The 57,671-nt window shown below is 45.4% G+C and carries 51 protein-coding genes, 1 riboswitch and 2 other annotated features (1 of these 54 cut by a window edge); of the genes, 18 read left to right on the forward strand and 33 right to left on the reverse strand.

What is annotated here, in order from left to right:
- Positions 1 to 264 carry the 3' portion of an FMN-binding glutamate synthase family protein gene (locus tag KYJ26_RS12880; protein ID WP_219167664.1) on the forward strand. 1,317 nt of this gene lie to the left of the window's left edge, so 264 of the gene's 1,581 nt are visible here — the last part of the coding sequence; the start codon falls outside the window, past its left edge; the stop codon is at positions 262 to 264.
- 171 nt (positions 265 to 435) lie between these two features.
- Here the strand turns inward: KYJ26_RS12880 and KYJ26_RS12885 are convergent, their stop codons facing one another.
- Both KYJ26_RS12885 and KYJ26_RS12890 read right to left on the reverse strand, forming a co-directional pair.
- Positions 436 to 3,396 (reverse strand): carbohydrate binding domain-containing protein, encoded by a 2,961-nt coding sequence (locus KYJ26_RS12885; RefSeq protein WP_219167665.1) that lies wholly within the window; start codon positions 3,394 to 3,396, stop codon positions 436 to 438.
- A gap of 135 nt (positions 3,397 to 3,531) precedes the next feature.
- Positions 3,532 to 4,557 (reverse strand): LacI family DNA-binding transcriptional regulator, encoded by a 1,026-nt coding sequence (locus tag KYJ26_RS12890; RefSeq protein WP_219167666.1) that lies wholly within the window; start codon positions 4,555 to 4,557, stop codon positions 3,532 to 3,534.
- Positions 4,558 to 4,909: 352 nt separating this feature from the next.
- Between KYJ26_RS12890 and KYJ26_RS12895 the strand changes: the two genes are divergently transcribed.
- Positions 4,910 to 6,595 carry a hypothetical protein gene (locus KYJ26_RS12895; protein ID WP_219167667.1) on the forward strand — a complete coding sequence of 562 codons (1,686 nt, stop codon included), beginning with the start codon at positions 4,910 to 4,912 and terminating at the stop codon, positions 6,593 to 6,595.
- Between the two features lie 41 nt (positions 6,596 to 6,636).
- Here KYJ26_RS12895 and KYJ26_RS12900 read toward each other — a convergent pair whose 3' ends face one another.
- From KYJ26_RS12900 to KYJ26_RS12965, 14 genes are all read right to left on the reverse strand, one after another.
- Positions 6,637 to 7,194, reverse strand: coding sequence for a GNAT family N-acetyltransferase (locus tag KYJ26_RS12900; protein WP_219167668.1), 558 nt, complete (start codon positions 7,192 to 7,194; stop codon positions 6,637 to 6,639).
- Positions 7,195 to 7,307: 113 nt separating this feature from the next.
- Entirely contained in the window at positions 7,308 to 7,481 is a 174-nt protein-coding gene (locus KYJ26_RS12905) for a hypothetical protein (RefSeq protein WP_219167670.1), read from the reverse strand.
- Between the two features lie 97 nt (positions 7,482 to 7,578).
- Positions 7,579 to 8,121 (reverse strand): hypothetical protein, encoded by a 543-nt coding sequence (locus tag KYJ26_RS12910; protein WP_219167672.1) that lies wholly within the window; start codon positions 8,119 to 8,121, stop codon positions 7,579 to 7,581.
- 50 nt (positions 8,122 to 8,171) lie between these two features.
- Positions 8,172 to 9,602, reverse strand: a complete 1,431-nt coding sequence (proS, locus tag KYJ26_RS12915) for a proline--tRNA ligase (RefSeq protein ID WP_219167674.1) — start codon at positions 9,600 to 9,602, stop codon at positions 8,172 to 8,174.
- Positions 9,603 to 9,687: 85 nt separating this feature from the next.
- Positions 9,688 to 9,892 (reverse strand) — a binding site (T-box leader).
- Positions 9,893 to 9,939: 47 nt separating this feature from the next.
- Complete coding sequence (locus KYJ26_RS12920) at positions 9,940 to 10,431, reverse strand: hypothetical protein (protein WP_219167676.1); 492 nt, start codon at positions 10,429 to 10,431, stop codon at positions 9,940 to 9,942.
- 19 nt (positions 10,432 to 10,450) lie between these two features.
- Positions 10,451 to 11,476: a hypothetical protein gene (locus KYJ26_RS12925; protein WP_219167678.1), complete on the reverse strand. Its 1,026-nt coding sequence runs from the start codon at positions 11,474 to 11,476 to the stop codon at positions 10,451 to 10,453.
- A 29-nt stretch (positions 11,477 to 11,505) separates the two neighbouring features.
- Positions 11,506 to 12,729, reverse strand: coding sequence for an MFS transporter (locus KYJ26_RS12930; protein WP_219167679.1), 1,224 nt, complete (start codon positions 12,727 to 12,729; stop codon positions 11,506 to 11,508).
- Positions 12,730 to 12,791: 62 nt separating this feature from the next.
- Positions 12,792 to 13,043, reverse strand: a binding site (T-box leader).
- A gap of 200 nt (positions 13,044 to 13,243) precedes the next feature.
- On the reverse strand, positions 13,244 to 13,444 hold the full coding sequence (locus KYJ26_RS12935) for a hypothetical protein (RefSeq protein ID WP_034761269.1): 201 nt from the start codon (positions 13,442 to 13,444) through the stop codon (positions 13,244 to 13,246).
- A gap of 322 nt (positions 13,445 to 13,766) precedes the next feature.
- Positions 13,767 to 15,215, reverse strand: a complete 1,449-nt coding sequence (locus KYJ26_RS12940; protein WP_219167681.1) for a carbon starvation CstA family protein — start codon at positions 15,213 to 15,215, stop codon at positions 13,767 to 13,769.
- Positions 15,216 to 15,436: 221 nt separating this feature from the next.
- The gene (locus tag KYJ26_RS12945) at positions 15,437 to 16,156 is read right to left on the reverse strand and encodes a LytR/AlgR family response regulator transcription factor (protein WP_219167683.1); all 720 of its coding nucleotides are present in this window, start codon (positions 16,154 to 16,156) and stop codon (positions 15,437 to 15,439) included.
- Positions 16,153 to 17,892: a LytS/YhcK type 5TM receptor domain-containing protein gene (locus KYJ26_RS12950; protein ID WP_219167685.1), complete on the reverse strand. Its 1,740-nt coding sequence runs from the start codon at positions 17,890 to 17,892 to the stop codon at positions 16,153 to 16,155. Before KYJ26_RS12950 ends, KYJ26_RS12945 begins: the two co-directional genes overlap by 4 nt.
- 113 nt (positions 17,893 to 18,005) lie before the next feature.
- Entirely contained in the window at positions 18,006 to 18,848 is an 843-nt protein-coding gene (locus KYJ26_RS12955; RefSeq protein ID WP_219167687.1) for a YihY/virulence factor BrkB family protein, read from the reverse strand.
- A 17-nt stretch (positions 18,849 to 18,865) separates the two neighbouring features.
- The gene (locus KYJ26_RS12960) at positions 18,866 to 19,285 is read right to left on the reverse strand and encodes a hypothetical protein (protein WP_219167689.1); all 420 of its coding nucleotides are present in this window, start codon (positions 19,283 to 19,285) and stop codon (positions 18,866 to 18,868) included.
- Positions 19,275 to 19,766, reverse strand: a complete 492-nt coding sequence (locus KYJ26_RS12965; RefSeq protein WP_219167690.1) for a low molecular weight protein-tyrosine-phosphatase — start codon at positions 19,764 to 19,766, stop codon at positions 19,275 to 19,277. Before KYJ26_RS12965 ends, KYJ26_RS12960 begins: the two co-directional genes overlap by 11 nt.
- Before the next feature lie 179 nt (positions 19,767 to 19,945).
- On the opposite strand from KYJ26_RS12965, the gene KYJ26_RS12970 reads away from it, so the two are divergent.
- Positions 19,946 to 20,173: a DUF1128 domain-containing protein gene (locus KYJ26_RS12970; RefSeq protein WP_219167691.1), complete on the forward strand. Its 228-nt coding sequence runs from the start codon at positions 19,946 to 19,948 to the stop codon at positions 20,171 to 20,173.
- Between the two features lie 77 nt (positions 20,174 to 20,250).
- On the opposite strand, the gene KYJ26_RS12975 is transcribed toward KYJ26_RS12970, so the two are convergent.
- From KYJ26_RS12975 to motA, 10 genes are all read right to left on the reverse strand, one after another.
- The gene (locus KYJ26_RS12975; protein ID WP_219167692.1) at positions 20,251 to 20,766 is read right to left on the reverse strand and encodes a type 1 glutamine amidotransferase domain-containing protein; all 516 of its coding nucleotides are present in this window, start codon (positions 20,764 to 20,766) and stop codon (positions 20,251 to 20,253) included.
- Positions 20,767 to 20,832: 66 nt separating this feature from the next.
- On the reverse strand, positions 20,833 to 22,149 hold the full coding sequence (locus KYJ26_RS12980; RefSeq protein WP_257474992.1) for a lysine N(6)-hydroxylase/L-ornithine N(5)-oxygenase family protein: 1,317 nt from the start codon (positions 22,147 to 22,149) through the stop codon (positions 20,833 to 20,835).
- A 202-nt stretch (positions 22,150 to 22,351) separates the two neighbouring features.
- On the reverse strand, positions 22,352 to 23,341 hold the full coding sequence (locus KYJ26_RS12985) for a class I SAM-dependent methyltransferase (RefSeq protein WP_219167695.1): 990 nt from the start codon (positions 23,339 to 23,341) through the stop codon (positions 22,352 to 22,354).
- Positions 23,338 to 24,654 carry an FAD-dependent oxidoreductase gene (locus tag KYJ26_RS12990; protein ID WP_219167697.1) on the reverse strand — a complete coding sequence of 439 codons (1,317 nt, stop codon included), beginning with the start codon at positions 24,652 to 24,654 and terminating at the stop codon, positions 23,338 to 23,340. Before KYJ26_RS12990 ends, KYJ26_RS12985 begins: the two co-directional genes overlap by 4 nt.
- A gap of 261 nt (positions 24,655 to 24,915) precedes the next feature.
- Complete coding sequence (locus KYJ26_RS12995) at positions 24,916 to 27,378, reverse strand: PAS domain-containing protein (protein WP_219167699.1); 2,463 nt, start codon at positions 27,376 to 27,378, stop codon at positions 24,916 to 24,918.
- A 96-nt stretch (positions 27,379 to 27,474) separates the two neighbouring features.
- Entirely contained in the window at positions 27,475 to 28,410 is a 936-nt protein-coding gene (locus KYJ26_RS13000) for a pseudouridine-5'-phosphate glycosidase (protein WP_308807562.1), read from the reverse strand.
- Between the two features lie 13 nt (positions 28,411 to 28,423).
- On the reverse strand, positions 28,424 to 29,518 hold the full coding sequence (locus KYJ26_RS13005) for a carbohydrate kinase (RefSeq protein ID WP_219167703.1): 1,095 nt from the start codon (positions 29,516 to 29,518) through the stop codon (positions 28,424 to 28,426).
- Between the two features lie 158 nt (positions 29,519 to 29,676).
- Positions 29,677 to 31,068 (reverse strand): alanine/glycine:cation symporter family protein, encoded by a 1,392-nt coding sequence (locus tag KYJ26_RS13010; RefSeq protein ID WP_219167705.1) that lies wholly within the window; start codon positions 31,066 to 31,068, stop codon positions 29,677 to 29,679.
- 310 nt (positions 31,069 to 31,378) lie between these two features.
- Positions 31,379 to 32,170 (reverse strand): flagellar motor protein MotB, encoded by a 792-nt coding sequence (motB, locus tag KYJ26_RS13015; RefSeq protein ID WP_219167707.1) that lies wholly within the window; start codon positions 32,168 to 32,170, stop codon positions 31,379 to 31,381.
- Entirely contained in the window at positions 32,157 to 32,948 is a 792-nt protein-coding gene (motA, locus tag KYJ26_RS13020; protein ID WP_219167709.1) for a flagellar motor stator protein MotA, read from the reverse strand. The genes motB and motA overlap by 14 nt, the downstream gene beginning before the upstream one ends.
- A gap of 1,036 nt (positions 32,949 to 33,984) precedes the next feature.
- Here motA and KYJ26_RS24375 point away from each other — a divergent pair.
- Both KYJ26_RS24375 and KYJ26_RS13030 read left to right on the forward strand, forming a co-directional pair.
- The gene (locus KYJ26_RS24375; RefSeq protein ID WP_374939763.1) at positions 33,985 to 34,605 is read left to right on the forward strand and encodes a methyl-accepting chemotaxis protein; all 621 of its coding nucleotides are present in this window, start codon (positions 33,985 to 33,987) and stop codon (positions 34,603 to 34,605) included.
- A 44-nt stretch (positions 34,606 to 34,649) separates the two neighbouring features.
- Positions 34,650 to 34,835 (forward strand): histidine kinase, encoded by a 186-nt coding sequence (locus tag KYJ26_RS13030; RefSeq protein WP_226671853.1) that lies wholly within the window; start codon positions 34,650 to 34,652, stop codon positions 34,833 to 34,835.
- A 37-nt stretch (positions 34,836 to 34,872) separates the two neighbouring features.
- Here the strand turns inward: KYJ26_RS13030 and KYJ26_RS13035 are convergent, their stop codons facing one another.
- Positions 34,873 to 35,250, reverse strand: a complete 378-nt coding sequence (locus tag KYJ26_RS13035) for a DnaJ family domain-containing protein (RefSeq protein WP_219167713.1) — start codon at positions 35,248 to 35,250, stop codon at positions 34,873 to 34,875.
- 185 nt (positions 35,251 to 35,435) lie between these two features.
- On the opposite strand from KYJ26_RS13035, the gene KYJ26_RS13040 reads away from it, so the two are divergent.
- Positions 35,436 to 35,603 carry a hypothetical protein gene (locus tag KYJ26_RS13040; protein ID WP_179886427.1) on the forward strand — a complete coding sequence of 56 codons (168 nt, stop codon included), beginning with the start codon at positions 35,436 to 35,438 and terminating at the stop codon, positions 35,601 to 35,603.
- A gap of 67 nt (positions 35,604 to 35,670) precedes the next feature.
- Here KYJ26_RS13040 and hmpA read toward each other — a convergent pair whose 3' ends face one another.
- Positions 35,671 to 36,864, reverse strand: coding sequence for an NO-inducible flavohemoprotein (hmpA, locus tag KYJ26_RS13045; protein WP_219167717.1), 1,194 nt, complete (start codon positions 36,862 to 36,864; stop codon positions 35,671 to 35,673).
- Between the two features lie 161 nt (positions 36,865 to 37,025).
- Between hmpA and KYJ26_RS13050 the strand changes: the two genes are divergently transcribed.
- Positions 37,026 to 37,484 (forward strand): RrF2 family transcriptional regulator, encoded by a 459-nt coding sequence (locus KYJ26_RS13050; protein ID WP_219167719.1) that lies wholly within the window; start codon positions 37,026 to 37,028, stop codon positions 37,482 to 37,484.
- A 130-nt stretch (positions 37,485 to 37,614) separates the two neighbouring features.
- On the opposite strand, the gene KYJ26_RS13055 is transcribed toward KYJ26_RS13050, so the two are convergent.
- A complete protein-coding gene (locus KYJ26_RS13055; RefSeq protein WP_219167721.1) occupies positions 37,615 to 38,007 on the reverse strand; it encodes a hypothetical protein in 393 nt (130 codons plus the stop codon).
- 236 nt (positions 38,008 to 38,243) lie between these two features.
- Here KYJ26_RS13055 and KYJ26_RS13060 point away from each other — a divergent pair, with 236 nt between their 5' ends.
- Positions 38,244 to 39,476 carry an aminopeptidase gene (locus tag KYJ26_RS13060; protein WP_219167723.1) on the forward strand — a complete coding sequence of 411 codons (1,233 nt, stop codon included), beginning with the start codon at positions 38,244 to 38,246 and terminating at the stop codon, positions 39,474 to 39,476.
- Positions 39,477 to 39,794: 318 nt separating this feature from the next.
- Here KYJ26_RS13060 and KYJ26_RS13065 read toward each other — a convergent pair whose 3' ends face one another.
- The gene (locus KYJ26_RS13065; protein ID WP_219167725.1) at positions 39,795 to 40,376 is read right to left on the reverse strand and encodes a DUF6944 family repetitive protein; all 582 of its coding nucleotides are present in this window, start codon (positions 40,374 to 40,376) and stop codon (positions 39,795 to 39,797) included.
- A gap of 187 nt (positions 40,377 to 40,563) precedes the next feature.
- On the opposite strand from KYJ26_RS13065, the gene KYJ26_RS13070 reads away from it, so the two are divergent.
- Positions 40,564 to 41,853, forward strand: a complete 1,290-nt coding sequence (locus KYJ26_RS13070) for an MDR family MFS transporter (protein WP_219167727.1) — start codon at positions 40,564 to 40,566, stop codon at positions 41,851 to 41,853.
- A gap of 43 nt (positions 41,854 to 41,896) precedes the next feature.
- Here KYJ26_RS13070 and KYJ26_RS13075 read toward each other — a convergent pair whose 3' ends face one another.
- Positions 41,897 to 43,504: a hypothetical protein gene (locus KYJ26_RS13075; RefSeq protein WP_219167728.1), complete on the reverse strand. Its 1,608-nt coding sequence runs from the start codon at positions 43,502 to 43,504 to the stop codon at positions 41,897 to 41,899.
- 33 nt (positions 43,505 to 43,537) lie between these two features.
- Positions 43,538 to 44,728, reverse strand: coding sequence for a hypothetical protein (locus KYJ26_RS13080; protein WP_219167730.1), 1,191 nt, complete (start codon positions 44,726 to 44,728; stop codon positions 43,538 to 43,540).
- A gap of 388 nt (positions 44,729 to 45,116) precedes the next feature.
- Between KYJ26_RS13080 and KYJ26_RS13085 the strand changes: the two genes are divergently transcribed.
- Positions 45,117 to 45,245 (forward strand): YflJ family protein, encoded by a 129-nt coding sequence (locus tag KYJ26_RS13085; RefSeq protein WP_082386245.1) that lies wholly within the window; start codon positions 45,117 to 45,119, stop codon positions 45,243 to 45,245.
- A gap of 64 nt (positions 45,246 to 45,309) precedes the next feature.
- Here KYJ26_RS13085 and KYJ26_RS13090 read toward each other — a convergent pair whose 3' ends face one another.
- On the reverse strand, positions 45,310 to 47,136 hold the full coding sequence (locus KYJ26_RS13090; RefSeq protein ID WP_219167732.1) for a solute:sodium symporter family transporter: 1,827 nt from the start codon (positions 47,134 to 47,136) through the stop codon (positions 45,310 to 45,312).
- A 192-nt stretch (positions 47,137 to 47,328) separates the two neighbouring features.
- Positions 47,329 to 47,430, forward strand: a riboswitch (purine riboswitch).
- Positions 47,431 to 47,573: 143 nt separating this feature from the next.
- Between KYJ26_RS13090 and KYJ26_RS13095 the strand changes: the two genes are divergently transcribed.
- From KYJ26_RS13095 to KYJ26_RS13130, 8 genes are all read left to right on the forward strand, one after another.
- The gene (locus KYJ26_RS13095; protein ID WP_219167734.1) at positions 47,574 to 48,767 is read left to right on the forward strand and encodes a NupC/NupG family nucleoside CNT transporter; all 1,194 of its coding nucleotides are present in this window, start codon (positions 47,574 to 47,576) and stop codon (positions 48,765 to 48,767) included.
- 91 nt (positions 48,768 to 48,858) lie between these two features.
- Complete coding sequence (locus KYJ26_RS13100) at positions 48,859 to 49,362, forward strand: acyl-CoA thioesterase (protein ID WP_219167735.1); 504 nt, start codon at positions 48,859 to 48,861, stop codon at positions 49,360 to 49,362.
- Between the two features lie 542 nt (positions 49,363 to 49,904).
- Complete coding sequence (locus tag KYJ26_RS13105) at positions 49,905 to 50,882, forward strand: BMP family ABC transporter substrate-binding protein (protein WP_219167736.1); 978 nt, start codon at positions 49,905 to 49,907, stop codon at positions 50,880 to 50,882.
- Positions 50,883 to 50,903: 21 nt separating this feature from the next.
- A complete protein-coding gene (locus tag KYJ26_RS13110; protein ID WP_219167738.1) occupies positions 50,904 to 52,562 on the forward strand; it encodes a methyl-accepting chemotaxis protein in 1,659 nt (552 codons plus the stop codon).
- Positions 52,563 to 53,003: 441 nt separating this feature from the next.
- Positions 53,004 to 54,008: a rod-share determining protein MreBH gene (gene mreBH, locus KYJ26_RS13115; protein WP_034761217.1), complete on the forward strand. Its 1,005-nt coding sequence runs from the start codon at positions 53,004 to 53,006 to the stop codon at positions 54,006 to 54,008.
- Positions 54,009 to 54,198: 190 nt separating this feature from the next.
- Positions 54,199 to 54,762: an RNA polymerase sigma factor gene (locus tag KYJ26_RS13120; protein WP_219167740.1), complete on the forward strand. Its 564-nt coding sequence runs from the start codon at positions 54,199 to 54,201 to the stop codon at positions 54,760 to 54,762.
- Entirely contained in the window at positions 54,759 to 55,475 is a 717-nt protein-coding gene (locus KYJ26_RS13125; RefSeq protein WP_219167742.1) for an anti-sigma factor, read from the forward strand. The genes KYJ26_RS13120 and KYJ26_RS13125 overlap by 4 nt, the downstream gene beginning before the upstream one ends.
- Before the next feature lie 788 nt (positions 55,476 to 56,263).
- Positions 56,264 to 57,619 (forward strand): copper amine oxidase, encoded by a 1,356-nt coding sequence (locus tag KYJ26_RS13130; RefSeq protein WP_219167744.1) that lies wholly within the window; start codon positions 56,264 to 56,266, stop codon positions 57,617 to 57,619.
- Positions 57,620 to 57,671: the final 52 nt, after the last annotated feature.

Consider the following 57,671-nt stretch of genomic DNA (forward strand, 5'->3'; position numbering starts at 1 on the left):
GGCTGCATCCAGGCGCAGGTCTGCCACACGAACAACTGCCCCGTCGGAGTTGCCACCACCGATAAGAAGCTGCAACGCGCTTTGATCGTCGAAGAAAAATCGTTCCGGGTCTGCAACTACATCATCTCTCTGCGCGAAGGCCTGTACAACCTGGCCGCTGCCGCAGGAATCGATACACCGACGAAGTTTGGACGGGAACACATCGTATTTCGAGATGAGGACGGACGATTGCATCCGATGCAGCCGGAAAAGACTATGTCATAATGGAGAGAAGCAGCCGACTTTGGGTCGGCTGCTTCTTTTTTTATTGGATGGAAGGTGTGGGGATTGGATATAGGCCGTTCCGCCAAAGCACGCCTTCTTTTGACCGCGGCCTCAGTCAAATCACCACCACCAACAAAAAAGCACAGCGCCCTAAGACGCTGTGCCCACCATCTACTTCAACTCCACATTATCAATCACCACATCATGAGCGCCAATCGATGATCCGATTTTACCTAGCAGGAACTTCAGGCTCGTGTCATCGCCAACAGGCATCGTGAACGTATATTCATATCGTGTTTTATCTCCACTAAGCTGAGCGACTTCTGATAAATATCGTGTATACGCGGCATTTTCCAGTGTCACTTCCATCGTACGGTCGACCGTCGAACTCGCATCAAAGGAAAGCGTGTATTCCACTCCCGGCTGAAGCTTTAAGCCACCCTGGAAAAGTTGAACACTCCAAGTTTCGTTTCCTTCATTCCCGATTGAAATCTTTGCCTGTCCATTTTCTTCTGTTACACTCCCAGAAGCATCAAAATGGATGTAATTTTCCCAAAACTCTAAATTGGCATCGAATGAACCGTTTTGAACCATATTCGCACCCGGCGCTCCCGCAATTTTCTTTAACTTTAGATTATCAAGCTTTACCTCATCGGTGCTTCCACCGAGTTGGATGAAAAGCTGTGATTCCAAATCCGTCACATCCGGCATCGTGAAACTCATAACATGCTTTTCCCAATCACCAATCAGAGGGATGGTTTCAGAAGCATAAACGACTTCTCCGTCCTTACTTCTCATTTCTACCTGAATATCACGGGCACTCTCTGCAGCACCATCAAATGTCAATTCATATTCATTGAAAGCCTTAAGCTGAATGCCTTTTTGCACCAGTTGAACATCGTCTGTTTCATTTGAAGGCTTTGTCGCGAATACCCGCGCCTCCGGATCCACTCCGATGGAATCAACACTCTCAGAACATACCAGATTCCAATATAACAGACGGTCAGGGAATCCCTGGTCGAATGTTCCGTTATAGATCAGGTTCCCGCTTGGAAGTGCGGGTTTGGATGCATCCGGATCCACTTCTACAGGAGGGATCTCTTCCACCTGGACATTCCCGATCCACACAGGAAGCTTGGACAATCCAAGATTGAACTCCACCCGTGCTGCAAGATCATTTTCCTCGGTCATTTGGAACACCATTTCATAAGATTCCAGTCCATCATTTAAAGAAAAGGCTTCACTGTTTGAATAGGCACTGTACCCCCTGTCTGCCCCTCCACCGACTTTTACATTGATCGGTCTTGAGCCAGTCGACTTCGCATCAAAGGACACACGGTAGTATCGTCCCTTCCCCAGGGAAACATCCTGAACGAGCTGTACAGAATAAGGCTGGCTTCCCGGCTCTTCTACATCTACTTTTGCAAAATTCCTTCCATCAAGCTGATCCAGGGACAGATTCGCTTTCCCTCCAAAATCAGGTACGGTCAAGAAGTACCAGTAATCCGTATTCGGTACCCCTGCAATTCCGTCAACTTCCTCCCATTCCTGATCGAATCCATTGTTGTAAATCAGGTTTCCATCTTCCAATGGCTGCTTCGCGTTTTCCGGTAATGGTGCCTGTTCGAATATAGGAAGTTCCGGCGTTTGATACGGTCTTCCCGTCAACTCATACACCCGTACATACTCAACATCCATGGATTGAGGGAACATCGTCTCTTCCGTCGGATCACCGTCGAAATTCCCGCCGATGGCCAAATTCAACAGCATATGGAACGGCTGATCAAAAGGAGCAGGATACGTGAAGTTGGCCGCATTGCCTGCCCCTTTGCTGTACCAGTTATTCTGGGTCTGACGGAGTTTCCCGTCTACATACCAGCGGATCTCCCCCGGCTCCCATTCGACTGAATACACATGCTCGTCGGCAATGGTGGATCCATCTTCAAAGGCATAGTGACTGCCTGTGTATTTATTATTCGGCCACGATTCTCCGTAATGGAGCGTTCCGATCGCTTCACCCGGATTGCTTCCCTGTGCTTCTAAAATATCAATCTCGCCTGATGCAGCCCATCCGCCATAACGGTCATCTTCCGGAAGCATCCAGAACGCCGGCCAATATCCCTTTCCGACTGGCAGTGATGCTTTCATTTCGAATTTCCCGAATGTCTTGGAAAACAATCCCTTCGTTTTCAAACGGGAGGACGTATAAGCATATCCTTTATAGTCTTCTTTTTTTGCTGTGATGACTAGCTTTCCATCCTCTGTTTTCGCATTTTCCGGACGGTCTGTGTAATACTGCCGTTCATTGTTCCCCCATCCTGGAATGAAGGTGCCGTTTGCATCGGTATATCCGTTACCGATATCGAACGTCCACTTGTCACGGTCGATCCCATCCTCATTGAATTCATCATTCCAGATGAGGGACCATGGGGTAGTAAAAGAAGAAACGTCACTTGTTTCTTCCCCATTGAAGACGATAGCGCTGTCTAACGTCGCTTTTTCGATGGTCCCTTCCCCGTCGATGGTCGAACCTTTACCTGCTTTAGACACAGAAAGTTCCTTTACGAGTCCGTCAGAAGAAAGAACAAGAGATGAAAGCGTGTTCAATTCTAACCGTTCGGCAATCCCTTCAAGTTCTACCTGCGCTTCTCCCTTTTTTCCAGAAGTCGTAATCGTTTCAAACTCTCCTACTAGATCTGCTTTTTTTGTCTTCACATTCGAAGCAGATACCGTCACATCTTGAAATCCTTCAAACGTAATTTCGTTTTCTTGCAGTAAGACATTTCCTTCCACTACCGTTTCTTCAACGATTGATTCTCCAGTAACAGTGATCTTTGAAAGATGGCCCGGTCCTTTGACGGAAAGACTATGCAACTCGGAATCTGTCAGTTGAAGGGTATCGGGTGCTTCCCCCTTGATCAGGGTCTTTCCTTGTACCTTCACGTTTTCAAGGGATATGTCTTTCCCAGCATCCGGCGTGATCACCAGGTCCCCTTCAATGGTTGTATCCTTTAACGTTGAATCTTTGAGGTGATAAGGTTTATCTTTTTGTGGTGCAGCTGTGCCGATTCCTGGTGGCAGAGTGAAGATGAGACATGCAGCGGTAAACGAAGTGACAGCTTTTTTCAACATGTGAACGCCTCCTGATTTTATTTATGTCTCACGTGGGACATTTGTATATAACTATAAAACCCTCATCACCGTTTGACAACATTTTTCTACCATAGTAATCTCCCATTCAATAAAAAAAGCCTGTCCCTATGAGGATCAGGCTTTACGTTCACGGCAGGAGTCTCTTGTTACAAGAGTAGCTTGAAATGGACTCATTTTTTCATAAGGGGTCCCTTCGATCCGGTGAATCAGCTGCTCCACCAATGCCACTGCCATTTCCACCCTGGGAACGCTCATGGTCGTGAGTGCAGGGGACGTATACTCCGTCAACAGAATATTATCGAAACCGATCAGGGAAACATCTTCCGGAACATCCAGGCCCGCCTCTCTCAATGCCTTGAGGGCACCAAAGGCAATATGATCATTGGAACAAAGGATGGCCGAAGGAAGGACATCCTTCTCCATCCAATGACGCACGGCATCACTTCCCGATTGTTCCATGAACCTGCCCTTATATATGTACTCGGGTTTCAGGGGAATCCCTGCTGCTTCCACTGCCTTTTGAAAACCGTGAAGGCGTTCCAATGCTGCAGGATTATCTTCATCGCCCGTTATGATGGCGATTGCTTCATGACCAAGCTCAATGAAATGATTCGTCGCTTCCATCGCCCCCTGTTCATTTTGTAATTGAGGCATGGGAACACGAGACGTTCGATGCGTTACATTGTTCTGATCAAAAACCCCGACCAAAAAGCCTGCTGACAGGATTTCATCTACCATTCCCTGTACATTGCTCCAGCTGATGATGATACCCGCATCAATACTCTTCTCCCGGTAAAGCTTCAGCACCGGGGTCGGATCATCCAACTCCGTCATGGTCACGAGAACCTTATACCCACGGAGAGAACAGGCATTGATCACAGCCCCAATCACTACGCTGTAAAAAAGATCATCCGAATAGATCCTGGCCTTCCCTGGATCCTGAATGATGAATAATCCGATTGTATGGGTCTTCTTTTTCACCAGCCGTCGTGCTGACACATTTGGCTGATACTGATTCTCTTCCATAATCTTCAAGATCCGTTCCCTGGTTTCGGCCCGCACCTGATCCGAATCATTCAACACCCGCTGCACCGTCTTCCGGGACACCCCCGCAAGCCTCGCTATATCAAAAATATCCATAATATCCTCCCGAATGGTTGCTTCTTCCTATTATATCCCATGAAGATTGGGTTGGGTATATGGTTGGGGTCTTTGAAGATGATTCATAATCGTTTTCTGCTCGCAATCATAAGTGACATTCAACATCACTACTGGACGAATCTGCTTTGGAATATTTCAAGAAATAGATATCTGCCTTAATCCCGTTTTATCTGCCATTCTACAATCCTCGACACCGACCAACTACTCCTCTTCATTCTTCGACCGAGCGCTCAGTCACACTACCCATACTTCTAAAAACAAATGAAACTTCCCCACCCCCTCATCCGTATATACACTATAAACAGAATCACAACCTTGAAAGGGGAACATTATGGGAAACATCTTATTATTTTCACTGATTGTCGGATTGGTCATGGCGCTACTCCTCGTACCAATGACCATCATGAAAAAACAACATAAAAAAGAGGGATATCCATCCTTTCCGGCCCTGTTCGGAGCGACCCTCATCATCACATCTCTTGTGGTATTCGTCTTCTACTACCTGACGAATCTTGACCAGAACTTTACGAGTATGTGGATCCTCCTGATCATTGCGTCAGGATTCGGGGCCGCACTCTCAACAGGGAAAGAACGAATGGTGAAAGGTCTTCTTTTCCTGGCAACCCTCTGCGTAGGCGCTTATTTCATGACAGCTTTCGTCTTTAATGCTGATAAGAAATTCGAATCGGCCCAAATGGAGGTCAAAACAGAAATTCAAGCCTTTGATGAAAAGGAAACGCCGGCAAGCGTCCCTCCGAAGTTCGCACGGAACAAAATGAAGAAAGCGTTCGGTCAGGTTCCGAATACGAGTTATTATGAGCTCGGCAATCTGCAGATCCAAAAGGTGGACGGTGAATATGTCTACATCGCCCCTGTTGAATTCTCAGGTTTCTTCAAATGGTTCAAAGGTGACGAGACACCAGGGTACTTCAAGCTTAGTGCCACGGATTCAAACGCAAACCCTAAGTTCATCAAAGAAGAAATGGTGTATACACCTTCAGCTTATTTCAATAAAAAAATCGAGCGTCACATCCGCTTGAACTATCCGAAGGAAATTTTCAACGGAGACGTGCAACTTGAAATCGATGATGAAGGAAAACCATTCTATATCCAGACTTATGGAAACTTCATTTCTGCACGTAATGGATTCGAAGTGGAAGGGATTGTCATGGTCGATCCCCAAACAGGTGATACGAAATCCTATAGCATCAAAGATGTTCCTGCGTTCATCGACGGCGCGGTTTCACCTGAAACGGTGAGCCTTCAGAACAGCTATTTCGGTAACTACGTAAAAGGATTCTGGAACAGCCGCTTTGGTAAGTCAGATGTGAAACTGCCTTCAGATGAAGGGACCGAAGCGAATGTGAGTCCGATTTTTGACGAAAATGGTGACATGTACTACTTCACCGATTTCACTTCTCCAAAAGAAGGTGTTGATTCTATGCTCGGATATTCCCTGACAAACTCAAGAACCGGTAAAGCGACGTTCTACACTGGTAATCTGGAAGAATCGTATATGGATTCACAAGGGGCCCTGCAGATCATCCAGAAGAAATTCATCGAGAAAAAATGGGACGGCGAAATGCCGGTACTCTATAATTTCTACGGTGAAGCGAGCTGGCTGACACCTGTTCTCGATGCGAATGGTTTCTTACAGAATTATTTCATCGTGTCAGCCGCCAACCCGGAAATCTCAGCTTATGCGAATACACCGAACCAGGCGTTGAAAGCTTATAAAACCGCCCTCCAACGCGGCGGCGGAAGTGTCGACGGCAGCTCGAAAGCGGAGGAGAAACAAGCGGAAGGTAAGGTCGTCCGTGTATACAAAGAAAAATCCGGTGACTATACCGTGGTATCTTTCCTTCTCGACAATGGGAAAAACTATATCGTTTCTTCAGAAAATAGCTTACTCGCGATCTATCTGAAAGAAAATGATAAAGTGAACGTTACGTATATGGATACAGGAGAAGCATTCCTCCCTGTAAAAGACATGACGATTGAAGGACTAGAACAATAAAGAAAAGGCCGGAATCATCATTGATTTCGGCCTTTCTATATTCACTCCCCGGCGTTCACATAGTACACCAGGTTATCCGTCCACTTCCCGAACTCGTAAATGAAACCTTTTCTCGTACACTCATACTGCATCCCGACACTCTCAGCGAGCCTGATCGACGGAGTGTTATCCAGATTGATATGGGCTTCGATCCGGTGATAATTCAATTTCACGAAAGAAAGTTGAAGGGCCGCTTTCACCGCTTCCTTCCCGTATCCCCGGTTCCAGTATCGATTATGTAAAGTGTAGCCCACTCTTCCCCAATTAAAGTTGTATCTCATGAGGGTAGAGAAATCGATGGTCCCGATATTGGCTCCATTTTCCTTCAGGAAGATCCCGAGAATGTAGACCTGGTCCCCATCCATCATTTCGTCATGCTTCTCGATCATCTCCCGGAACCAGAACTCCGTGCACTCGCTCATATCCTGATAACCGACATCATATTTATGTTGTGACGGGAGCCTGTTCAAATGTTCCCTTAACCAGTTCTCATAATCACTGTTCACGAAAGGCCTGATCACCAGTCGCGTTGTTTCAATGGTTAAGTCCTTGTGCTTCATCTCCTGCACCATCCTTTTATGTATTATGTTAATAGTACCAACTGCCCAATTAGAATGGTAGCTCTTTTTCAACAAACGGAAGGCGCCCCTCTTTACGAGAAACGCCTCCATCGTCACTTATCTTTATTCCACTCTTCCTCTAATTCCTTCTCGATCTGTTCATCGGTCAAATACTCCTCATCCATCTGCCGCACATGCTCGGTGATTCGGTTGAGCTTGGAATGCACGATCCAAAGGCTGATTACCACGAAGACCATGAAAAAAATGATGATGAGTCCCACATCCATATAATCGACGCCTCCTTTACCTATATTTATTAACGAAACATAGGAAAAAGAAGGCTTTAGTCAGAAAAAGTGGGGAAAAGGTTCGAAAGTCCCCTGCCTATCTGGAACTCACAAAATACCAATGTTCAGCCAGCTGCTTGACTTCGATAAAATCTCCCCCAAAGTCTCCTGAACGGGGTTTCTCCCCGGAAGACGAGTAGACAAACCCTGAGAAGCTGTCAAGTATTCCGCGCAAGGTAAAGAAAAGGACCTTGCATTCGTCATTCTTCTTCTCTACCACAATATCTCCTCCGCCTTTGGATAACTTTCCATATTCCTCTGGAAGGTGAATGAGAGAGTCATTGTAAGAGACGTTTGAAGCGAGTACGCCTTCCTGAACCTTCTTCACCACAATTTCCCGATCACCACGATGTTTTTCAAAGTCCAGGTGGATTATTACCTTGTTGATGGGAAAAAAGATGATGAAGATCAAGGTAAGGGCTTGAATGAGAACCGGTTTCCATCCCTGCTTCTTGACTATGGCAATGATAGAGAAGATGACCGTTACAAGGAAAAAACCTGCCACAGTCAACCAAAGAAACGGCATCAAAAACGGCGTCAGAATGTGGACGAGTTGCCACTGAAAAAACGCCAATGCCAAGAGCATTAAACTACTGACTATAGACAATGCAAGTATAATGTTTTCTTTCCTCAATATGCCTTAGCCCAATACACCAAATGTTCCCCATCCTTGTCACAGCACACACATTTGTCCGAAACTTTCTCCTGCTCAAACGGCATACAGCGTGAAGTCGCACTCGTTTCTTCCTTGATTTTATCTTCGCAGGCACGATCCCCGCACCACATCGCTTTGATGAATCCACCCTGTTCATTGATGACGGTTTTGAACTCGTCAAAGTCTTTAACTACCGATGTTTTTTCTTCTCGATGAGCCCTCGCTTTTTCCAGTAGATTACGCTGGATATCTTCCAATAGCTCAGCGACCTTCTCTTCAAGTTCCTCCATCTTCACGATGATCTTCTCACCGGTATCGCGTCTGGCGAGGACAACCTGCCCATTCTCGATGTCTCTTGGCCCAACTTCCAGGCGGAGTGGGATCCCCTTCATTTCATACTCATTGAACTTCCAGCCAGGCTTCTTGTCACTCGCATCGATCTTCACACGGGCAACATCTGCCAGCTGACTTTTCAGGTTATAAGCAAAATCCAGGACACCTTCCTTATGCTGGGCAATCGGTACGATCATCAGCTGGGTCGGAGCGATCCGTGGCGGTACCACAAGCCCCCGGTCGTCCCCATGGACCATGATCATGGCCCCGATGATGCGAGTTGTGAGACCCCACGATGTTTGCTGTACATATTGAAGCTTGCCGTCACGGTCTGTGAATTGAATGTCGAATGATTTCGCAAACCCGTCCCCCAGATGGTGGGATGTACCTGACTGCAGGGCTTTCCCATCATGCATCAGACTCTCGATTGTGTACGTATATTTCGCACCGGCAAACTTTTCTTTTTCCGTTTTCTGCCCCTTGATGACCGGGATCGCAAGCATCTCTTCACACAGCTCTGCATATACTTCAAGCATTTTGACCGTTTCGTCATGTGCATCCTGATCGGTTTCATGGCACGTATGCCCCTCCTGCCAAAGGAATTCCAGTGTACGGAGGAACGGACGGGTCGTCTTCTCCCAGCGGACAACATTCGCCCACTGATTATAAAGCTTAGGCAGATCGCGATACGAATGAATGATATTCTTATAATGCTCACCGAATAATACTTCGGACGTCGGACGCACGCAGAGTCTTTCCGTTAATTCCTCGTCCCCTCCGTGTGTCACCCACGCTACTTCCGGAGCGAATCCTTCAATGTGATCCTTCTCCTTTTGCAATAGGCTTTCTGGAATGAAAAGGGGCATATACACATTTTCATGCCCGGTTTCCTTGATTTTCGCATCAAGGGCATCCTTGATATTCTCCCAAATCGCATACCCGTAAGGTCTGATGATCATCGATCCCCGGACGCTTGAGTAATCGATGAGCTCCGCTTTCTTGACGACATCGGTATACCACTGGGCAAAGTCTTCCTCCATGCCCGTTACATCCTTTACAAATTCTTTAGCCATTTTATAGCACCTCGTTTTTTGGTTGGATTTATCGTCCATTTTTTCAGCGAACCATCCGTCAGAAACAAAAAAAGCCCTGCTTCTCATCAGGGACCATTTCTGGCGGTACCACCCTGATTCAAAGCAAAGCTTTACACTCATTCCATGATAACGGTTTCGGACCGCTGATATCTTCAATCGATACAGAACTTAGAGGCAGGTTCAAAGGTTCATCAATGGGAGCTTCTCACCAAACCGCTCCCTCTCTGAAAAGACAAGATCCTTTTACTGATCCTCTTCAATGTTTCAGTTATTTTAGATGATTATATAGAGATTTGATGGGGGTGTCAATTGCATTTTATTCACCCGATCGCACAGGGGCTACCTCAAGCCCATTATAGTCTGCTTCATGAATACTGAAATACAGCCGCGAACCACTCGTAAATGTCAAATCCCTTTGAGGTCCGTCCCCCGATAGCACCATCTTCTTAATGCTTACATCAAATGCTTTCCCACAGATAACAGGAACCTTGACTCCACTTTCCGTTGAGAGCTCAAAGCCTCCCGTAGAATAATCACCGCCTCCTTCGAATCCGAAATGAGGAGCGGTTCGATACCAGCTATATCCCTTTTCACTCCTGGATATACTGGCCGCGCCAAAATCACCTGCCAGGTCAAAGAATACGAGAGTTTCTCCCCGATACTCTTTCGTAGAAAGTATTTTCGGAGGAATCCCCTCAAAACCTTCCGTGCGTAAACCATATTGAATAGCCTCTTCCTCCGTCTCAAACCATTCCCTGGAATCCTGGTTGCTACAGGCCAACAATGAAAGAATGCTGAGTATGATCACAGCATATAGCCTCCCATGTTTACAAAGCATAAAACCTCTCCATCTCCCCCTCAAAAAAATCATTCCCATTCCTCTCATCAAAATCCGCCGCAATCTCCTCGGCCACCTCACTCATCACATCCACTGCGAAACCAGGACGATGACCCGCTTCAATCAGCTTTCGGTGAAGGACGATGCAGCTCATATAAAAATAAAACATCCCATATGGATCCTTCCCGCTGTCAGCGTATTCAATATGGCGTTCCAGCACCTTGATTCCCTTTGGAGGTTCGGTTAACGCCAAAAAACGGATATGTTCGGAAGCTTCCACCAAATAGTGAGGTTTATCATAGATGAAGAAATATCCTTCGGACTGGTATCGGCGCGCCTGCTCCACCCGTCCATCCTCATAATAAGGCAGGAGCAGTTTACTGTAAGTCAGATGAGGGATTTCACCACAGCTCACTTCCTTTGACAATAAAAGCTTTTCGATGGGAGAGGCTTTTTCCTTTTCTCCAGTAAAATAAAAATACTCCAGCTGGGTTTGATATTCACACGCTTCACAATCCGAAAGGGAATCACGCTCAGCTGCCATCCATTTTGTATAATGGTCATGGGCATCTCCGGCTTCACCTGTCTTCAAAGCCCGTTTATGCTGATGCTGATAATATGGGCGAAGGCTGTATCCATATCGGTCGTATGTTTCCTGAAAATCCCGGAAAAAGGCATCCAGAAGCTCCCTTTCTATGCCGGGCATCTTCACTAAATGCTCTGCCATCCATTTATACATCCACAGCAGGTCTTCCACCCAATCCTCAAGATTCTCTTCATTGTCAAAGAAGAAGCCGCTGCACCATTCAAAGTGATCGAATAATTCCTCATACTCCCCGAGATAGTTGACGGTACTGATGATACCGAAACGGCAGCAGAACTCCTTATAGAGATCGCCTTCCTTTTGGGCAATGAACAATAGGTCCTCAAGACCCTCCCACTTATCAAAGCTCGCTTCTTCCCTGTTCATCAGATCTTCCCATCTGTTCCAATACTGATCCACCGTCATCTTCATCCGCGAACCCCCCTGTATGAGTATATTTTTTATTTATTATAACATTCTGAATGTTGTTTCAACTGTTTTTCCCAAGAATTCTTCTGTAAGCTGAAATATAAAATCAGCGTGATCAATAGCATGAGAATCGAGCCCCCTGCCACGGCGGTCCGGATCGACCACGCCTCTGCGCCGATTCCGATCACGACTGTTAATAAAATGACAAGTACTCCTTCAAGCAATCCATAGAGGCTTCCCACACGGCCCATGATATCAACCGGAATATGTTCTTGATAAAATGTCTCGAATCCTGTAGTCGCAAAGGCGAGGGCGAAGGATAGGAGGGCGAACCCAATCGCCACCGTCAGGAAGTTATGTGAACAGGCATAGATGATATACCCCAGGGAAACGACCACAGAGCCTGAGCCCATGAGAGTCATATGCTTGAGCTTGTGAGAAAACGCCGTGTTCAGAAGGGATCCTATTACGAACCCTCCCCCTGCAATACTCACCAGATAACCGTACGTACTGTCGGAAAGGTACAAGACCTCCTTTGAAAAAGCGGCTTCAAGGGAATCGATCACGGCCGTCATGACAAGCATCACCGTGAACAGAACGTAAAGGACCATCACATACGCTGCCCTGCGGCTAAAGCTCCAGACCACCATCCAATCACCCTTGACCACTTCCCAGTTGGAACCGCCCGTATGAACCCGCTCCCCATTCTCTAGCTTCGGTAAAAAGAGGGTAATCACTCCTGATAATAGAAGCGCAAGGGCATTCAGGTAAAGCGCGACCGTCGGGGTTCCCATCATGAACATCAACCCCGCTACCCCTGGTCCTATCAAAAATGCCCCTGACCCGATCAGTCCCCTGAGAGCATTGAACCTCTGCCTGTTATCCCCCGGAATCAAAGCCGTGATATACGTCATCGATGCCGGATAAAAGATGGCACTCCCCATGTTGATGAAAAGCACCACTACATACATCCACCATCCTGTAGAAAGAAGGGGCAACGCAGCAATCAACACCGCCCTGAAGAAATCCAGAAATGCCATCAAATTCCGTTTATTGACCCTGTCAATCACACTTCCGGCCCAGCCATTTGTTAAAAGGGCCGCTCCGGGCTTCAATACATACAACATGACGACCGCCATGGGAGATGCCCACTCATCCAATACGATCAAATTAAGGGCGATCAAATAAATCCACCCGCCGATATTCGAAATTCCAATTCCAAGCAAAAGCAATAAAGGATCCTTCCATTTTTTCATACACTATTCCTCCCCGCGATTGTGTTTGTGAAACAAAAAAATCCCACCCCCAAGACATTCATCTTGGGGGCGAGATTATGAATCGCGGTGCCACCCCAGTTCGCCGAATATGTCACCATACCGGCCTTTTCAGGTACGGCTCATTGGCATATACCCTAGCTCTATAACGGGAGCTCCCGTCACACCATCCCCCACCGGGTTCCGATGCACTGCTCAGAGTCTTGGTTCAATACCGTCCTTCCTGCCCCTTTTCAGCTGCCGGGGCTCTCTTTAAAGAAGTCTTTGATACCTACTCTTCTCTTCATGGCATTTTTTTGAAATTTTTCTAATATTAGCATGAATGGATGGAAGTGTAAATAGGGAAGTTAATGGCGAGCAGCGTGATCGGGATTTTATCAACCGTTTTTTCGATTTATCAATCTGTCACACCAATAACCGACAAATTCCGCACCACGCAGCCGCCTGCCAACATAAAAAAGAGCACTCTCAAATCCCGAGCGCTCCTCTCCCACTATTAGCTACCCATCTTCCGGCGGGTATTACTAGGCTTCTTCGTTTGCTGGCTTTGCATGCGTTGGTTCGAAGCAAGGCCACCTGTTGCCTGCTTGCCCCCTGCCTGAGCTTCTTTCTTCTTCGCAAGCTGCTGCTTCATCGCTTCCTGAAGGCTGATTTTTTTCTTTTCTGGCTGTATTTGTTGATCATTAGTATTCGACATAATGGGATCTCCTTTTGAGACTACTAAATTTTTGAAACTACCTCCATTATAATACATCCTAACGGATAAAGACATCTGCTCTATAAATAAAAAAGCCAACCCGTGAAGGATTGGCCATGAATTTCTAGTGATATCCATTCTGTCCGTTTGCAGAACCGGATGTTTTATGCTTTGGTTTTGCATTTTGGTTTTGCTTTGTACCGCCGTCTTTTTTCGTTTTCTTTGTCATGCTGAATCACTCCTACAACATAGTTTGTGAATCATCTTTATTTTGTGCAAAAAAGGAAAAGAGTTTCCCGGTAATAACCGGAAAACTCTCCATTTACGCTGCTGGCTGCGGTACCTCTTCGTCGACCTGGATGACCGATCCATCGTTTAAGCGCTTTCTTAACGTGTAGATAAAGGCAAGAATGGCTACGATCGTCACAATGGATGCACCCATGTAAGCTGTCCCCATTGAAAGTCCGAATCCGATCGGTGCGCTCAAGATATATGTGAAAGTCACCATCGTCATGAAGATCGCCGGGATCGTTGCGACCCAGTGCGGTTTCTTCTGAAGACCCAGATACATGGCACCTACCCAAAGGGCAATCATCGCTGTCGATTGGTTTGCCCAAGAGAAGTATCTCCATAACAGGTTGAAGTCCATGCGAGTCAGTACGACTGAAATCACAAACAGCGGAATGGCAATCCAAAGACGGCTGGACATTTTCACTTGTCCTACTTTGATGTAGTCGGCAATGATCATACGTGCACTTCGGAATGACGTATCACCGGATGTGATCGGAAGAATAATGACACCAAGGATGGCAAGCGTTCCACCGATGGAACCAAGCATCAGGATCGACACTTCGCTCACGACCGCTGCCGGTCCGCCTTCTTTCAGGATGCTATTCAGTTCACCAGGCTCGAATAAACTCATCGCTGCTGCTGCCCAGATCATGGCGATGATCGCTTCCAGGATCATCATGCCGTAGAAAATTTTGCGTCCGTTCTTTTCGTTTTGAGTCGTTCTTGAGATGATCGGTGATTGTGTGGCATGGAAACCTGAAAGAGCCCCACATGAGATCGTCAAGAATAATAAAGGAAAAATAGCTACTGAATCAGGGTGCATATTCGTTAGGGAAACCTCAGGAATATCTGCTCCCGTGATAACTAATCCTGCCCCGATACCTACCGCACTGATCAGAAGAAGTGCTCCGAATAGTGGGTACACTTTACCGATGATTTTATCGATCGGCAATAACGTTGCGACAATGTAATAAACAAAGATCGCTGCAATGATGACACCAAGAGAAATCCATGCTGGTGTCAGATTCGCAATCAGTGCTGCAGGCGCGGTCACGAACACCGTCCCTACCAATACAAGTAAAAGAATCGAGAATGCGTTGACTACATGCTTCATCGTTTTCCCTAGAAAACGTCCTGCAAGCTCCGGTAAATGAGCTCCTCCATTACGGATTGAAATCATTCCTGTTAAGTAATCATGAACCGCTCCGGCAAAAATTGCCCCGAGTACGATCCAAAGGAAGGCAACTGGTCCGTACAACGCTCCCATGATCGGACCGAAGATCGGGCCGACACCGGCGATGTTCAACAGTTGGATCATGGAGTTCCGCTTCGTGTCCATAGGCACGTAGTCTACTCCGTCCGCCTTCGCATACGCAGGCGTTGAACGTGTTTCATTAATACCAAAAATCTTTTCAATTAATTTTCCATATGTGAAGTAACCTATGATTAAGACAACAATCGAGACCAGAAATGTGACCATGTATATGATCCCCTTTCGTTCAGTTATGAATACGCTTTCATTATAGCAAGCGTTTTCACAGATTCGTCACATTCTGTTTAAGATGTTGGTAATTAAGGTTGAAGTGTGGTGATACGGTGTTGACGTGCATCGTACAAAATGCCAAATTACGCCTCATACCCCAACAAAAAAAAGTACCAGGTACCAATCCGTCTCATTGTACCCGGTACACACAGTAAAGCTTACAATTCCAACCTCTCCCGCAGTTCTTTCACATAGTTCCTGCTCACCGGAATCGCTTCATCAGCTCCATGAACCTTCAGCTGATACACACCGCTCCCCCATGGAATCAGTTCTTCCACAAACGGCAACTGAACGAGATAGCTTTTGTGGACCCGGAAGAATGGGTAAGTAGCAAGCTTTGCTTCAAGATCCTTGATTGGAAGCCTGCACGTATATTTCTTTTTTTCGGTACAGATGAACGTTTCCCTCTCCTCCCGGAAAATATAGAGGATGTCTTGAGGGCTGATGAACACTATTTTGTCCTCATCCTGAACAGCCAGTTTCCCCAGGGAAGGACTTTCCCTGGTCTCAGTTTCTATCTTCACCAGGGACTTTAACCTCTCCATCGTCTGGGCAAGCTGACTTTCTTCAAAGGGCTTCAACAAATAGTCCACAGCTTCTACCCGGAATGCTTTAAGGGCATAGTCAGGATAAGCTGTCGCGAATACGATTTCCGGCTTGTGCTTCATTTTTTGAAGGGTTTCAGCAAGATCCACCCCGCTCATGCCGGGCATCTCTATATCAAGAAACAGGACATCTGGATTTTTAGTTAATATGACCTCCAGCCCTTTTTCTGCAGAACTTGCTTCTCCAACCACTTCCACCCATGGATAACCGCTCAGAAGATGTTTCATCTCTTCACGGCTATATGGTTCATCATCGATGATCGCGACTCTCATTCCTTCTCACTCCTTAGGGTAAATTCTACGACGGTTCCGTTTCCTGTTGATGAAGAGATCAATAGGCCGGATCCTTTTCCCATCATCATTTCCAGGCGCTTGTTCACATTGTATAGTCCGATACCGGTTCCCGAATCGGATTCCACTGGCTCGTCCAAAAGGGTATTCATTTTATCTTCACGGATTCCAGCCCCGTTATCATCGATCCTTACGGTTACTTCATCCTCGTCCCCTGCTATCGAGACTTTCAAAATGAATCCCTCTTCCATATTCCTCATGCCGTGCTTGATTGCATTTTCCACAAGAGGCTGCAGGGTGATGGATGGAACTTGAACCTTCAGTGCCTCTTTATCAATGTGGTACACCACTTCAAGCCTGTCAAAAAAACGCGCTTCTTCAATCGCGAGATAGGCTTTCACATGTTGTACTTCCTCTTTAAGGGTGGACGTTGACTTCGTGCTCCCCGTCAAGTTCTGTCTGACGAATTGGGAAAGGGAAATCAGCAGGGTCCTTGCTTTGTCTGGATTGATTCTCGTCAGAGACACAATGACATTGATCGTGTTGAACAGGAAGTGGGGATTGATTTGTGCCTGCAATGCTTTTACTTCCGACTCTTTCGCGAGCTCTTTATGCGTATCGATTTCAGCCAGCTCCAGTTGATGGCTAAGGAGCGTCGCGATCCCTTTCGTTAATTCCATCAAGATCGGTGAAATCTCCTTTTCCGAATGAAAATAAAATTTAAGGGTTCCGACAATCTCTTCGCCCTTCAGCAGAGGTGCCATAATGGCCGCTCCGAGAGGGCAACCGCTTCGGTCACACTGGATATCCTCCCGTCCGACCTTCATCATTTCACCGGTTTCAATGACCCGCTTCGTGGCTTCGGTTTGAATCGGCCGCCCTTCATGATGGTGATCTGATGCCAATCCGACATGAGCGAGGATATGGGATGTATTTGTGATCGATACAGCAAGGGCATTCACGTCCCTCATGAGGATTTCACATGTTGCCTGAGCTGAGGTCGCATTCAACCCCTTCCTCATATATTTCACGGTACTGTCTGCCAGGCGCAGCGCTTTTTGTGACTGCGCCGCTCCCATCCGTTCTTCTTCATAGAAAACACTTTTGATGATAAGGAGGAAGATCCCCGTCCCGATTCCGTTTGCCAGGATCATCGGCCAGCCTATATCTGAAACGAGCAAGTAAGCATCGTCAAACGGTTTAGACAAGAGAAGGATGAGTAACATTTGCATCCCTTCTGCCGCGAATCCGACAAGAAAGGCTTTCTGAGGGGAGACGAGCCTGTTCTTCTTTTCCCTCTTTCCGATCCACCCTGCGAGTAACCCGGCCAAAACCGTTGATATCCCGCAGGAGAATGCCGTAAATCCACCAAGGAAATAGCGATGGACCCCTGCAACTAATCCCGCACCAAGACCGATCCACGGACCTCCGAGAAGCCCGGCTACCACGACTCCGATGACCCGGGAATTCGCAATCGCTTCATTCTGCTGCAGATGCCACTGCCACTTCGTATATTCTTCCTGAAAAGGATTCACAATCAGTCCTGTATATGTACCAACGATCCCAAAGAAACCAAACAGCAGGATTAGGAGAATCGTTTGGGATTTCTTCACATGGGTCCGCTTCTCGATCAGATGACGGAAGAAGCTGATCCTCGTCATTACAAAGGCAATCGTTACGATGATTCCCAGCCTCTCGACCATGGCCGCAATCAGCATGCGATCCCTCCTTTCGTTTACACAAAAAAAGAAGATTCACTAAACGTTTCGTTTAATTGAATCTTCCCCTTTTTTATCTTCTGATATGTCCGGGGAGTACATTTCCCCCTATTTTAACATGAATCGTTGTCCTTGATTGTCACGAGGGCATTGATTTCCCCGCCGATCATGATGATGATGCCCGTCAGATAGAACCAGATCATGAGGACGATGATCCCCCCGATGCTTCCGTATGTGGCCGAATAGTTCCCGAAGCTTCCTACATAATAGGAGAACGCAAGGGAAACGAGAACCCATCCTAGGGTCGCAAAGATCGCTCCCGGGAAGGCACTTAAACACTTGATCCGTTTACTCGGAGCGAAATAGTACAGTCCAACAAATATGATGAAGAGAATGATGGGACTGATCGCCCATCTAATCCCATTCCATATGGCGAGAAATTGATCTGAAAAACCAAATTGAGAAAATAAGAAAAGTCCAATTTGCTTTCCGAATACCGGTAGTAAGAGTGCAATGACAAAAACGAGAATCATGGCGAACGTCAAAAGGATCGACATGAGTCGCGTAGCAATGAACGATCTCGTTTCCTCTACGTCATAGGCGCGATTCAAACTCTTCACGATGGCATTCATCCCGTTGGACGCCGACCAGATCGTAGCGATGATACTGACAGACAGTAGACCGGAATTGCGGTTTGACATGACGTCCTGAAGCGTTTCCTCAATCATTGACATCGTTTCCCCGGGAGCAAAATCTCTGACCAGCCCCAAGATATCTCCCTGTTCAACCGGCAGATACGGGAGGAGGGTGACGATAAAAATCAGCAGTGGAAACAACGATAACAGAAAATAATAGGCAATTTGCGCCGCAAGGCCCGTTACATCATTCGAACTGATATTTCCAAAAAGACTTTTTGAAAATCCTTTCCATCCTCCTTTGACCGTTTCATCCGTCATGCTTTCACCTCATTTCATTAATACCCCTTAAAGGAAGAAGCAATCGGCTGACTCTCTTCATCCTGAGCAGTTAGTTCATTGGATGTTTCACGGTCGGAAAACGTCTCTTTATATGCTTCTGATGAGTCTTCAAACGTTTCTTTCGTCTCCTCGATGATCTCTTTCACCTGAGGAGTCATCCCTTTGATTTCCTCAACCTTGTCACTGATGAATTGAATGTCTCTTGTGACCTGATCGGCGGTCGTACGCAATTTTTCGTACACTTCTCTGGATGACTCGATCAGTTGCTGAGGGTTTTTGGAGTAGGTTGAAATGTAAGTCCCGCTATTCTTTAATGTGGAACCCACTTCCTGTCGGGTTGATCTGTCCAAGAGCGATAGTAGCCCCCCTGCAACAGCACCCAGCATGACCCCTTTAAAAAACTTATTACTTCCCATATGTATTACCCTCCTTTAAATGATTGTCTTTTTTTATTTTATTCAATAATCGGCTGCAGCCGGATTCCACCAGATCATACACTTCCTGAAAGTTTCCTGTGTAGTATGGATCAGGGACATCCTTATCCCTGCTTTCGTCCATCAGGTCCAAAAGCTTGAATACCTTCCCGTGATGATCACGGTCCAGTATTGTCTTCATATTCTGTTCATTGGAAGCGTCCATCGCTACGATATAATCATATTTCTTATCTTCAACATGAAATTGTCTCGCGACGAGGCCATCGCTCTTTATATTATTTTCTCTAAGAATGGCTAAAGTTCCTTCATGAGGTTTCTTTCCTACATGCCAGTCTCCTGTACCGGCTGAATCTACCTCGATCGATTCACCAAGATTCTCTTCCTCCACCTTGGCCCTGAAAATCGCCTCTGCCATCGGGGACCTGCAAATATTTCCCAAACACACAAACAACACAGATACCATGAACAATCCCTTCCTCACGTTTTAGCTTACCTACTCATTTCCCATTCCTTAATAGTGTAAAACATTCTTCGAAAAAAATCCTCCAAGAGTCACTCATGTTCGGGGGGCTTATTGACAGGATGAAGGAATCATGGAAAGATTAATGGTAGTAAAGGTACGTCAGAAAGGACGATTCGGAAATGGATTTATCTCAAAACACAACTGAAAACATCGAATTCATGGTCAATGCCATCAAAGAAAAGCTCAGAATGGTCAATGCAGGCGCCGTAAAACCTGAAGACTTTAATGAAGAAATGTATGAGGACCTCCACGACTTATATGTAATGGTGAATCGCAAGGATCACTTCAGCCCAAGTGAAATGAATGCGATCATCGAAGAAATGGGTAGCCTTAGAAGAAAAGCATAAAGCTCCTATAAAAAAAGGGGGACATTCCCACAAAGGTATGAAATACCTTGGGGAATGTCCCCTTTCATTTACTTGTCCTATTTTGAAAGAAGCGCCAGTGATTCACGGTTGAATGCCGGAATATCATCCGGAGTCCTGCTTGTGACGAGTTGATTCCCGCATACGACGACTTCTTTATCCTCATACGTCACGCCTGCATATTCCATATCCACCTTGATGGACTTGAAGCCCGTTGCTTTCCGTCCTTCCAGCGCTTTTGCCGTAATCAGTAATTGCGGACCGTGGCAAATAGCGAATACCGGCTTCTTCTCATCCATGAAATGCTTTGCAAACTTCACGAAACGGTCATCTGCACGGAGCTGATCCGGAGAGAATCCACCTGGTAATAACAGGGCATCAAAGTCTGATGGATTGACGTTGTCGATGCTTTCATCGATCTTCACCGTTGCATCCCCCTGCTTACCCTTGACTGATTTGCCTTTTTCCTTTTCAATCGTCACGACTTCGTGACCTGCTTCTTTAAACGCTTTCTCAGGATCTGTAAATTCTACGTCTTCAAACATATCGGTAATTAACGTTGCGATCTTAGCCATAAAATGAAACACTCCTAATAATGGTTTAATTTTTATCACACTTGTACTTTACCCTCTTGGCATAGATTAAAACCCTTTTTTATCCATCGTAAATTGAGAAAAGATTGTATTCCTCTGCACTTCATATACCTCTTCCCCCACGATGTCATTGATGATCTGGATGTTCCGGTCAACGGCGAGTCCTAGATTCGTCGCCCCTGCACCGTGGGAATGCTCCAGATTCGTCACTGTATAGAAATGATGTTCACGGTCCGGTTTCTCTTTGAACTGAAGCTTATAGTTTCTCGACACCTTAAATTTCATCTCGTCTTCCCATACAATTCTTTCCTCAAATTCATCCATAAACCAGCTCGGTATATTGGGTTTATATCCCGTTGCGAGGATCACCTTATCACTTTGATAGGAAAAATCACGATCCTCCTGCCATTGACGGCAGTTCAAAACATAACCTTCTTCTTCTTGATGGATCTTATTCACTTCAGTAAGGGGCTGTATGGTAATGCTCGGTGATTGATCGCTGACTGAATGGTTATAAAGAATGTTGTAAATGTTGTTGAGGGTATCCGGATCGATTCCATTCCGGAGCTGATCCAGTGTCCCCAAAGCTTCCTCACGCTTTTCAAACGTCAATCCGTGGAAGTAATCCACATAGTCAGGGGCGAAGAATTCCTGACCGAGCTTTGACGATTCAAGCTGAAGGATCCCTTCTGATCGGGTAAGCCATGTCAGCTGGTACGAATGATTTTCCTGCTCCTTCAATAAATCGACGAATACCTCAGCGGCGCTTTGACCGGATCCCACAATGGTGATGGTGGATCCTTCCATCGTTGCACTCTTATGAAACAGGTACTTGCTCGTATGGTGGACGTCTTCATCCGGAAGACCTTCCATCCCATCCAGGATAAGAGGCTTGCTTCCAGTCCCCATCACCACATGCTTTGCATAATAGACTTCACGTACATCCCTTAATCTGTTATCCACCTCAACCTTATAGCAGTCCCCAACATCCGTGACCCCGATCACTTCACTATGAAATTGACAGGAACCGAGTTGCCCCACCACCCATCTGGCATAGTCATTATACTCCTGCCGCGGCATTTCAAACTTCTGAAAAAAGAAAAATTTATATAAACGATTATGAGTATGTAAATAATTCAAATAACTGTACCGGCTCTGAGGATTCGCAAACGTCACGAGATCCGCGATGAACGGTACTTGCAGATCCGTCAGGTTGATCAGCATCCCGGGATGCCACTGAAATTCAGGTGTCTGATCGAAAAACTTCACCTTCAGATCCGTCTTCTCTTCCATCAGGGCCGCCAAGCTCAAGTTATATGGCCCGATTCCAATCCCGATACAATCATGCATGTCTTGTCTACTCAATTGGCTCTCCTCCACATTCAGTATCTACTTTTTTATTCTTACCCTAAAATGATGGGAGGCTATCCTGTTTTGGGAAATTAATTTGTTTGGATGGGCTCGGGGATTCAGCTGTTGATTATGACTTTCATTTCAGCTGCTGATTTTCATCCATTATTCAGCAGCTGAACTCACCCAAACAAAAAAACCAATCCCCTCACAAGGATCAGTTTTTCCTGAAAATCATCACATACCATCCGCCTTCTTTCACAATCGGTTCCACGGACTCGACTTTAAAATCGGTTTTCCCCGCAAGGGTCTCCATCTCCTTCTGGGACGGGATCGGATAAAGGTTCTGGAATGTCATGAAGAAGCTGTTGAAAGCACTTGAAAATTGCTTTCCATGCTTAGACTTCTGCATCGGGGTCAGGACGAAGAACAACCCATCCCCCTCGAGCCAGGTTGAGGCTTTTTCAAAAAACTTCAGCCGCTCCGATGGATCGATATAGTGAAAAAGATTGTTGGCCATGATCATGTCAAAACGCTTCTGGGGTTCATATTCATGGAGGTCCTTACAGAGGATTTCCACGTTCTGAAAATCTTGAAGGGATTCTTCCGCTGCCTTGGCGACGGCTTCATGGATCTCAATCCCGACCATTCTCTTGTCAGGATAACGGTCCCCTATTCTTTTCACATATCCGCCTTCACCACATCCTAAGTCCAGGATGGAATCAACGTTGTATTTTTTTATCGCTTTCTGTACCTTTGGAAAGGCAAAGCGTTCCAGCAGGATCGACGTCTTCGCGACGGTTGCGCCATGTACATCCGAATTAAAGTGCTGTTTCGTCTGGTTCCGCAGCAACTGAGGATAAGATAAAAGGGCCGGTATATGCAGCTCCATCATCTCTTTCAGGAGGATCCCTGAAGAATGGGGATCTTTCTTTGAAGTCGGAAGCTTCCATCTGTTTCTCGTCGTGACTTTCTCAGCTTCCACCCGTTTAAGATGCTTGATGGTGATGCCTACCTCCACCCATTGTTCAAGGAGGTCCATTTCAATGTTTCTCGAGAGGGCCACTTCCTGGATGGACGCAGGCTCTGTAAAACTGTCGAACAAGTCCATCTCGTATCCGACATAAGCATGCCAGCTGTAAAGGAACGGGACATTCTTCTTCATCCAGGTTCTTGCCCTCCATACTTTCACCATTTCTCCAATCATTGTAATGCCTCCTTTCCTTTCCAGGGATAATCTTGATCTCTAGTAAATGTAGTCGTTGTTTTCTTTTCTTCGGTTAGGGAATCATGCCTGATCGGGAGCATCCCCCCCTGAATCAACCTGTCGTGAATGGATTCCCGCCACATGCCGAGACCCGATATGTTCAGCATCTGTTTGTAATGGGAAATCGAATCCTTTTCCATTCTCTGAAGGCTCTTATTTCTCAGCCAGCCGACCGGGCGATATGGGTAGGAGTAGACGAGGGCGGATAAATGACTGAGATGCATTTGGTGTGCAACCCGCCTCTTTCTGACTTTTGGATACCATTCAAGATTAACGGGATCCAACTTTCCATCTGCATACATGTCACACAGCAGCTCTCCAAGGATGCTCCCATCCTGGATCGCCATATTCATTCCTTCCCCTGCCATCGGATGCACCGTGTGGGCCGCGTCCCCAATAAGGGCAAGATGATCTTTCACATAAGTTTCCGCATGATATTTCAGCGGGACCATTAGCTGGATTTTCTTCCAATCTCCTATTTGATCCACATAGCCTGCAAGATCCGGGCACATTTCAATATACAGTTTATGAAACTCCGATACCGGCTTTTTTCGAAGGGTTTTGTACTCACCTGCCGGGATGAGATAAACGGATCTCACCTCATTGTCCGGGAGGGGAAACAGACCTAAGAATGATTGATATGTAGAAACGATCCTGCCTTTCGTCATATCTTTTGGACGCGGGAATGTGACGGTCAGGAAATGATGATTGTACTTTTTCTCCTTCACATCCACCCCCATATAGTCGCGGGTGACGGAGCTCCTTCCCTCTGCCCCGATAATGAAGTCACTATGAATCTCTTGTTCTACCTTCGTCTCGCGGTCCTCTATGGTCACCATACGCTTGTTGATTTTCTTGCAGACGGTATTCGGCCGATAATGGAAGGTCGGATATTCCTCCCCCTTCTTCCGCAGGATATCCTTCAGCGTTTCGTGGTGGATCATAAGAGAAAACGGATAAGGAGTGGGGAGGATCGAATAGCTCATCGTTGAATGGTCCGCCTTCGATTTTGCCTGCTTCAATTCGATCAATTCCAGATCAGAAATGCTATGACCATTATGAAGGACGGCATCTATGACTCCCAGGGAATCGAATATTTCCAGACTTTTCGGCTGTAGTAGCTCACCTTTGTAGACTGAACCCGGCCCCGGTAACCGTTCCACGACGGTTACATCAATGTTACAACGGGCAAGTTTCAACCCGAGGGTAAGTCCGCCAATCCCTCCACCGCTTATAAAGACGTTCGTCTTCATCTCTTCTCACCTCTTTCCAATTCTTTATCCCATTTCCAGGATGTTGAAACTTGCCGATGTGCTCTCCCCATGATGTGACACTTTTTATACTGTGGCGGCGCCCTGAAGAATTTTGTAGAACCCACTATTTCCCGGAAAATATCAGCTATTACAGCGAGATAAAATTGGTTTTTGTCGGAATATCTTCCTTGAATTATCGACATGATCCGTTTAAACAAAAAAACTCTACGACAAGATTCATCTCTCATCGTAGAGTACGTTTTATTTCTCTTTTGAAATTGGCAACAGGATCGTGACAGTGGTCCCTTCGCTTACGTTGCTTTGGATGGATAGTGAGCCGTGATGCTCTTTAATGATTTTCTGACAAATCATCAATCCGAGTCCCGTCCCTTTTTCTTTCGTGCTGTAAAACGGTTCGCCAAGATGTTTCATACGTTCAGGTGGTATTCCGTTTCCATTATCCTGGATGGTGATCTTACCGTATCCCTCGTCTTTCTCAAGCTGCACACTAAGGAGTCCGCCTGAAGGCATGGCTTCAAGGGCATTTTTCATCACGTTCAAAATGACCTGTTTCATTTGATGGGAATCGCAGTAGATCTCAGCTTCTTCCACTGAGAATCTCACGTCCACTCCCTGCTTGAGGCACTCCATCTTGATGAATTCGACCGAGCTTGTGAGGAGGGTCGTCAAAGATGTAAGGGAGAATTTGACGGCCCTTGGTTTCGCCAGAGCCAAGAATTCATTGGTGATGATTTCGATGCGATCAAGCTCTCCCTGGATGACACCAAGGTAGAAATCATCCTCTGCATTTTCCTTCATGAGCTGAAGGAAGCCTTTCAGTGTAGTCAAAGGATTCCTGATTTCATGGGCCACACCAGCTGCAAGCTGCCCAATCATCGCGAGCTGCTCTGACTTCTTAAGCAAGTCTTCATTCCGTTTCTTTTCGGATAGATCACGAATGATGGCTGAAATCCCAATCAAGCGTCCATTGTCGTTTAAAATTGGATTCATATTAAAGGCGATCTCCACCGGGGAGCCGTCTTTCCGGTAACGGACGGTTTCATAATCTTTAATCCGCTTCCCGGCTTTCACCGTGGCGAGATTCTGTTTAAATTGTCCGACCTGCTCTTCTTGATGAAGGAAGGTGATTACCTCTCCAGTGATTTCATCCTTCGACCAGCCGAACATGGACTCAAATTGTTGATTTACTTTCAGTACATTTCCTTCCGGATCAAGAAGGGCGATTCCGTCTCCCGCATGTTCAAAGTACGCTTCAAGCAACTCTTTCGCTTCTTTCAGCTCTTCTTCCATCTGCAGTTTCTCCGTGATGTCCTGACCGAACCCATAGATGCCAATGACCTCATTTTTAACACGGATGGGGATATTGGTGACCGCCACATGACTTTTCCCACCTTCCCCATTTTCGAAGGTGGTCACAAATCTTGATGCTTCTCCCCTGAGGGCGACTTCGAATTGTTTGATGGCCGTCTCCCGGCTGCCCCTGGCGATGAATTCACTGAAATGACTGCCGATCATCTGCGGTGAAATATGATCCCACTGCGTTTTCACAGCAGGGTTCACTTCTTGTATGATCCCCATTGTGTCGACCATATAGATATTATCCGGGCTGTATTTGACGATCGATTTATATTTTTGCTCGCTTTCGATCAGCTTCCTTTGAATATCCTTGATCAGTGAAATATCCGAAATGGAAACGATGATTTCCACGACTGTACCATGTCGTAATACCGGGACAATGGATGCCAAATACTCTAATTCTTTGTATTCATCTTCATACGTCAATTCTTCCCCTGTTTCCCAGATCCGCTTTAGTTTCGGTTGTATCTTTCCTAAATGATGGGAATCGAACACTTCCTGGATCGTTTTCCCGATGACTTTGGAAGGGGTCAGGTTCAGCTTCTTCAAAAGTTCTCCTGCTGCCATTTCAATCACGAAGTCATGATTGCTTTTCTTGATTTTATATGTGATCGTCTTCTGAAGGCGGAGTGTATTTTCCAGTTCGACTTTCAGAGACATCAATTCATTTTCATATTTTTTCTTCTCTGTAATATCATGTAGGATGATCCCCACACTGTCGACGGTTCCATCACTCTTATAATTTGCAGGTGAAATGGTGATATTGCATGTAATCTTACGTTGATTCTCCATATCGAACGTCACTTCTTCACCAGTCGTATTCAAGCCTTTCAATCCATTCATGACAATGCTTATGAATGATTCGTTCTCCAGGGGCTGCTGCTTACACAAGGGCTCACCCAGAATGGCATCGGAAATGTGAAACAGTTTCTGGAATGAATGATTCATTTCCATGACCTTTCCGTTTTTATCAATGATACACACACAAGTCGGAGTATTGTGGATGAGGGATTCATACACTGCCGATTGGGAGTGGGATGAATCTTCACGTTTCATTCCCTTAGGAATCATCATGACCAATACTTTGGATTCATCCAGCCGCTTGCGTTTGAACCCGTAAGGTTGATGGTTCAAGCGGATTGAATAGTCCTCTTCCTCTATTATTTTCGATAGAAGATTGTCTTCTTTCAGGATGATTCCTCTCCACTCTTCATTTTCTTCTATATAGGATGGATTGTTCACATCGATGATTGCTGCAGGGACGGGAATTGAATCAACATTCAATGCATGATAGGGGTGCATTTCAGCCATAGTACCTTCCTTTTTCGTAACGTTATTTACCATCATTTTACCCTACCTCCACCTACATATAAATGGTGAATGTCAATTCACAACAAAAACCCGGACATCCCCATCTGCCCGGGTTATCTATTATCAATGAAATTAAAATGTTCCTACACGATTCATCTCTGAATATCGAACCGCAATCTCAGCCCCGACATGGGCATTATGCTTCACCAGGGCAATATTCGCTGTCAGGCTTTTCCCATCGGTCAACTCTTTCACTTTCCCAAGCAGGAAAGGCGTTGCTTCTTTCCCTTTGATCCCTTGTTCATCCGCTTCCTTCAGTGCTTGTTCGATGATGGAGGCCATTTCGCTTTCATCCAGGGCATCTTCTTCAGGAATCGGATTTGCGATTACTACCCCACCTTTTAGACCAAGAGCCCATTTCGCCTTTAATATACTCGCCATCTCTTTTGCCGATTCTACTTTGTAGTTTACGGAGTAAGGACTGGTCCTCGTATAAAAGGCAGGCAGCGTGTCTGTACCATACCCTATCACCGGTACCCCCTTTGTCTCCAGATATTCCATGGTCAATCCGATATCCAGGATGGACTTGGCTCCTGCACAAACGACAGCCACACTTGTGCCGGAAAGCTCCTCAAGGTCCGCCGAAATGTCCATGGTCACCTCTGCATTCCGATGCACACCACCGATGCCCCCTGTCACAAACAGAGCGATACCGGAGATCTCTGCACAGATCATCGTTGCCGCCACCGTTGTCGCCCCGTCTTTTTTTGAGGCTAGGATATATGGTATATCACGGCGGCTCGCCTTGATGACGCCGCTTGCCTGCCCTAAATATTCCAGTTCTTCAGGAGACAGACCGATTTTAATCTTTCCATTCAGTATCGCAATCGTTGCAGGTACAGCCCCCCTGGAGCGAATAATATCCTCCACTTCCCTTGCGGTCCTGACATTTTGCGGGTATGGCATGCCATGTGAAATAATCGTGGATTCTAATGCCACGATGGGAAAGCCTTGTTTCTTCGCTTCTTTTACCTCTTCTGAATATTCTACATATGCCTCTAGATTCACGCACATTTCCCCCTTAATAATAAAGACTGAATTCCTGTTGTAGCTTGCTTGTATTCAAAGTAGGTGCCACCGTGTATCTTGACTGAAGAGTGATCGACGAACAAATTACACCGATTCGGCAGGCTCCATCTGTATCAGATCCTTTCAAATAGCCAAATAATATTCCAGCGACAAGAGCATCCCCTGCTCCTGTCACGTCCTCGACCTCTACTCTTGGAGGCAGGATGGCCGTCGCCTCTTTATATGTGGTGTAATAGATCAACCCCTGATCTCCACGGGTGATGACCGCCCGCTCAGCTCCCCTTAAGGTCAGTTCCTTGGCTGCTTTAAAATAATCCCCCTCTGTTTCGATCTTCATGTCCAGATACATCTCCGCTTCCCCTTTGTTGCAGATGAACCAGGTAACACCTTCTAATGAAGAAGGTAATTTCTTTACCTTGGGAGCAGACACGGGGATCACCGTCAATGGAATCCCTTCGGATTGACACCTGCGGATAATATAAATGAGCACTTCTTCCGGGAAGTTCGTGTCTAGCAGCACCATTTCCGAAGATGAAATCATCCCCCACCTTTTCTCAATGAACCCGATGTCAACGCTTTCATAAATGCTCATATCAGCAAGGGCGAACATCATTTCACCACGTTCATCCAATATAGCCGAGTATGCTCCTGTACTTTCATTCATTCGCCTCTGGGAAGCTGAGACGTCGGCAAATGACTTTGTCTGCTGCAGAAGCCAGCTGCCTTCTGTGTCTTCCCCCACCACGGTGATTAAATTCGCTTCTCTCCCCAGTCTCCCGAGGTTTTCGGCAATATTCCGTGCTACTCCACCACTCGTTTGCTCAGTCTTCGCAGGATTTGATGTTTCAGGTATCAGCGTATCCTCAAGCCGCATCTTACGGTCGATATTGGCTCCCCCTATGCACGTGATCCCGTTTTTATTCGGCATCACGTACGCTCTTCCTAGAATCTTCCCCTGCTTCACCAGATTAGAAATATAGCCGGCCACTGCCGAGCGCGAAATCCCGCTTCTCTCTGATAATTCCTGCTGTGTCATGAATGGATTCTCTTCAATGTAAGACAGTAAAAGCTTTTCTTTTTCGTTCACTTTCTCCCACCCCTATAAAGAAAAGTAACTTTTGTTAATATTCTAAACTTTTGTTTTGGTTTACACAAGTTGGAAGATGAAAAATTACAACATTCATTTCGAAAGAATCCAATAAAAAAAGACTTGTTTTCCCCACCCGGGAAAAACAAGTCTTTATGTTAAGATACTTTCTTATCTTTCACTTTTCCTGTGTCTTTCAGGTAATATTCATCGGACGTAAAGAACTCATCCGTTAGCCTCTTCACTTCCTTGCTCAGGAGAAGGACAGCGATGATATTCGGAATAAGGATGGCTGCAAGGGCCAGATCAAGGAACTGCCAGATGACCTTTGCCGCCCCGACGGACCCAAGGACAATGGCCACGGTGTAAACTACTTTGATTGCCTGTGAAGCCTTCCAGCCGAACAGAAATTCTGCCTGTTTGGCTCCATAAAAGACGATGACAATGATTGTCGACAGGACGAAGAAGATTAATGAAACCGTGACGAGAATCCCGCCAAATTCCCCGAAATAATTTGTGAATGCCTCAGTTGTCAGAGCTGACGGATCGTCGAGGGCGTTTTCCGCCGTCCAGACACCGGACGATAATACGACAAAAGCGGTAGCTGTACAGACGATGATTGTATCGATTACGATTCCAACAATCGCCCAAAGCCCCTGTCGTACAGGATGATCTGTTTGTGCGGCCGCATGGGCGATCGGTGCTGTTCCAAGACCTGCCTCATTAGAGTATAGTCCCCGGGCAAATCCCCAGCGGATCGTCTCAGCCACAGCCACTCCGGCAAAACCACCCATTGCCGACATTGGTTGGAAGGCATTGGACAGGATCAGACTGAAAAACTCTGGTACGGCATCGACATTCATAAACAGGATCACCAGTGCGCTCCCGACATAGATCAGGGCCATGAAGGGAACGAATACTTCCGTTACCTTACCGATTCGTTTGATCCCTCCGAAAACGATCAATACGACAATGAGGGCAACGATAATCCCCGTAATCAGACCGTTTATATTAAACGTTTCTTCCACAGTAGATGCAACGGCATTCCCCTGTACCATCACACTTGGGATCAATTCGATCATGAGGGCAAAAGCGAACCAGACGCCAAGCCATCTCATATTCAGTCCCTTTGTCATGTAGTACATGGGACCGCCCACATACTCTCCCTTTTCATTCTTCTCACGGTATCGCACCGCAAGGACACTTTCTGAAAATTTAAGGGCCATACCGATCAGGGCGATCACCCACATCCAGAAGACGGCTCCAGGACCACCGAACATGATCGCAGCCGGGACACCGACGATGTTCGCTGCCCCGATCGTGGACGACAGTGCCGATGTCAATGCCTGCAGGGGAGTGACGGTTCCTTCTCCCTTCGGCTTTTTAAACACGCTTCCCACCGTTTGCTTAAAAATGTACAGAGGATACCGAAATTGTATGAATTTCAATAAAAATGTTAAGTACAAGCCTGTTGCACCAAGGACGATGATCAACGGTGGACCCCATAACCATGCCGAAACTTTACCTATGATGTCAAAAAACGTATCCAATTATGCTCCTCCTTTGCTAGAGGCACTGGCTAACGTTTGGAATAAAGCAGGGGGAAATATTTAAGTATGTATGTAGTCGAGCAACCCCCAAATCCTGAAAAATTAGCCACTGCTTCTAATTGCTTTTCCAGACTTTTCCCTAAAATAGGAACAGTGAAACATAATAGGAAGAATAAGCAACAAATGCTGTGCGATATGTGTTCATCAATCGATGATAGAGTACGGCCCTTCGACATGATTTTCCCATTTCCCCGGAAATACGTCACAATACAGAAAAATCTGCAGCCTATAAACGGCTGCAGATTCTCTTCTATTCAGTCACCCTTGGCAGGATCAATACTTCCACCCGGCGGTTTTGTCCACGTCCCTCTGCCGTTCCGTTATCGGCGATGGGCTCGAACTCACCGAAGCCTTTCGCACTAAACCATTGGGGATCAAGCTCTGGATTGTCCAGAATGATTTTCATGAAATTGACCGCCCTCATGACGCTGAGCTCCCAATTCGATTCGAACTCCGCATTCCTGATTGGCACATTGTCAGTATGACCGCTGATGATGATGTTCCGCGGCGGATTCATGACGAGGAGGTCCGATAGCTCTCCGGCCACGCTCAGATCACTGCCCTGAACTGTAGCAGATCCCGAATCAAATAAAACGTTATCCCGAATGGTCAGGAGCAGGCCCTCATCCGTCAATTTAGTGATGAATTGAACCTCCAGATTATTCGTTTTAATATATTCGTTAATCTTTTTCTGGATTTCCTTCAACTCTTCCTGATCCTTCATGAATGCCTGTTTATCGAGCTCTTCTTTACTTAGTTCCTTCTCTTTATCTTCTTTTTGATTCAGTGATGCAGCTTGTTTCTCTACCTGATCACTTGATTGCTGAGGTGCCACAGGGCTTGGATACTCCATCATTCCCGTGCCCCCGGTGAAGATTTCATTGAAAACTTGTGAGAGCTCTTTGAACTTCTGAGCGTCCACCGAGCTTGAAGCATACAGGACGATGAAGAGGGCCAGTAACAGGGTAAGTAAGTCGGCATATGGAATCAGCCATGATTCATCCATGTGCTCGTCGTCATGTTTCTTTTTACGCCGCCTCATCCTCATCCCCCTTTAGTAACATGATTCGTTCACTTGCAGGTAAATAGGAAGCCAGCTTCTGTTCAATGACACGGGGAGACTCTCCCTCGATGATGGACAGGATTCCTTCCACCATCATCATTTTCATCTGTACCTCCACCTTCGATTTTCTTTTTAACTTATTGGCAAAAGGGTGCCACAGAACGTATCCCGTGAAAATCCCGAGGAGTGTGGCAACGAATGCCGCTGAAATCGCATGTCCAAGTTCTTCCGTGTTGTCCATATGACTGAGGGCCGCAATCAATCCAATGACCGCCCCCAACACCCCAAGAGTGGGTGCGTACGTTCCTGCCTGTGTAAAGATGAGGGCTCCTGCTGAGTGCCGCTCTTCCATTGCGTCGATCTCTTCATGCAGTACATCCCTTATGTAATCACCACTTTGTCCATCCACCGCCAATGAAAGTCCGTCCCTAAGGAATGGATCGTCCACTTCCTGTGTCTTTGCTTCAAGGGCAAGTAATCCTTCCTTCCTGGCAAGGTCGGCTATTTGTGAAAAGAATTGAATCGTTTGTTTCGGGTCCTGCAATTTTTGTTCTCTAAACAGAATCCCGAAAAGCTTCGGTACTTTTTTAATCTCATGTGTCGGAAAGGCAATGGTCACAGCGGCAACCGTGCCCAGTACAATAATTAAAATGGCTGCAGGGTTCAATAAGGCCACAAGGCTTACACCTTTGAACACCATCCCCACTCCAACCGCTATCAATCCTAAAATGACTCCTATTAAAGACGTCTTATCCATCTGATCGCTCCACCTTACTCATCGTAGTCTATTACTAATATCGGATGGAACTACTGATTATTGAGGAAAGTTTGATTCGAAATTTTCTTTCAAATCACTGTAAAACCCTATGTAAGCGCAACCGTTTATGTCGATATATGGAATATACGGGATTTTATTAAAAGGAGAGAAAGTCATGACCCCTAAGCAATTGAAAGAAGTCGATAGTAAAAGAAAGAACCTTCTGCTACTGATTACGTACGGAATCAGCCTGGCAGCTGCCCTTATGTATTCCATACTACATGAATCGGGCACCATCACAGTAGCTGTATTTGCTACACAGATCCTGGTACTGGCCGGATATTTTGTTGTCATTCAATTAATTCTTAAAAAACCGAATCTCTTTGTATACTTCAGCATCCCTACAGTCTATCTCATCATGGGAATCTGGCTATTTCTTGAAGGATCCAATCCTCCCGATTTAGTTATTCTTTTATTTTTAGCTGTGATCAGCGCCATTCACTTTAATCCTGTTATCTTCGGAATCGGCTTTACTTCCGGTCTCGTACTGCTCGTGATGAATGGTGTGCTGGCACCTGAAGGAGATCCTATATTCGCCGAATTATTCGTCCCTGCGCTATTGAGCTATGTGCTGCTCGGCATCGTCCTCGCAGTCGTCATCCAACTGAATCGAGGGCAATTTAAGCAGCTGCAGGAATTTATCCACACCACAGAAAACGAAAGTAAGAAAAAAGAAGATCAGCGAAACTTTTTACAAAAAGAATTAGCGACCATCTCATCGAGCATCAGCCAAATCAACGAACAGGTCCAAACCCACCTGGTCTCACATGATGAGATGAAGACAGCTGTGAATGAAATTTCTGCTGGAAGTGTCACTCAAAGCGATCAAATCAATAACATCGCTCTCGTGACGGAAACGACGATGAGTAAAATGGAAGAAGTGGCAAGGCTTTCGGACGATCTTACCTCACACTCCAACGATGCGAATAGCTTAGCCGTTTCAGGAAGCGAACGAGTCATAGATCTTCAGGAAAACATGATCGAGCTGAAAAATATTATTGAAGGCCTTCATCAAACCTTTAAAGAGCTAACAAGTAAAATCGAAGAAACCAATACCTTTATCGGAAGCATCCAGGATATTACGGATCAAACCAATCTACTGGCTCTAAATGCATCTATTGAGGCTGCAAGGGCAGGGGAAGCAGGGCGCGGATTCAGTATCGTGGCCGATGAAATCCGGAAATTGGCGGAAATCACGCGGAACACAGCGACACGCATCAACGACAACCTGGCTTCCGTTAACGCCGTGAACTCTTCTGCTGTTGAAATCATGAATCTGAGCTCTGAAAAACTCAATGAAAACGTAGGGGCAACAGGAGAAGTGACATCCTATTTCACGACACTCCGCGAGAAGCTTGACGCACTCTCAAACGAGTTTCAACGCCTAACGTCCACCGCTTCTGAAGTAAGGGGAGAGACGGAACAAGCCGAGCTGTCAACGAAGGAATTGGCAGCCGTCATCCAACAGACATCTGCGGGCCTTGAAGAAATCAGTGCCACCATAGAAACCCTTCATGGTGACAACCGGACGATCGCTCAATATGTTCAAGATACTGCCACAAGTGCAGAACGGATTCAGAACAGTGTCAACGCCTAATCTGTGGTAAACTAAAGGAAGCAGATTTAAAGGATGTGGCACTTTTGGATAAACGATTCACCATGATCATTCCCATCATGATCCTTGTAGCCGTTGCTTCTTATTGGATGCTAGGCAAATACTATTCCGAGATCGAGCTTGGCTCTAAGATCATGCTCATCATCGGGGGCACGCTCCTCTCCGGAGTGATTTCCTTCTTCTTATTTAAAGAAGACAAGGAGCCGAAATAAGGAAAAGACCACTTTCCGGGAAGAAAGTGGTCTTTTGTTATTTCAGAAGCTTATTTTCTAATTTATGTTCATAATTCTTGAAGAGCGAACTATTTGTATTGACCCGCTTTTTAGAAAGCATGCCGTTGTACTTCAGCATCTTCTCATTCAGGCTTTGCTGGAGGTCCCGCTTTTCATCCTCATTCTCACACGCCCTGATCATGTCCTCAATCCGCATCATTTCTTTTTTTACATTCATTTCATCCATCGTGTACCCTGCATTCTTCATCATCCGGTGGGCCATCTTCAATTCCTCCGGCACCCCCAAATCATCGTCCAGATTCAACGGCTTGCCAAATCCGGGCAAATGACTAAACTCTCCGTCCTCATACGCTTTCTTGATCCGTTGCTCCGATACAATCATTGAAAAATCCAACTTTACCCCTCCATTCAGTGGAATCAGTTGATTCTTGGCAGCAAGTAACTCGTTACTATCATTATATCCAATTTGCACGTTTTTTGAGTGTAAAGGATGCGTCTATTTTCTGACAATTCCTTTACACATATTTTCAGTCCTCCTGGAAAAACTACGTGTATCACAAACGAAAAGGAGTGGCGCACATGGCACGTGGTAAATCATTCGAATCAAAGAAAAAGGGTCATCCTGGGAATTTCCCTCAAAATAGTACTTCCGCTAAACATTCTGAAGATGCAGTGGGCGATGAAGAACTGATCGTGACACAAGAAGCGTTTAAAAACCGTGAAGACAATGATGAACATCGCTATTAAAGACAAAAAAACGCTAGGATTCCTAGCGTTTTTCTGTTGCCCCTGTTGAAAGGACGAGCTCAAAAGGTTAAACCGACACACTTTCCTTCTTCGATAAATCCATCGCCGGACCGAAGAATTCATAACGGACCTTAGATACGCCCATTTCTTGTAACATCTGAATGACAGCTTTCATGAACGGTGCAGGTCCGCACACATAGCATTCCGTTGCCGCATCCACATATTGCTTCAGGATGTCTTTGTTCACGTAGCCTGTAAAATGAGCCCCGGATTCATCACGGGGATTTTCATATATATAGCAGGCTTGCCCATTTTCAAATTCACCCATGATGTTGTCGACCTCTTCTTTAAAAGGGTGCACTCCTTCATTTCTGCTTGCATGGATAAACGCCGTTCTGCGCTCAGGCGCGTTCCTTGCCACCCTTTCAAGCATGCTCATCATAGGCGTGATGCCGACACCTCCGCTAATGAGCGCTACAGGTGAGCTTCCATCTTCTAAATAAAAATCCCCCGCCGGTGCACTGACCTCAATCTCGCTTCCTTCTGTCATCTCGTCATGTAAGAAATTAGACACTTTCCCTTTTGGATCATGTTCTGCTTCTCTTTTTACGGAAATCCTGAAGAATTTCTCCAGCGGCGCACTTGATAAACTGTATTGGCGGATATGGGTGAATTCTTCACCAGGAATCGTCACCCTGACAGAGATATATTGCCCAGGTATGAAGGTCGGAACAGTACCTCCATCTTTTGGTTGAAGATAGAAAGAAGTCACGCACTCACTTTCCACTACCTTTTTTGCCACCATAAACGGTTTAAAGTCTCTATATTCCGCCTCCTGATACATTTCTTCCTCCACATCGATAAATACTCCGGCGATGACCCCGTATGCTTCTCCCCATGCTTCAATGATCTCATCTGTCGCTGCCTCTCCCAGAACCTGCTTGATTGCTTGAAGCAAATGCTCTCCAACGATTGGATAATGCTCCGGTTTGACTCCGAGACTTCTATGCTTATGTGCAATCTGCTTTACAACCGGAAGAATACTCTCGAGCTTATCGATATTTTGAGCCGCAGCGTAAACCGTATTGGCCAATGCCGTCTGCTGTCTTCCCTTTTTCTGATTGGCATGGTTGAAGATATTTAATAATTCTGGATGATCAGTAAATAAATTTTTATAAAAAGTGGACGTTATTTCCGTTCCTTTCACTTCTAAGACAGGAGCAGTGGATTTCACGATTTCAATGGTTTTTTGAGATAGCATAAAGATCACCTCTAAAGATATATTTTGAATACATCTTTAACTTACTCCTCTTCCACCATTAAAGCAATATACAAAATACATCTTTAACAAAACAGTCACATTTAGACACAAACTTACTTCCTTCTGTATAATGGGGATAACGGAACGGAAAGGTGAGATACATGAGACTAACTTTATACACCGACTACTCACTGAGGGTCCTGATTTTCCTGGCTTCCAAACCGAAAGAAGAACTCTCTAATATAAAAGAAATCGCGGATGCCTACAGCATCTCAAAGAATCACCTGATGAAAGTGACGTATGAACTTGGAAAAATGGGGATGATCGAAACGATCCGGGGCAGAAACGGCGGGATCAGACTTGCACAATCCCCTGAAGAAATAAATATTGGGAAACTCGTCCGGGTCACCGAAGAGGATTTCCATCTTGTCGAATGCTTTGATGCCCAAAATAATTCCTGCATCATTACACCTGTATGCGGATTAAAGCATGTACTCGGCAAAGCATTGAATGCCTACCTCTCTGTACTCGATGAATATAGCCTGTCCGATTTGATTCAGAACCCGATGGATTACCGGTTCCTCTTTCAGGAACAAAAGCGGGATGAAACGTCAACCTGAAGAAACTTCTCACCTGTGGAGGGTGGGGAGTTTTTTTGTAAGTATAAAGAGATGATTGGTTACGATCCGTTTTACACCGTATCAGAAGTTCAGCTGCTGAATAAAGTTAAATAATCAGCAGCTGAACGCTTCACTCTTTGCTCTCACTATATGTAAACGTCATTAACATAAATAGGAAAAAGCTGAGTAATAACGTGCTTCCCCCGACAATATAGAATACCGTTGTAAAGCTTGACGGCAGGTTGAATGGATTTAGATTATACATCCACATCCCGACGGTCAATCCAATCGACCCTATGATCGCTGACCAGACATGGGCAAATGCCAGTTTAGAAGATTTCGGCACCTGATAGGAACGGTAATAGGAAGAATACGCAAATAAACTCAACCAGCCCACAACTAAAATATGAGCGTGAATCGGCTTGAATGCATATGATCCGGCCCCTGCCATATGAGACCCGAGAAATGCTCCGATAAACCCATAGATGGCGGCCATACGTAATAAAAGGACATGCCACCGCATTTAGTACTCCCCCTTTTTTAAAAAAAATCATGCTTCCATCATTATAGTATAGTTGTCCAAAACCAGGCTATGCTTCTTGGTTCAATGCCATAGAACGTTCATATTTTCACCGGCATGTCTAAATAATTCCCGGCATCTTTACACAGGATACAAAGATAGGTGTAAACATTTGCAAACGGTGCCATCACTGATACAATAAGAATGTAATAGAACATTCTGAAAAAAGGAGAATACATATGACTAATTTCCAACAAAATCTTGAAAAATACGCAAGTCTTGCAGTCGAAGTCGGAGTGAACGTCCAGAAGGGTCAGACCCTTGTCATCAACACTTCACTCGACTCAGCAGAATTCGTCCGCTTAGTAGTAAAGAAAGCCTATGAAGTAGGAGCTAAGCACGTATACGTCAACTGGAGTGACGATATTGTCAACCGTACGAAATACGACCTTGCCCCTGACGAAGCATTCCAGGAGTTCCCTGAGTGGAAAGCACGTGAAGTCGAAACGCTTGCTGAAGGCGGCGCTGCATTCATGAGCATCGTTTCCTCAAGCCCTGACCTGTTAAAAGGGGTAAATCCTGAGCGTATCTCAAACTTCCAGAAGGTTGCCGGTAAAGCGATGTCCAAATACCGTCAGTTCATTCAATCGGACAAAGTGAGCTGGTGTGTACTTGCCGCTCCTTCGAAAGACTGGGCTGCAAAAGTATTCCCTGATGCTTCTGAAGAAGAGCAAGTGGACCTATTATGGGACGCTATCTTCAAAGCGGTACGCGCCGACCAGGCAGACCCTGTACAGGCTTGGAAAGATCACGACGCAAACCTTCACGAAAAAGTCGAATACCTGAACGAAAAGAACTACCAAAAGCTTCATTACACAGCACCAGGGACGGACCTTACGATCGAACTTCCGAAAGGTCACCTTTGGGTTGGAGCTGGAAGCGTGAACGAAGAAGGAACGACTTTCATGGCCAACATGCCGACGGAAGAAGTATTCACGGTTCCACTTAAAACCGGTGTAAACGGTACAGTATCAAGCACGAAACCTCTTAGCTACGGTGGTAACGTGATCGACAACTTCACGATCACGTTCGAAAACGGACGCATCGTGGATGTGAAGGCTGAAGAAGGCGAAGAAATCCTGAAGCGCCTGGTAGATACAGATGAAGGATCTCACTATCTTGGGGAAATTGCCCTTGTGCCTCATCAATCGCCGATTTCTCAATCGAACGTGTTATTCTACAACACATTATTCGATGAGAACGCATCAAATCACCTAGCGATCGGTAATGCCTATGCATTCTGTATCGAAGGCGGAAAGAAAATGAGTGAAGAAGAGCTTGAGAAAAACGGCTTGAACAACAGTATCACTCACGTAGACTTCATGATCGGTTCTGACAAAATGAACATCGATGGAGTGAAAGAAGACGGCTCGACGGAAGCAGTATTCCGTGATGGCGGTTGGGCGTTTTAAGTTTACTATGTAGTGTAAATCCCTGAGAGGCAGCTTGGCTGCTTTTTGGGGGTTTTGTTTTTTTTGATGGGTGGCTTGGCTGCTTTTTTTGACTGAGCGCTCAATCAAATGGTTTAATTTGTAAAAAGAAGCAATTAACCATATTTTTGACGCAATCCCAATGGAAAATGACGCAATTATGATTAAAACGACGCAATAAACTTAATTTTGACGCAATCACCTAAAGAAATGACGCAATTCCCGTTTCATACCCCATCTGATTCTCCTTCCACCTGCTATGTAGTCAGGCATCCAGCCAATATCAGTTCCAAATCACCACTATCCATATTGTTTCGTCAACGCAATCGCAGCAATTGTCGCTCCTGCTGCCTGTGCATAGCTCCCGAAAGTCGTGATCTGTAGTCCGAGATCCTTCATTTCCTTTAAAATATATACTTCTCCCACCGCTTCAAGGGCTGCACCCAGGGATTGAAGCGTATTCCCATAAGCGAGTAGCTGTGAATAGTCACGCGTACTTAAGGTAGCTCCGTATGCCTCAAGTACCGCACCGATAGATTGAACGGTATCTCCAAAGATATCCAGATTCAATCCTTCCAGCTCTTTTCCTGAAAATTGGAGCTCGGCCGCATAGACATTTGTTACGTTTCCGGAGGCTTGGATCCAGTCACCGATCACACGATAGGTTTCCCCTATCGATCCATCTGACAATTTTTCGGCACCGACAGCCTGAAGGGCATTTCCCGCCGCCTCGAATCCATTTCCGATGGAGACCAACCGAAGTCCGACAGGCTCCTGATTCAACCTTTCTTCCCGGATGATCATGGTTTCACCGATGGCTGCAATTACCGTCCCGACTACCTGAGTCCACACTCCCGTAATGAGTATTAGTCTATCGATCACCTCCGTCCACCGATCCTTTCATCGTTCATACATTCAATGTATTCAAAGAATTGTAATTGGTATCTTTGGACTCAGGACCATCATGATTGTATTTTTACAAATACCAGTAAAACAGTCTTGTTTAATTTGTCCCATCAGGCTATGATATTCTAGTTCATCTAGAGTTTCATAAGGGGGAGGGATTTAGATGAGAATTAGGGATTGGGATCGTAATTTGAAGGTCCGGCTGTTTGGGGAAGCAGCGATAAATATTACCTTCTGGATGTTCTTTCCGTTTTTGACGATTTATTTTACAGAGTCATTCGGAAAGCAGACGGCAGGTTTATTATTGGTCCTTTCACAGGTATTCGCCGTCGTGGCGAACTTGATGGGAGGATATTGTGCGGACCGCTTCGGGCGTAAACGGATGATGGTCATATCGGCATTTGGACAAGGATTGGCATTTCTAATCTTTGGACTCGCCAGCTCACCGTGGCTCGATTCTGCCATGATCGGATTTATCTGTTTCAGTTTAGTAGGTGTGTTCGGCTCATTTTATTGGCCCGCAAGTCAGGCCATGGTGGCAGATGTCGTGGATGAGAAAGACCGGAGCCATGTGTTTGCCGTCTTTTACACGTCTATCAATATCGCCGTCGTCGTAGGACCGATATTAGGGGGCATCTTCTACGTCCACTACCGCTTTCAATTATTGATCGCAGCGGCACTTATTTGTATCCTTTTAGCTCTTCTGCTATCTAAAATGACGAGGGAAACGGCACCCGCCGATAAGAATAAGCTCCTCGTCACTGAAGGAAAGAAGAAAGCATGGCATAGTGTATTGTCAGATCAATTTAAAGATTATAGTGTCATATTCAAGGACAAAACGTTCTTATTGTTTATTTTAGCGGGGGTTCTCGTAGGTCAGACATTCATGCAATTGGATCTCTTGATTCCTGTATATATTAAAGATGTGATGGATAAAGCCACTCTGTTCAGCTTCGGGGACTGGTCATTGACCCTTGTAAGTGAGCAGGTATTTGGTTTAATCCTGTCCGAAAATGGATTCCTGGTGGCCCTTCTTACAGTGGTCATTACAAGATGGATCACAAAATTCCGCGAGCGTAATGTATTCATTCTATCTTCTCTCATCTATGCGGTTTCGATCTTTATGTTTGGTCAAACGAGTTCCGTATGGATGTTTGTGATCAGCATGGCGGTGTTCACATTTGCAGAGTTGATGACGGCCGGTATTCAGCAGAGCTTCGTATCAAAGCTTGCGCCGGAGCATATGCGTGGGCAGTATTTTGCCGCAGCCAGTCTGCGCTTCACGATTGCAAGGACGATTGCACCTCTGTCCATCACCCTGTCTCTTTATGTAGGATATGATTGGACGTTCATCATCCTTTCGATTCTTGCTCTTGTCAGTGCTGGACTCTTCTTCATCATGTTCGATCGTTTTGAGAAGGAAGAATTGGAACTGAAGAAAGCTGCTCATTAAAAAAAGGAATGATCCGCAATGGATCATTCCTTTTCCTTTTCTATTACAGTCCCAGATCAAATCCTTCATCATCAGACTGCAGCATTGTATTTAGACCAAGATCTGTTGAAAGACCAAGGTTGAATTCTGAATCTGAAGACTCTTCATTTTCCCATCGTGTGTAGCTTGCATCTGTATTTACACCAAGGTTTGATAGAAGAGACGATTCGTTGTCCTCGTCAGAAGATAAAAATCCAAGAGCAGTATCCGTACCTGCATTTAATCCTGCACTTCTATACTCTTCTTCTTCAGAATCCATTGATTCAGCCCATAGTCCCGCATTCACTGCGTTCATGACAGTAGCTGCAGATTCATTGTCTTCATCGTTTGTCATAGCACCAAGCATTAGGTTATTCGCTGCATTCGCTTCGAACTTGGAATAGTCTTCGCTGTTTTCAACAGTTGTCATAACAGAAGTATCGTTCATTGCTTCTACTTGAGAAGAATCACCATCTTCTTTATCCATTGTTCCAAGTACCAGACCGTTTGCAGATTCAGTACCGATTGACGTTTTAGAAGAATCGTTTTCTTCACTGCCTTCTGTCATCACCCATACATTGGAATCAGTCATCGCATCAGCACTCACTTCATTCTCTTCATCAGATGCAGAAGCATTAAGAACAGAAGCAAGGTTTCCGGAAGTAGTAGAAGCATAAGAATCATCTTCTTCATTGTACATCGTTTCATTCATGATTCCAGCGTCAGTCATAGCGTTTACTGCTGCTGATCCATCTTCTCCTTCAACTGCTGCGTTTACATCCTGAGATGCTCCCGCTTCAGTCATGGATGTGAAAGAATCGTCTTCTTCGCTGTACGTCGTTTCATTCATGACACCAGCTTCTGTATCAGCATTCACTTCTGCTGATCCGTCTTCTCCTTCAACTGCTGCGTTTACATCCTGGGATGCTCCTGCTTCTGTCTTTGAAGTAAAAGAATCGTCTTCTTCGCTGTACGTCGTTTCATTCATGACACCAGCTTCCGTATCAGCACTTACTGCTGCTGATTCGTCTTCTCCTTCAACCGCTGCGTTTACATCCTGAGATGCTCCTGCTTCTGTCTTTGAAGTAAATGAATCGTCCTCTTCGCTGTACGTTGTTTCATTCATGACACCAGCCTCTGTATCAGCATTCACTTCTGCCGACTCGTCTTCTCCTTCAACTGCTGCATTCACATCCTGGGATGCTCCCGCTTCTGTCTTTGAAGTCGCTGAATCTTCTTCTACTGTCGTTTCATTCATAACAGCTGCGTCTGTATCAGCGTTCACTTCTGCTGATTCGTCTTCTCCTTCAACGTTTGCGTTTACATCTGAAGTTGCTTCTGCACCGTTCTTGGTCATGACAGAATCATTTTCTTCATCCACAACCGTTTCATTGACGACGTTTGCATCAGCATCGGCGTTTGCATCCGTATTCGATTCTTCGTCTGATCCTCCGATGTTAAGTCCATTTAATAAACCATCTTCTGAATCAAGGATGTTGATGTTTTCCAATAACCCATCATTGCTACCCAGCAGTGAATCATTCCCTGCCGCTAAGCTCGTGTGACCTCCGATTGCAAGACTTGCTGCTAATCCACCTGTCATTACCAATGTTCTAAATACGCTTTTTCTCATTTTATTTTTCTCTCCTTTTAAAAGTTTTTAAGTTTATATACTTTTGAAAAGAAGAGAATCTTGAGGTGGTTGGGACGGTGGTGCGTTTAACCACTGATCATAGTAGAGATTATTTTTCTCGTACATATTGGTTTTTTGTAAGTTGACGGCCGTTGCATATTGCTCCGACACAACCCATAGAGAAGATGATCCTGTTACCTGACCGCTCATTCCACTTGTACTGGATGACTGACTGGTTGAATTCATTGTAGTCGTCGTCAGGACCGGTTCCATCTTTTTACGGGGTGGAGAAGGCTGTTCGTTCTGATTTTCAGGTACTTCCATTTTAACGGAACGCTCTTTCTCCACTTCAACCGGTTTTGTAAGTATGGTTTCAATTTGGTTTTTGGCTTTGCTTATTCCAATGGAGCTTTGATCAGATTCGACCGGAACTTCTTCTTTGACCGGTTCCTTTCGAACATCTGCCCTCTCCATTTCGACGTCACGATCTTTATCCTCTGTGTCGACCAAAGGCTCGTCGGGCACTTCTGTTTCAATGTCCAATTTGACAGCTGGTTCCTTTGAAACATCGGCGTCGACTACACCGGTATCCACTTTCACCTGTGGATCTTTGGACACTTCGACATCGACGACCCCTGTATTCACTTTTACTTCAGGATCATCTGACAGATCCACTTCCAACAGAGGTTTATCGTCTGACAATGATTCCGTCACAGGCTTCGTTGTTTCTACAACTGTGTTGGTAACCGTCTTCGTCGTTGAATCCACTGTACCCGTTACAGATTTCGTTGTTTTTTCAACGGTATTGGTAACCGCTTTGGTGGTGTTGTTCACCGTTTCCGTTACAGGAGCCGCTGAGTCCCCTACAATATCAGTAACTGGTTTTGTCGTGTGTTCAACGGTTTTATTAGCGGTGTTTCCAACAGTCTTTGTTGCAGCGTTCACTGTGCCTGTAACCGATTCTGTCGTCTGATCGACCGTATCTGTCACCGAATCAACCGTACTGGAAAGGATATTCCCTTTGGATTGCTGATCCTCCTCTGAAGGTTTGTCCTTCTCCTCGTCAGGAGCGGACACGGCTTCATTCACGGTCGTTGTCGCGCTGTCAGTGACAGCGTTGACTTCATCCGTCACATTGGAGAGAAGTCCCCCCTCTGCTGAAGCAAAGGTTGGAATACTGATGACTCCAAGAAAAAGCAAAGCCTGAATTAGGCATTTTTGCACTGCGTCTTGTCACCTCCTTCCGATTCAAATAGCGGATGCTAAAATGTTCTTTTGAATAGTGCTGTATCTGTTGTACCTGGTACAAAATGAATTGATTGTACCAGGTACACATGGTGTGTTGAAAAATCTTGTCCGACACCCACCCTGCATCCCATTTTCACGAAGCTAACGAAGGTAGTTCATATTTGGATCACTTTTTTTCAAAAAAATTTATTTTTCTTCTGGAAAATTGTCAGAAAAGGATGAATCTGAAAAATTCCGTTTACCCCCTTTTCCCATAAAAAGTGAGATGTTACAATGTACAACCGTAAGCAATCTTAACGTAGCTCTTTCGAGAGTTAGTCGGAGATTCCAATCAATACTACGCAAAGAAAGGATGTTGATTTCAATGCATATCGGAAGCAAAGGCTGGTACGTACAAGAACTAAAAAAAGCAGGCGTACGCCACTACGAAGAACGCTATGTCGAATCATACAAAAAACACGTTCTTGCAAACCTATTAGAACGTACAAAATAAACATGAGAGGGACGGACCTCGATTCCTATGACCAGGTCATAGGAATGAAGGTCCGTCCCTTTTTTTATTTCAGTAGTTTAGATGAGTAGATGGGGTTCAGGTTTGGTTTGACAGAGTATCTTTTGGTACGGCTCAGTTTGTATGTTTTGTTTTTGAGCAGGTATGCTTTGTATTTTTGGTTCCATCTTTTCAGGGACCAAAGGATCAGTCCTGCTGTCAGGAGGGACAATCCTCCGGTGGCCGGCCAGAAGTATGGTGAAATGACACCTGACTCGTACGCCAGTCCAATCGGTGAAAAGATGAAATATGTGAGTACGACTGAAGCCATCAATACAATGGAAAGTGGGATGCTGTATTTCCATGGCATCATGTCCACTTTCGGATTATAGCGGTATTCATATGGCTTCTCCATCGGTTTCCACCAGCCGATCATTAGCATCAAGAACACTTCTGCCACAAACAGAATTCCATAGATGTGAATGAAGTTGATGTCGATACTGAATCCGAATAGATGTCCCGTCCCCCATACAAGCATGTAATACGTGATGACGTGAAGGATGATGACCGTTTTCGCAGCCACTGCCGGAATCCGTTTTGAAAACACCCCGACTAGCAAGACGACGATGATCGGGATATTGAAGAAGCCTGTAAATCGCCTGATCAAGTCCCATAACCCGTCTGTTGCATGGATCAGTAATGGAGAAACGCACATGGATACAACGGCCAGCAGTGCACCGAACCATTTACTGATGGTGATCAACTTCTGATCGCTCACTCCCGGATTGAATTGAGGCTTGTAAATATCAAGGGCGAATAGTGTCGCTGCACTGTTTAACAATGAGTTAAAGGAGCTTAGCACCGCTCCAAGCAATACAGCCAGGAAAAATCCCGTCAAATAAGAAGGAAGCACGGCGTTGATCAATGCAGGATATGCCAAGTCCACACTTTTCAAAGAATCTCCATACAGATGAAAGGCGATGACGCCCGGAAGCATCATCATAAATGGGACCAGGAGTTTATAGAAGCCCGAAATGATGACGCCTTTCTGCCCTTCCGCCAGATTCTTTGCACCTAAAGTACGCTGGATCACATATTGATTGGAAGCCCAGTAGAATAAATTCGCAAAAAGCAGGCCAGTAAAAATAGTCGAAAATGGGACGGAATCCGATGCAGATCCAATGGAATTAAGCTTCTCCGGGTTCTTCGTCGCAATCTCCTTCACGCCGGAGAAGATGTTTCCATCTCCAAGCGCATAAAATCCTAAAATCGGTACAAGGATTCCAATGATCAAGAGTCCCACTCCATTTAATGTATCCGAAATCGCAACAGCCTTCAGTCCCCCGAAAATGGCATAAATACTGCCAATGATGCCGATTGTCCACACAATCACCCATATCGATTGCGTATAGGATATGCCGAGCAGTTCAGGAATATCGAATAACTTCAGAACGGCCAGAGCCCCTGAATAAAGCATAGAAGGAATCGTCACAAACACATATCCCAGCATAAAGAGAATGGTCGTATATTGGCGGACGCCCTTATCATATCGTTGATTGAGAAACTCAGGTAATGTGGTGAAACTTCTCCCCAAATATTTTGGGAGCAAATACAGGGCCATGATGATGATGGCAAATGCGGCGGTCACTTCCCACGCCATGTTCGACAGGTTCGCACGGAACGCCTGCCCATTCAAACCCACCAATTGTTCTGCAGATAAATTGGTGAGTAGCAGCGACCCTGCAATAAAGGTTCCTGTCAGCCCCCTCCCTGCCAGAAAATAACCCGTGGAGTCATTCAGGGACCCCTTTGTTTTTATGTATGAAACCCACGCAACCAATCCCATAAAAAAGACACAGGATACTAGTGTAAACAGTAAACCATTCTCAAACATCGGACTTCTTCCCTTCATATTTATTATATGTGTTTGAGAAAGTTCCCCAAAAGTTATACTAGTAAACTATTATTTTTGGAAAATTATTAAAAATAGTCATAAGGAACCACCACGTTTTTCCATTGAAATACTTTTGAAAAAACGGTTGTGGAGGGCTTTCTTCCTGTGATAAAGTAAAGAACATATTTTAAAAATAACTTCATACGAATTCCTTATATATCTATGGTGATATGGACCATAAGTCTCTACCTGGCAGCCGTAAATTGCTAGACTATAAGGAAAGTCTTTTCTATATGCTACGTGTATGGAGACTTTCCCTATGTTTATTAGAGAATGTCTTCATGCACTTTTTTATTTGCTTTTTTGAGAAGTCTGACATCATACGACATATACCTTGAGGATTCGATGAAGAAATCATTTTTTGGAGGAATGGTATTGTGAGTTTAGTGTATGGCATCTTATCTTTACTTGGCGTTTTATTTCTAGCGTGGTTGTTGAGCAGCAACCGCTCGGCCATTCAATGGCGGACGATCGTCATCGGCATCTGCCTCGAATTTCTACTTGTTCTTTTCGTATTGAAGGTTCCGTTTGGACAAACGGTCCTGAAGAAAGCGGCACTCGGTGTCCAGAAAGTCATTGATTACAGCAATGAAGGAATCATGTTTGTGTTCGGCGGATTCTTTGAAAAAGGGACGAACATCTCATTTGTTTTTGCCATCAATGTGTTAGGCGCCATCATCTTTATTTCTGCCCTTATTTCTGCTCTTTACTATTTGCGCATCATCCCGTTCTTTGTAAAATACATCGGGATTGGATTAGGAAAGATCCTTGGTACGACGAAGGTCGAGTCGTTTAACGCGATCGGGAATTCGTTCCTCGGTTTGGCGGAAGCTCCCCTGTTGATCAAGCCTTACTTAGTGAAGCTGACCCGTTCTGAATTATTTGCCGTCATGGTAGGGGGAACGGCTTCAGCGAGTGGCGCCATCCTGATTGGATACTCACTGATGGGGATCGATATGAAATTCCTTCTTCTGTCTGTATTCAGTGTTCCCATCGTCTCCCTCGTCATCGCGAAGATCATTGAACCGGAAACAGAAGAATCGGCGACGAACGGAGATATTTCGTTAGGAAAAACCACTCATACGAACGTATTTGAAGCGATTTCCGAAGGCGCACTGAGCGGAACTCAATTAGCCATTAATATTGGTGGGCTATTGATCGCATTCATCGGGATACTGGCGGCCGTGAATGGACTGCTTGGATTAGTGGATACAAGCCTATCAACTGTCTTTGGCTACGTATTCTATCCTCTTGCACTACTCGTCGGCATCCCGATGGATGAAGCATTCCGTGCCGCGTCCATCATCGGGACGAAGCTTTCTGTAAACGAGTTCGTGGCTTACAAAGAGCTCTCTGGCATGATGAACGAGCTTTCACCCAAGACCGTGGCGATCCTTTCTGTTGCCCTTTGTAATTTCGCCAACCTGTCTTCCATCGGACAGCTGATCGTCGGACTAGGTTCATTAGAACCGACGCAACGACCGATGGTGTCTAAACTAAGCTTGAAAGCCATCCTTGCAGGAACACTCGCAAGCTTTATCACAGCCATCATCATTAGTATATTTCTATAATTTTTTGCGTCATTTATGTTTCTTCCCGAGCCATTTAGTGAATAGTATAAGGTAGAAATCTTTTTCACATTGACAACGGAAGGTGAAACCATTGAGAGAAAAAAAGACCATGAAAGAAACGAAAACCAGTAAAACGACCCACGTTCTTCCACCTGATACGAACCATCACGGTACGTTATTCGGTGGAAAACTGATGGCCTATATAGACGATGTAGCCTCCATCGCCGCAACCCGACATGCCCGAAAGCCTGTCGTAACGGCATCCACGGATTCTGTCGACTTCCTTCAACCCATTAAAGTCGGCGACGCCGTTACACTGGAAGCCATCGTCACGTACACGGGACGAAGCTCCATGGAAATCTGTGTGAAAGTGACATCAGAGGTGCTCCTGACTGGAGAAACCAATGTGGCTGCCATCTCCTTCTTAACGTTTGTAGCATTGGAAGGAAACAAACCAGCCGTGATTCCTGAAGTGGTTCCAGAAACGGAAGAAGAGAAATGGCTGAACGAAACAGCTAAAAATCGGGCTGAACACCGTAAAGCCCGTAAAAAACATAGTGAAGAGCTGGCGGAGTTTTTCCGTAAAGCGTATTAGTTTAGGAGGCTGGGACAAAAGGGTTTCAGATAAGGAAGAATCCGAACGAGTGATTTGATAAAAATCTAACTCGTTCGGATTTTTTTTTTTATAATCCATTTATTTAGCAGGTTCTAGCTGTTGATTGGAGTGCAAGACGAAGACTCCTGCGGAAAAAGCGGAATAGGTGAGACCCCGCAGGAGCGACAGCGACGAGGAGGCTCGCCTTCCGCCCGAGGAAAGCGAAGTCTTGCACGGAAATCAACAGCGGTGTTACAAGTAATCTCATTGTTCGTCTTTAGAGTGTATAGATTTAGTTATGTCCCAGCCTCTTTTTGTGTGGGTACGCCCGGCATTCGCCGATAAAATCCGCCGTCATCCATCATCCACCGGTACGAGTCCCCTTTCTCTCTCTGATCCACTCTAGAATTATTCCCAACAAATAATTATGATTCCCCCTAACTCTTTTTCCCCACCCCCTTCAAAATAGGTCCGTCCCTCCGATAATACAGAGGTACGGACATGTGAAGTGTCTTATTATTTTTATTTTTGGAGGTTACGGTTTGAAAAAAATAGTCAGTATGTTTCTTCTTGTCATGCTTGTGATGGCAGGGTGTTCTTCGCCTATGACGAAAGAAACCAGCACAGAAAAACAACAGAGTATCGGAATCCTTCTTTCTGATACAGGTCTCGGGGATGGTTCATTTAATGATTCCGCCTTCAGGGGGCTCGAACGTGCCCGTGAAGAATTGGGGATTTTATTTGATTATAGAGAAGCGCCGGATGGGGATTTCGAAGGAGCCCTTAAGGAACTTGTCGATCAGGATCATGAACTTGTCATTGGACTGGGGTTTTCAATCCAGGATGCCCTTGAAAAGGTGGCAAGCGAAAATCCCGATCAACAATTTCTATTGATCGACGGATTTTCAGAACTCGATAATATTACATCGATTACGTTCAAAGAACATGAAGGAAGCTTCCTTCTCGGTATGGTGGCCGCGATGAAATCCAAGACAGGTACGATCGGGTTCATCAGTGGGGCCGATGTTCCAGTCATTGAGCGCTTTGAAAAAGGTTATATTCAAGGGGCTAAATATATCAACCCTTCCATTAAGGTCATCAAAAACAACGCGAACAATTTCGGTGACGCCGACTTAGGGAGGACAATCGCAGAGAAACAAATGAAACAGGGTGCGGATTTCCTTTACCCTGCTGCCGGATTCACAGGAGTCGGGGCCATCCAGGCTGCTCAGAAAGCAGGCGTTTTATCGGGTGGGGTCGATTCGGATCAGTATTTCATTGCGGAAAAATCTGTCGTCACTTCTATGGTCAAAAAAGTCGACAACGCCGTTTTCAACATAACGGATGAACTTATGAACGAACATAAGATTTCTCAGCACGCCTATGAATTGGGCCTTAAAGAAGACGGTGTCGGACTTGCCCCAATCCGTGTCGTGAATCTTTCACCGGAAGAAACGAAAAAGCTGGAAGATGCCAAGAACAAAATCATCTCTGGTGATATTACCGTCAATATGCAATAAATCTACTTAAGGAGTAATGTCATGGCACTAAAAAAACGTTTACTGATCTTGGGGTTGATCCCCCTTGTCCTGTCCACCATCATCATCGGCTATATCGTCTCGCAATTGGTATTCTTGCAGAATTCTGCCAAAGAAGATGTAGAGGTGCTGCTCGAGACCGAATCCTTGCGCGGAGATCTCATTGTGACGAAGCAGGCACTTTCGAATTACTCGGTGAATTCAACAGAGGAAAATAAGCAGATGGTCGAAAGTTTGCTAAAGCAAACCTCTGCTCAAATCACCGATCTGAAGAAGCTCGTTTCAGTAAAAAATCAAAAACAGACTCTTTCTTCCATTGAGTCTAAATTCACCGATTTGAAATCGGCATCGGATGCAGCTCTCAGTGAAATGGACAAAGCGGAAATTAAACGGCAATCGATACGTATTTCAGGTGTGTTGAACGATATGTATCTATTGCATAAGCAAACAAACGAATGGTATGAAAATTTACTGCAAGAAAATAAGAGTCAGATCCAATTTATCGTCTGGGCCTCCATCATCGGTTTCATCGTGACGGTACTCCTCTCTCTGATAGCATCGAACCTGCTCAGCCGAAGAATCGTCAAACCATTGAACCGGATGGTGGATAATGCCGAGAAGATGGCAAATGGGGATTTAACGATCACCATCGATTCGGTCAAAGAGAAGAACAGCCGATTCGAAGTCGATAAGCTTCAAACAGCCTTTCAACATATGGTCGAGAATCTGCGAAGTACGGTCCAATCCGTCCATGACATCGGAACCAATGTAGAAAGGTTTACCCACGATGTGCGCACCCAGATGACAAGTCTGACGGAAAGCAGCAATCAGGTAGCACTCTCCACAGAGGAACTTGCCAAAGGGAGTCAATCGATTTCTGAGGATATCCAATCCACCGCTGCCCTTATGGCGGTGATGGGTGATGATTTCTCTCAGACTGTCGAACAGAGTGTTGAATCATCAGAAAGCAGTAAAGTCGCACTATCATCTGTCGGAAACGGTCGTACATCCTTAAATCAACAACAGGAATTTGCTGAAATGATCGCCGAATCTTCCTCCTCTATCATGGATTCTGTTGAATCCTTTGCCCAATATACAGGGGAGATCGAGGATGCCGCCCAGGCGGTACGTGAAATTGCCGATCAAACAAACCTCCTTGCCCTGAATGCAGCCATTGAAGCCGCCCGTGCCGGCGACGCAGGGAAAGGTTTCGCCGTCGTGGCCCAGGAAGTCCGTAAGCTTGCTGAGGACTCTTCCATTGCCACCGAACGCATCGGAAGCATGGTCGGGAGCATCAAACAGGGCATACAGTCCATCATGGATGCTTCCCAAAAAGGAAAGACCCTTTCTAACCAGCAGCTGGATTCCATGAGCGTTACGGAGCGTTCTTTTGAAGAGATTTCCGGAAATGTTTCTACTATATTTGATAATCTCTCCAAACTCGAAACCGGGATGCATGCCTCTTCCCAGCGGACCAACCAGGTGATTGCCGCCATTGAAAATATTTCGGCCATCACGGAAGAAACAGCCGCCGGAACGGAAGAAATTTCGTCTTCAACAGAAGAACAGCTTCGATACTTTGAACGAATGAATGAGCAGGTGGGCGAGCTGAACAAGATGACGATGGAAATGAAGAAACAACTGGAACAATTTACACTTTGATTGACTGGGAGAATGCCTCGTGCAGGGGCATTCTCCTTTTTAAAAATTTCAAGGAAAATTCGCTGATAAATGAGATTGCCGCCGGTATCCAGGTATAGAAATGCCCACGATAGCCTCCCAAATTCCGACAATAACCTCACACCATTCCCCTACGACTACCTTCCCCCACCCTTTCTCACTAGTCAAAACACCCCTTTTATTATTACAGAACGTTTAAATTTTTTTAACGAACAAAAAGTAGAGGTCCGTCCCTATATACACACTAGGGTATATAGAAACCCTTTATGAAGACCTTTTGTTTTTTGAGTGACGCTTTCACTTCTGTCATACTTTGTAACAATTTGTCGGTGGTAAATATCTCCACCTACATAACCCCCGAAAATCTCCTATACTGTATAGAAGGTTATACTGTCTAGAATTCTTATAGTTGGAGGAATACTGATGTTATCAAACTCTGAAATTGGGATCGATTTAGGAACTGCAAATATACTTGTTTATAGTAAAAATAAAGGAATTATACTTAACGAGCCATCTGTTGTGGCCATCGACACTGAAAACAAAACGGTCTTGGCTGTCGGAACCGAAGCCAAGAGCATGATCGGGAAAACACCTGGGAAGATCGTGGCTGTACGCCCTCTTAAAGATGGTGTGATTGCCGACTTTGATGTGACAACTGAAATGCTGAAGCAAGTCATGAAGAAGGCGAGTAAAAAATTAGGATTTTCTATCCGCAAGCCGACCGTGGTTGTGTGTACGCCATCCGGTGCGACAAGTGTTGAGAGAAGAGCAATTCAGGATGCGGTAAGAGGTAGCGGCGCAAAATCCGTGACCCTTATCGAAGAGCCTGTTGCTGCTGCAATCGGTGCTGACCTCCCTGTAGGTGAGCCTGTTGCCAACGTCATCGTTGATATTGGCGGAGGAACGACGGAAGTGGCGATCATCTCTTACGGAGGGGTTGTTTCTTGCAATACCATCCGTATCGGTGGAGATCAAATGGATGAAGATATCGTTCAATATGTGCGTAAACGCTACAATCTCCTCATTGGAGAAAGAACGGCTGAATTAGTGAAGATCGAAGTCGGCCAAGCACTGATCGATCACGAAGAAAGAACCATGGATATCCGTGGACGTGACCTGGTGACAGGTCTGCCGAAAACGATTGAACTTTCATCAAACGAAATCCAGGATGCGTTGAAAGAGTCTCTTCTACACATCTTGGAAACCATCCGTGCAACATTGGAAAATTGTCCTCCTGAACTGAGTGGGGACATCGTTGACCGCGGAGTCATCTTAACAGGTGGCGGAGCCCTTCTGAATGGACTTCAGGATTGGCTGAGCCAGGAGATCGTTGTACCGGTTCACTTAGCTCCAAACCCTCTTGAGTCTGTGGCAATCGGAACAGGACGTTCCCTATCCGTGATTCACAAATTACAAAAAGTAAAATAAAAAGATTCTATCCCCCATTCGGTTGGGGGATACTTTTTTGTCCAATATCAAACCCATCTATTTACCCCACTAACATTTTTTTCAAACATATGTGATCCAAATTCTTATTCCCCTCGTTAGCTTATTACAATTGAGTTCCTACCCGTTGTTTAGTATCCTTATTTTATATGTCAAAGATAAGGAGCGTATTATGCCCAATGATTTGCAGGATGTAGAACTGTATCAACGTGTTTTGGCAAAAGACTCGACTGCATTACGACAGCTCTATCAGCAATATGAAAAACTGATCTATTCGTTTTCGTATAAAATGACGGGAGACCGTGAAATCGCGGAGGAAGTGATCCAGGAGGTTTTCATGAAACTCTGGAAAAAGCACTCTCCCTATGACCACAGTAAAGGAAAATTCTCATCATGGCTGTTAACGATGACGAGAAATACGTGCCTTGATGCGTTACGCAGACGCAAAAAACATGAGTCTGTTGAATATATAGAGAAGGACTCCCTTCAGGTAACCTATGAAACTCCCGCCGATCAATTAGAGTGGAAGGAAAAAGGGACCGCGATCAGAGATTGTATCCAATCATTGAAGGATGACCAGCAAAGAATCGTGCAATTATTCTATTTTAGAGGGTTGACTCAACAATCCATCGCTGAATCAACCGATACTCCACTTGGAACAGTCAAAGGAAGAATCCGTTTAGCCCTGAAGCATTTACACACGTGTCTAAAAGGGAAAGGAGGTACGTTCGAATGACGATACAACCATGCGATCAATTACTGGATTACTACAACGGTCATTTATCTGAACTAGAGAAAGCTCAATTTGAGAAGCATTTAAAAAGCTGTGATCAGTGTCTTGAAGAACTTCATGAACTGGAGCAGTTATCGGACTATATGCCGTTCGCATCTGATGTTGTTGAACCTCCCAAAGACCTGGAAGACCGTGTTTTCGCTCATATTCTGGGGGATGAGAAACCGGAAGGCGCTGGATCAATCAAAAAAGCGAAGAAGAACAGGACATGGTTCCTCCCTTCTGTTGCCGCAGCATTAGCCCTTTCCCTTATCGGCAATGCTTATCTGTTTACCCAGCTTGAGGACCAGAATGAAGTAGTTGAACAAGCAACGATCGATCAAGTCGTCCAATATGTCGATCTCGCTGCCGTCAATGGCAATGCTAAGGGAACTGCCAGCATCATCAAGCAAGGAGCACAAACGAGCATGGTGGTCCAGGCATCTGAACTTCAGGATCTTTCAGATGAAGAAGTGTATCAGGTATGGCTCATTAAAGATGAAAAGCCAGAACGAGCCGGAACGTTTGTCACCAGTAAGGATGGAAAAGGCTCCGTCGTATTCAAGTTCAATGAAGAATTTACGAAGAAAGATTGGGATACGGTGGCCATCACCCTTGAACCGGATGCTGATAGTCAGCTTCCCCAGGGGGACATCGTGTTAGCGTCGGAAATCTAAAAAAAGTTTTACCCATTATGTTTTGCCCGTCAGCCCTTTACTGACGGGCATTTTTTCAATCCCCTTTTCTTTTATTTGAATAAAAGCGCCTATCCAAATGTTTGAGGTATTCGAACTAGGGAACATAGTCCTATGTAACAGAAGTTGTACAAATATTAAACAAAAATTTCTCTTCTTTTAAAGGGCCGCTTAGTAAAGACTCTTCACTCTTTCTATCATTCCACACCCTATTTTTCCTTTATTCAAAGGCTGTTTTCGTAAACTTGTTGCTTTTGGATGTAGCGAGTGGCGGTTGATTTCCGCTACAGGTGCTCGCTTTCCGCTCCAATCAACTGACGAAAAGTTTGACTATCACAAAGGAAATGGAGAGATTGCGTATGCCACTGCTTTTTCATTCGATGAAGTGACTGATTTTATTTAATAGTCCTTTACTCTTTTTAAACGGATGGTCACACACCGTTTTGCTCTGTCAACACTTACTACTCTAGAGGGTGAAGGGAACTGCGTAGACTCCTACGGAAAACGGGCGTGCCGAGACCCCGGAAGCGAATTGTGCTGAGGAGGCTCGGCCGAACGTCCGTGGAAAGCGGAGCAGTTCCCTTCACCCTCCTGCACCACAACCTAAATGACAGAGCATCGTAAATCTAAGTTTGGATGCAATGCAACAATCTTTGCGAAAACAGCCTTTTCAAAAGAATTGAAAAAAGTTTTTAAAAAAGTGATCCATGTTAAAACTTCTGTCGTTAGCTCTATGAAAATATAAAAAAATCAAAAGGAGAGATTTACTTATGAAAATGAAAAAAAGTTATTTAGCCGTCCCATTAAGTATGACACTACTAATTCCAACTGCAGGTGCAGTATCAGCACATAACGGTGAAGATCATTCTCATGATGCCAAAGTGGATACACCGGCAGGAGAATTAAGAACAACTTTGGATCGCTTACTTACTGAACATGCATACTTAGCCGTTGAAGCCATGAGACGTGGAGCAGAAGGCGCGGAAGATTTCGATGCGGCAGCCGGTGCTTTAAATGATAACGCAGCCGACTTAAAAGGTGCCATCGCTTCTGTGTATGGTGAAGAAGCCGGCAACCAGTTCAACACGATCTGGACGAATCACATCGGATTCTTCGTGGATTATGTAAAAGCAACGGGTGCGAATGACCAGGCTGCCAAAGATGAAGCCCTGGCGAATCTGGCAGGATATAAAGAAGAGTTCTCGAATTTCCTTGAGACCGCTACTGGTGAACGTTTGAAATCTGATAGTCTGGCAGAAGGACTACAAATGCATATCAACCAATTGATCGGTGCATTTGATAGTTATGTTGCCGGAGACTATGAAAAGGCTTACGAATATGAGCGTGAAGCAATCGGACATATGGCCATGGTATCAAAAGGATTATCCAGTGCGATCACGGACCAATATCCGGATAAATTCGAAAACACGATGGCCGTGACTCCTGCAACAGACTTACGCTCGACCCTTAACCATCTGTTAACCGAGCATGCTGCCCTTGCTACCATGGCGATGCAAAACGGAATCGACGGTTCAAAAGACTTTGACGCTTCGGTTAATGCACTGAATGCCAACACGGAAGATCTTTCTGCAGCCATCGCATCTGTATATGGTGAAGAGGCCGGTAACCAATTTAAAGACATGTGGTCAAAACATATCGGATTCTTCGTGGACTATGTAAAAGCAACGGGAGCCGAGGATGAAGCAGCTAAAAAAGAAGCGATCAAGAATCTTGATGGATACCGCGCTGAATTCTCTAAATTCCTTGAAACAGCAACAGACGGCCGCTTGAAATCCGATGCCCTGGCAGACGGTCTTCAAATGCACGTAGAACAACTGACTGGCGCATTCGACAGCTACGCTGCAGGTGACTATGAAAAAGCATGGGACGGAATCCGTATGGCATATGAGCATATGCTGAACCCGGCAAAAGGATTATCAGGTGCTTTCGCTGATCAATTCCCTGACAAATTCAAAGCCAACATGCCTTCAGAAATGCCTAACACTGGTATGGGTGGAACCGCTGACGAAAACGAATTCCCATTCGAATTCCTTCTTGCAGCCCTTCTGATCATCGCTGGTGGAACAACACTCGGAATGAAAAAATACGCTTCACACAAACAATAATCTTTAACATGAGAGGGACGGACCTATAATAGGTCCGTCCCCCAGTGTGAAG

Origin of the sequence: Rossellomorea orangium (genome assembly GCF_019334305.1) — a bacterium.
Taxonomy (GTDB): Bacteria; Bacillota; Bacilli; order Bacillales; family Bacillaceae_B; genus Rossellomorea.

Bases quoted from the DNA above. Each gene is read 5' to 3' on its own strand.
- KYJ26_RS13060 (WP_219167723.1), top strand. From the start codon at position 38,244: ATGACTAATTTCCAACAAAATCTTGAAAAATACGCAAGTCTTGCAGTC.
- KYJ26_RS12945 (WP_219167683.1), bottom strand. From the start codon at position 16,156: ATGAGAGTCGCGATCATCGATGATGAACCATATAGCCGTGAAGAGATG.
- KYJ26_RS13050 (WP_219167719.1), top strand. From the start codon at position 37,026: ATGAGACTAACTTTATACACCGACTACTCACTGAGGGTCCTGATTTTC.
- motA (WP_219167709.1), bottom strand. From the start codon at position 32,948: ATGGATAAGACGTCTTTAATAGGAGTCATTTTAGGATTGATAGCGGTT.
- KYJ26_RS13055 (WP_219167721.1), bottom strand. From the start codon at position 38,007: ATGCGGTGGCATGTCCTTTTATTACGTATGGCCGCCATCTATGGGTTT.
- KYJ26_RS12925 (WP_219167678.1), bottom strand. From the start codon at position 11,476: ATGAAGATGACGGTGGATCAGTATTGGAACAGATGGGAAGATCTGATG.
- KYJ26_RS12885 (WP_219167665.1), bottom strand. From the start codon at position 3,396: ATGTTGAAAAAAGCTGTCACTTCGTTTACCGCTGCATGTCTCATCTTC.
- KYJ26_RS12960 (WP_219167689.1), bottom strand. From the start codon at position 19,285: ATGGGAAGTAATAAGTTTTTTAAAGGGGTCATGCTGGGTGCTGTTGCA.
- KYJ26_RS13070 (WP_219167727.1), top strand. From the start codon at position 40,564: ATGAGAATTAGGGATTGGGATCGTAATTTGAAGGTCCGGCTGTTTGGG.
- KYJ26_RS12970 (WP_219167691.1), top strand. From the start codon at position 19,946: ATGGATTTATCTCAAAACACAACTGAAAACATCGAATTCATGGTCAAT.
- KYJ26_RS12965 (WP_219167690.1), bottom strand. From the start codon at position 19,766: ATGGTATCTGTGTTGTTTGTGTGTTTGGGAAATATTTGCAGGTCCCCG.
- KYJ26_RS13130 (WP_219167744.1), top strand. From the start codon at position 56,264: ATGAAAATGAAAAAAAGTTATTTAGCCGTCCCATTAAGTATGACACTA.
- KYJ26_RS12940 (WP_219167681.1), bottom strand. From the start codon at position 15,215: ATGGTCACATTTCTGGTCTCGATTGTTGTCTTAATCATAGGTTACTTC.
- KYJ26_RS12975 (WP_219167692.1), bottom strand. From the start codon at position 20,766: ATGGCTAAGATCGCAACGTTAATTACCGATATGTTTGAAGACGTAGAA.
- KYJ26_RS13110 (WP_219167738.1), top strand. From the start codon at position 50,904: ATGGCACTAAAAAAACGTTTACTGATCTTGGGGTTGATCCCCCTTGTC.
- KYJ26_RS12950 (WP_219167685.1), bottom strand. From the start codon at position 17,892: ATGCTGATTGCGGCCATGGTCGAGAGGCTGGGAATCATCGTAACGATT.
- KYJ26_RS13075 (WP_219167728.1), bottom strand. From the start codon at position 43,504: ATGAGAAAAAGCGTATTTAGAACATTGGTAATGACAGGTGGATTAGCA.
- KYJ26_RS12955 (WP_219167687.1), bottom strand. From the start codon at position 18,848: ATGACGGATGAAACGGTCAAAGGAGGATGGAAAGGATTTTCAAAAAGT.
- proS (WP_219167674.1), bottom strand. From the start codon at position 9,602: ATGGCTAAAGAATTTGTAAAGGATGTAACGGGCATGGAGGAAGACTTT.
- KYJ26_RS13090 (WP_219167732.1), bottom strand. From the start codon at position 47,136: ATGTTTGAGAATGGTTTACTGTTTACACTAGTATCCTGTGTCTTTTTT.
- KYJ26_RS24375 (WP_374939763.1), top strand. From the start codon at position 33,985: ATGATCGAGCTGAAAAATATTATTGAAGGCCTTCATCAAACCTTTAAA.
- hmpA (WP_219167717.1), bottom strand. From the start codon at position 36,864: ATGCTATCTCAAAAAACCATTGAAATCGTGAAATCCACTGCTCCTGTC.
- mreBH (WP_034761217.1), top strand. From the start codon at position 53,004: ATGTTATCAAACTCTGAAATTGGGATCGATTTAGGAACTGCAAATATA.
- KYJ26_RS12930 (WP_219167679.1), bottom strand. From the start codon at position 12,729: ATGAAAAAATGGAAGGATCCTTTATTGCTTTTGCTTGGAATTGGAATT.
- KYJ26_RS12895 (WP_219167667.1), top strand. From the start codon at position 4,910: ATGGGAAACATCTTATTATTTTCACTGATTGTCGGATTGGTCATGGCG.
- KYJ26_RS13085 (WP_082386245.1), top strand. From the start codon at position 45,117: ATGCATATCGGAAGCAAAGGCTGGTACGTACAAGAACTAAAAAAAGCA.
- KYJ26_RS13040 (WP_179886427.1), top strand. From the start codon at position 35,436: ATGGCACGTGGTAAATCATTCGAATCAAAGAAAAAGGGTCATCCTGGG.
- KYJ26_RS13125 (WP_219167742.1), top strand. From the start codon at position 54,759: ATGACGATACAACCATGCGATCAATTACTGGATTACTACAACGGTCAT.
- KYJ26_RS12935 (WP_034761269.1), bottom strand. From the start codon at position 13,444: ATGTCGAATACTAATGATCAACAAATACAGCCAGAAAAGAAAAAAATC.
- KYJ26_RS12890 (WP_219167666.1), bottom strand. From the start codon at position 4,557: ATGGATATTTTTGATATAGCGAGGCTTGCGGGGGTGTCCCGGAAGACG.
- KYJ26_RS12995 (WP_219167699.1), bottom strand. From the start codon at position 27,378: ATGATGGTAAATAACGTTACGAAAAAGGAAGGTACTATGGCTGAAATG.
- KYJ26_RS12900 (WP_219167668.1), bottom strand. From the start codon at position 7,194: ATGAAGCACAAGGACTTAACCATTGAAACAACGCGACTGGTGATCAGG.
- KYJ26_RS12990 (WP_219167697.1), bottom strand. From the start codon at position 24,654: ATGAAGACGAACGTCTTTATAAGCGGTGGAGGGATTGGCGGACTTACC.
- motB (WP_219167707.1), bottom strand. From the start codon at position 32,170: ATGAGGCGGCGTAAAAAGAAACATGACGACGAGCACATGGATGAATCA.
- KYJ26_RS13120 (WP_219167740.1), top strand. From the start codon at position 54,199: ATGCCCAATGATTTGCAGGATGTAGAACTGTATCAACGTGTTTTGGCA.
- KYJ26_RS12985 (WP_219167695.1), bottom strand. From the start codon at position 23,341: ATGATTGGAGAAATGGTGAAAGTATGGAGGGCAAGAACCTGGATGAAG.
- KYJ26_RS12905 (WP_219167670.1), bottom strand. From the start codon at position 7,481: ATGGATGTGGGACTCATCATCATTTTTTTCATGGTCTTCGTGGTAATC.